54 protein-coding genes (2 of these 54 cut by a window edge) are annotated in these 54,567 nt (G+C 70.7%); 30 read left to right on the forward strand and 24 right to left on the reverse strand.

The genetic code is table 11. The annotated features are described in order from the left end of the window. The 5 genes in view from CAP38_RS00300 to CAP38_RS00320 are tightly spaced (at most 10 nt apart) and all read right to left on the reverse strand, a layout consistent with a single transcriptional unit that may run on beyond the window. On the reverse strand, positions 1 to 124 hold the 5' portion of the coding sequence (locus CAP38_RS00300; RefSeq protein WP_086118908.1) for a DUF2160 domain-containing protein. The gene continues 185 nt to the left of window position 1, outside the view; only the first 124 of its 309 coding nucleotides appear in the window; the start codon lies at positions 122 to 124; its stop codon lies beyond the left edge, outside the window. A 10-nt stretch (positions 125 to 134) separates the two neighbouring features. Further along, a complete protein-coding gene (locus CAP38_RS00305) occupies positions 135 to 947 on the reverse strand; it encodes a carbohydrate ABC transporter permease (protein ID WP_086118909.1) in 813 nt (270 codons plus the stop codon). Further along, on the reverse strand, positions 944 to 1,834 hold the full coding sequence (locus CAP38_RS00310) for a carbohydrate ABC transporter permease (RefSeq protein ID WP_086118910.1): 891 nt from the start codon (positions 1,832 to 1,834) through the stop codon (positions 944 to 946). The genes CAP38_RS00305 and CAP38_RS00310 overlap by 4 nt, the downstream gene beginning before the upstream one ends. Continuing rightward, complete coding sequence (locus tag CAP38_RS00315; RefSeq protein WP_086118911.1) at positions 1,831 to 2,904, reverse strand: ABC transporter ATP-binding protein; 1,074 nt, start codon at positions 2,902 to 2,904, stop codon at positions 1,831 to 1,833. Before CAP38_RS00315 ends, CAP38_RS00310 begins: the two co-directional genes overlap by 4 nt. Beyond that, a complete protein-coding gene (locus CAP38_RS00320) occupies positions 2,904 to 3,986 on the reverse strand; it encodes an ABC transporter ATP-binding protein (protein WP_086118912.1) in 1,083 nt (360 codons plus the stop codon). Before CAP38_RS00320 ends, CAP38_RS00315 begins: the two co-directional genes overlap by 1 nt. A gap of 160 nt (positions 3,987 to 4,146) precedes the next feature. Between CAP38_RS00320 and CAP38_RS00325 the strand changes: the two genes are divergently transcribed. The 3 genes from CAP38_RS00325 to proC are packed head-to-tail and all read left to right on the forward strand — an operon-like array spanning position 4,147 to position 7,322. Further along, on the forward strand, positions 4,147 to 4,923 hold the full coding sequence (locus CAP38_RS00325; RefSeq protein WP_086118913.1) for a DeoR/GlpR family DNA-binding transcription regulator: 777 nt from the start codon (positions 4,147 to 4,149) through the stop codon (positions 4,921 to 4,923). A 25-nt stretch (positions 4,924 to 4,948) separates the two neighbouring features. Continuing rightward, positions 4,949 to 6,442: a glycerol kinase GlpK gene (gene glpK, locus CAP38_RS00330; protein WP_086118914.1), complete on the forward strand. Its 1,494-nt coding sequence runs from the start codon at positions 4,949 to 4,951 to the stop codon at positions 6,440 to 6,442. Positions 6,443 to 6,482: 40 nt separating this feature from the next. Next, on the forward strand, positions 6,483 to 7,322 hold the full coding sequence (gene proC / locus CAP38_RS00335; RefSeq protein WP_086118915.1) for a pyrroline-5-carboxylate reductase: 840 nt from the start codon (positions 6,483 to 6,485) through the stop codon (positions 7,320 to 7,322). A 21-nt stretch (positions 7,323 to 7,343) separates the two neighbouring features. Here the strand turns inward: proC and ubiA are convergent, their stop codons facing one another. From ubiA to recG, 3 genes are read right to left on the reverse strand one after another with little or no spacing between them, the layout of a single operon-like run. Further along, positions 7,344 to 8,222, reverse strand: coding sequence for a 4-hydroxybenzoate octaprenyltransferase (gene ubiA / locus CAP38_RS00340; protein ID WP_086118916.1), 879 nt, complete (start codon positions 8,220 to 8,222; stop codon positions 7,344 to 7,346). Then, complete coding sequence (locus tag CAP38_RS00345) at positions 8,222 to 9,181, reverse strand: hydrogen peroxide-inducible genes activator (protein WP_086118917.1); 960 nt, start codon at positions 9,179 to 9,181, stop codon at positions 8,222 to 8,224. Before CAP38_RS00345 ends, ubiA begins: the two co-directional genes overlap by 1 nt. A 30-nt stretch (positions 9,182 to 9,211) precedes the next feature. Beyond that, positions 9,212 to 11,296 carry an ATP-dependent DNA helicase RecG gene (gene recG / locus CAP38_RS00350; RefSeq protein WP_256924156.1) on the reverse strand — a complete coding sequence of 695 codons (2,085 nt, stop codon included), beginning with the start codon at positions 11,294 to 11,296 and terminating at the stop codon, positions 9,212 to 9,214. Between the two features lie 67 nt (positions 11,297 to 11,363). On the opposite strand from recG, the gene queA reads away from it, so the two are divergent. Both queA and tgt read left to right on the forward strand, forming a co-directional pair. Beyond that, positions 11,364 to 12,425, forward strand: a complete 1,062-nt coding sequence (gene queA, locus CAP38_RS00355) for a tRNA preQ1(34) S-adenosylmethionine ribosyltransferase-isomerase QueA (RefSeq protein WP_086118919.1) — start codon at positions 11,364 to 11,366, stop codon at positions 12,423 to 12,425. Continuing rightward, on the forward strand, positions 12,412 to 13,584 hold the full coding sequence (gene tgt, locus CAP38_RS00360; protein ID WP_086118920.1) for a tRNA guanosine(34) transglycosylase Tgt: 1,173 nt from the start codon (positions 12,412 to 12,414) through the stop codon (positions 13,582 to 13,584). The genes queA and tgt overlap by 14 nt, the downstream gene beginning before the upstream one ends. Here tgt and CAP38_RS00365 read toward each other — a convergent pair. The 4 genes from CAP38_RS00365 to CAP38_RS00380 form a co-directional block, all read right to left on the reverse strand. Further along, the gene (locus CAP38_RS00365) at positions 13,581 to 14,666 is read right to left on the reverse strand and encodes a zinc ribbon domain-containing protein (protein ID WP_086118921.1); all 1,086 of its coding nucleotides are present in this window, start codon (positions 14,664 to 14,666) and stop codon (positions 13,581 to 13,583) included. The two genes, tgt and CAP38_RS00365, sit on opposite strands and share 4 nt — an antisense overlap. Positions 14,667 to 14,691: 25 nt before the next feature. Continuing rightward, positions 14,692 to 15,492 (reverse strand): DUF2145 domain-containing protein, encoded by an 801-nt coding sequence (locus tag CAP38_RS00370; RefSeq protein ID WP_086118922.1) that lies wholly within the window; start codon positions 15,490 to 15,492, stop codon positions 14,692 to 14,694. Beyond that, positions 15,489 to 15,956: a hypothetical protein gene (locus CAP38_RS00375; protein WP_086119685.1), complete on the reverse strand. Its 468-nt coding sequence runs from the start codon at positions 15,954 to 15,956 to the stop codon at positions 15,489 to 15,491. Before CAP38_RS00375 ends, CAP38_RS00370 begins: the two co-directional genes overlap by 4 nt. 208 nt (positions 15,957 to 16,164) lie before the next feature. Further along, positions 16,165 to 18,099 carry an MFS transporter gene (locus CAP38_RS00380; protein ID WP_086118923.1) on the reverse strand — a complete coding sequence of 645 codons (1,935 nt, stop codon included), beginning with the start codon at positions 18,097 to 18,099 and terminating at the stop codon, positions 16,165 to 16,167. A gap of 177 nt (positions 18,100 to 18,276) precedes the next feature. Between CAP38_RS00380 and CAP38_RS00385 the strand changes: the two genes are divergently transcribed. Together CAP38_RS00385 and CAP38_RS00390 are read left to right on the forward strand one after the other, a co-directional pair. After that, positions 18,277 to 19,008 (forward strand): helix-turn-helix transcriptional regulator, encoded by a 732-nt coding sequence (locus CAP38_RS00385; protein ID WP_086118924.1) that lies wholly within the window; start codon positions 18,277 to 18,279, stop codon positions 19,006 to 19,008. A gap of 20 nt (positions 19,009 to 19,028) precedes the next feature. Next, a complete protein-coding gene (locus tag CAP38_RS00390) occupies positions 19,029 to 20,210 on the forward strand; it encodes a nitrate/nitrite transporter (protein WP_086118925.1) in 1,182 nt (393 codons plus the stop codon). Here CAP38_RS00390 and CAP38_RS00395 read toward each other — a convergent pair. Then, complete coding sequence (locus CAP38_RS00395) at positions 20,200 to 20,832, reverse strand: response regulator transcription factor (protein ID WP_086118926.1); 633 nt, start codon at positions 20,830 to 20,832, stop codon at positions 20,200 to 20,202. The genes CAP38_RS00390 and CAP38_RS00395 overlap by 11 nt on opposite strands. A gap of 161 nt (positions 20,833 to 20,993) precedes the next feature. Here CAP38_RS00395 and CAP38_RS00400 point away from each other — a divergent pair, with 161 nt between their 5' ends. The 8 genes from CAP38_RS00400 to CAP38_RS00435 all read left to right on the forward strand — a co-directional run bounded on the left by CAP38_RS00400 (position 20,994) and on the right by CAP38_RS00435 (position 28,057). Beyond that, positions 20,994 to 21,434, forward strand: a complete 441-nt coding sequence (locus CAP38_RS00400) for a BON domain-containing protein (protein WP_086118927.1) — start codon at positions 20,994 to 20,996, stop codon at positions 21,432 to 21,434. A 32-nt stretch (positions 21,435 to 21,466) separates the two neighbouring features. Then, entirely contained in the window at positions 21,467 to 21,778 is a 312-nt protein-coding gene (locus tag CAP38_RS00405) for a BON domain-containing protein (RefSeq protein ID WP_086119686.1), read from the forward strand. Between the two features lie 7 nt (positions 21,779 to 21,785). Beyond that, positions 21,786 to 22,169, forward strand: coding sequence for a response regulator (locus tag CAP38_RS00410; protein WP_086118928.1), 384 nt, complete (start codon positions 21,786 to 21,788; stop codon positions 22,167 to 22,169). Next, on the forward strand, positions 22,166 to 23,539 hold the full coding sequence (locus tag CAP38_RS00415; protein WP_086118929.1) for a CHASE3 domain-containing protein: 1,374 nt from the start codon (positions 22,166 to 22,168) through the stop codon (positions 23,537 to 23,539). Before CAP38_RS00410 ends, CAP38_RS00415 begins: the two co-directional genes overlap by 4 nt. An 88-nt stretch (positions 23,540 to 23,627) precedes the next feature. Next, positions 23,628 to 25,061, forward strand: a complete 1,434-nt coding sequence (gene pyk / locus CAP38_RS00420) for a pyruvate kinase (RefSeq protein ID WP_086118930.1) — start codon at positions 23,628 to 23,630, stop codon at positions 25,059 to 25,061. A 75-nt stretch (positions 25,062 to 25,136) separates the two neighbouring features. Then, complete coding sequence (locus tag CAP38_RS00425) at positions 25,137 to 26,033, forward strand: alpha/beta hydrolase (RefSeq protein WP_086118931.1); 897 nt, start codon at positions 25,137 to 25,139, stop codon at positions 26,031 to 26,033. Positions 26,034 to 26,081: 48 nt separating this feature from the next. Further along, positions 26,082 to 27,146: a class II fructose-bisphosphate aldolase gene (fba, locus tag CAP38_RS00430; RefSeq protein WP_086118932.1), complete on the forward strand. Its 1,065-nt coding sequence runs from the start codon at positions 26,082 to 26,084 to the stop codon at positions 27,144 to 27,146. 2 nt (positions 27,147 to 27,148) lie between these two features. After that, positions 27,149 to 28,057, forward strand: coding sequence for a phosphoribosylaminoimidazolesuccinocarboxamide synthase (locus CAP38_RS00435; RefSeq protein ID WP_086118933.1), 909 nt, complete (start codon positions 27,149 to 27,151; stop codon positions 28,055 to 28,057). Positions 28,058 to 28,078: 21 nt separating this feature from the next. Here CAP38_RS00435 and trxA read toward each other — a convergent pair whose 3' ends face one another. Beyond that, positions 28,079 to 28,987, reverse strand: coding sequence for a thioredoxin (gene trxA / locus CAP38_RS00440; protein ID WP_086118934.1), 909 nt, complete (start codon positions 28,985 to 28,987; stop codon positions 28,079 to 28,081). Between the two features lie 91 nt (positions 28,988 to 29,078). Between trxA and purE the strand changes: the two genes are divergently transcribed. The 3 genes from purE to CAP38_RS00455 are packed head-to-tail and all read left to right on the forward strand — an operon-like array spanning position 29,079 to position 31,843. Then, entirely contained in the window at positions 29,079 to 29,567 is a 489-nt protein-coding gene (gene purE, locus CAP38_RS00445; RefSeq protein WP_086118935.1) for a 5-(carboxyamino)imidazole ribonucleotide mutase, read from the forward strand. Between the two features lie 7 nt (positions 29,568 to 29,574). Then, positions 29,575 to 30,810 carry a 5-(carboxyamino)imidazole ribonucleotide synthase gene (locus CAP38_RS00450; RefSeq protein ID WP_086118936.1) on the forward strand — a complete coding sequence of 412 codons (1,236 nt, stop codon included), beginning with the start codon at positions 29,575 to 29,577 and terminating at the stop codon, positions 30,808 to 30,810. Between the two features lie 25 nt (positions 30,811 to 30,835). Further along, a complete protein-coding gene (locus CAP38_RS00455) occupies positions 30,836 to 31,843 on the forward strand; it encodes an L-threonylcarbamoyladenylate synthase (protein ID WP_086119687.1) in 1,008 nt (335 codons plus the stop codon). A gap of 12 nt (positions 31,844 to 31,855) precedes the next feature. On the opposite strand, the gene CAP38_RS00460 is transcribed toward CAP38_RS00455, so the two are convergent. Together CAP38_RS00460 and dacB are read right to left on the reverse strand one after the other, a co-directional pair. Then, complete coding sequence (locus CAP38_RS00460) at positions 31,856 to 32,977, reverse strand: SGNH/GDSL hydrolase family protein (protein WP_086118937.1); 1,122 nt, start codon at positions 32,975 to 32,977, stop codon at positions 31,856 to 31,858. A gap of 149 nt (positions 32,978 to 33,126) precedes the next feature. Further along, positions 33,127 to 34,560, reverse strand: a complete 1,434-nt coding sequence (gene dacB, locus CAP38_RS00465; protein WP_256924158.1) for a D-alanyl-D-alanine carboxypeptidase/D-alanyl-D-alanine-endopeptidase — start codon at positions 34,558 to 34,560, stop codon at positions 33,127 to 33,129. 117 nt (positions 34,561 to 34,677) lie between these two features. On the opposite strand from dacB, the gene tsaB reads away from it, so the two are divergent. The 3 genes from tsaB (at position 34,678) to CAP38_RS00480 (ending at position 36,856) form a co-directional block, all read left to right on the forward strand. Further along, complete coding sequence (tsaB, locus tag CAP38_RS00470; RefSeq protein WP_086118938.1) at positions 34,678 to 35,439, forward strand: tRNA (adenosine(37)-N6)-threonylcarbamoyltransferase complex dimerization subunit type 1 TsaB; 762 nt, start codon at positions 34,678 to 34,680, stop codon at positions 35,437 to 35,439. 113 nt (positions 35,440 to 35,552) lie between these two features. After that, a complete protein-coding gene (rimI, locus tag CAP38_RS00475; RefSeq protein ID WP_256924267.1) occupies positions 35,553 to 36,047 on the forward strand; it encodes a ribosomal protein S18-alanine N-acetyltransferase in 495 nt (164 codons plus the stop codon). Continuing rightward, entirely contained in the window at positions 36,044 to 36,856 is an 813-nt protein-coding gene (locus CAP38_RS00480) for a uracil-DNA glycosylase family protein (RefSeq protein ID WP_086118940.1), read from the forward strand. Before rimI ends, CAP38_RS00480 begins: the two co-directional genes overlap by 4 nt. On the opposite strand, the gene CAP38_RS00485 is transcribed toward CAP38_RS00480, so the two are convergent. Then, the gene (locus CAP38_RS00485; protein WP_086118941.1) at positions 36,841 to 37,737 is read right to left on the reverse strand and encodes a DMT family transporter; all 897 of its coding nucleotides are present in this window, start codon (positions 37,735 to 37,737) and stop codon (positions 36,841 to 36,843) included. The two genes, CAP38_RS00480 and CAP38_RS00485, sit on opposite strands and share 16 nt — an antisense overlap. Before the next feature lie 36 nt (positions 37,738 to 37,773). Between CAP38_RS00485 and pyrF the strand changes: the two genes are divergently transcribed. From pyrF to CAP38_RS00500, 3 genes are read left to right on the forward strand one after another with little or no spacing between them, the layout of a single operon-like run. After that, the gene (pyrF, locus tag CAP38_RS00490) at positions 37,774 to 38,613 is read left to right on the forward strand and encodes an orotidine-5'-phosphate decarboxylase (protein WP_179188409.1); all 840 of its coding nucleotides are present in this window, start codon (positions 37,774 to 37,776) and stop codon (positions 38,611 to 38,613) included. Further along, positions 38,610 to 39,332 (forward strand): glutathione S-transferase family protein, encoded by a 723-nt coding sequence (locus CAP38_RS00495; RefSeq protein ID WP_086118942.1) that lies wholly within the window; start codon positions 38,610 to 38,612, stop codon positions 39,330 to 39,332. The genes pyrF and CAP38_RS00495 overlap by 4 nt, the downstream gene beginning before the upstream one ends. After that, a complete protein-coding gene (locus tag CAP38_RS00500) occupies positions 39,329 to 39,961 on the forward strand; it encodes a glutathione S-transferase family protein (protein ID WP_373271375.1) in 633 nt (210 codons plus the stop codon). Before CAP38_RS00495 ends, CAP38_RS00500 begins: the two co-directional genes overlap by 4 nt. 1 nt (position 39,962) lies before the next feature. Here the strand turns inward: CAP38_RS00500 and CAP38_RS00505 are convergent, their stop codons facing one another. Beyond that, positions 39,963 to 41,501, reverse strand: coding sequence for a CYTH and CHAD domain-containing protein (locus CAP38_RS00505; protein ID WP_086118943.1), 1,539 nt, complete (start codon positions 41,499 to 41,501; stop codon positions 39,963 to 39,965). Positions 41,502 to 41,593: 92 nt separating this feature from the next. Between CAP38_RS00505 and CAP38_RS15290 the strand changes: the two genes are divergently transcribed. Continuing rightward, the gene (locus tag CAP38_RS15290; protein WP_086118944.1) at positions 41,594 to 42,169 is read left to right on the forward strand and encodes a hypothetical protein; all 576 of its coding nucleotides are present in this window, start codon (positions 41,594 to 41,596) and stop codon (positions 42,167 to 42,169) included. 3 nt (positions 42,170 to 42,172) lie between these two features. On the opposite strand, the gene uvrA is transcribed toward CAP38_RS15290, so the two are convergent. Together uvrA and CAP38_RS00520 are read right to left on the reverse strand one after the other, a co-directional pair. Then, a complete protein-coding gene (gene uvrA, locus CAP38_RS00515; protein WP_086118945.1) occupies positions 42,173 to 45,274 on the reverse strand; it encodes an excinuclease ABC subunit UvrA in 3,102 nt (1,033 codons plus the stop codon). 71 nt (positions 45,275 to 45,345) lie between these two features. Next, entirely contained in the window at positions 45,346 to 46,899 is a 1,554-nt protein-coding gene (locus CAP38_RS00520; RefSeq protein ID WP_086118946.1) for a hypothetical protein, read from the reverse strand. A 286-nt stretch (positions 46,900 to 47,185) separates the two neighbouring features. On the opposite strand from CAP38_RS00520, the gene CAP38_RS00525 reads away from it, so the two are divergent. Continuing rightward, positions 47,186 to 48,370 carry an MFS transporter gene (locus CAP38_RS00525; protein WP_086118947.1) on the forward strand — a complete coding sequence of 395 codons (1,185 nt, stop codon included), beginning with the start codon at positions 47,186 to 47,188 and terminating at the stop codon, positions 48,368 to 48,370. 11 nt (positions 48,371 to 48,381) lie between these two features. Here the strand turns inward: CAP38_RS00525 and CAP38_RS00530 are convergent, their stop codons facing one another. Continuing rightward, positions 48,382 to 49,758, reverse strand: a complete 1,377-nt coding sequence (locus CAP38_RS00530) for a chloride channel protein (protein WP_086118948.1) — start codon at positions 49,756 to 49,758, stop codon at positions 48,382 to 48,384. Positions 49,759 to 49,860: 102 nt separating this feature from the next. Between CAP38_RS00530 and ssb the strand changes: the two genes are divergently transcribed. The 4 genes from ssb (at position 49,861) to CAP38_RS00550 (ending at position 52,386) form a co-directional block, all read left to right on the forward strand. After that, on the forward strand, positions 49,861 to 50,361 hold the full coding sequence (ssb, locus tag CAP38_RS00535) for a single-stranded DNA-binding protein (RefSeq protein ID WP_086118949.1): 501 nt from the start codon (positions 49,861 to 49,863) through the stop codon (positions 50,359 to 50,361). 116 nt (positions 50,362 to 50,477) lie between these two features. Beyond that, on the forward strand, positions 50,478 to 51,197 hold the full coding sequence (locus CAP38_RS00540; RefSeq protein ID WP_086118950.1) for a response regulator transcription factor: 720 nt from the start codon (positions 50,478 to 50,480) through the stop codon (positions 51,195 to 51,197). A 79-nt stretch (positions 51,198 to 51,276) separates the two neighbouring features. Further along, the gene (locus CAP38_RS00545; RefSeq protein WP_086118951.1) at positions 51,277 to 51,687 is read left to right on the forward strand and encodes a hypothetical protein; all 411 of its coding nucleotides are present in this window, start codon (positions 51,277 to 51,279) and stop codon (positions 51,685 to 51,687) included. Between the two features lie 54 nt (positions 51,688 to 51,741). After that, positions 51,742 to 52,386 (forward strand): ProQ/FINO family protein, encoded by a 645-nt coding sequence (locus CAP38_RS00550; protein ID WP_086118952.1) that lies wholly within the window; start codon positions 51,742 to 51,744, stop codon positions 52,384 to 52,386. A gap of 3 nt (positions 52,387 to 52,389) precedes the next feature. Here the strand turns inward: CAP38_RS00550 and CAP38_RS00555 are convergent, their stop codons facing one another. The 3 genes in view from CAP38_RS00555 to CAP38_RS00565 are tightly spaced (at most 40 nt apart) and all read right to left on the reverse strand, a layout consistent with a single transcriptional unit that may run on beyond the window. Continuing rightward, entirely contained in the window at positions 52,390 to 53,691 is a 1,302-nt protein-coding gene (locus tag CAP38_RS00555; protein WP_086118953.1) for an FIST N-terminal domain-containing protein, read from the reverse strand. A 40-nt stretch (positions 53,692 to 53,731) separates the two neighbouring features. After that, positions 53,732 to 54,499: a PhaM family polyhydroxyalkanoate granule multifunctional regulatory protein gene (locus CAP38_RS00560; RefSeq protein ID WP_086118954.1), complete on the reverse strand. Its 768-nt coding sequence runs from the start codon at positions 54,497 to 54,499 to the stop codon at positions 53,732 to 53,734. A 33-nt stretch (positions 54,500 to 54,532) separates the two neighbouring features. Next, a protein-coding gene (locus tag CAP38_RS00565) for an enoyl-CoA hydratase/isomerase family protein (RefSeq protein ID WP_086119691.1) crosses the window boundary here: on the reverse strand, positions 54,533 to 54,567 show its final stretch. 796 nt of this gene lie beyond the right edge of the window; only the last 35 of its 831 coding nucleotides appear in the window; its start codon lies off the right edge, out of view — the gene reads right to left on this strand; its stop codon occupies positions 54,533 to 54,535.

Here is a 54,567-nt window from a genome sequence, read left to right on the forward strand (position 1 = left end):
GCAGGAAACCCTTGCGCTCGGTGGTGGGGGAGCGGACCTCCCACACCGTCATGCCGATCAGCATGAGCGCGATGACGGTGAAGAAGACGGCCACCGGTGTGGTCCAGACCATCCAGGCAAACATGGCGGCTCCTTCAGACGCGGCCCATCGCGAAGCCCTTCGCGATGTAGTGGCGGACAAACCAGATGACGATGGCACCCGGCACGATGGTCAGCACGCCGGCGGCTGCCAGCGTGGCCCAGTCCATGCCGCTGGCACTGACCGTGCGGGTCATGGTGGCGACGATGGGCTTGGCGTTCACGCTGGTCAGCGTGCGCGCCAGCAGCAGTTCCACCCAGCTGAACATGAAGCAGAAGAACGCCGCCACGCCCACGCCGGCCTTGATGAGCGGCAGGAAGATGGTGAAGAAGAAGCGCGGGAAGCTGTAGCCGTCGATGTAGGCGGTCTCGTCGATCTCGCGCGGGATGCCGCTCATGAAGCCCTCCAGGATCCACACCGCCAGCGGCACGTTGAACAGCAGGTGCGCCATGGCCACCGCAATGTGGGTGTCCATCAGGCCCAGCGTGGTGTAGAGCTGGAAGAAGGGCAGCAGGAACACCGCCGGCGGCGTCATGCGGTTGGTGAGCAGCCAGAAGAAGACGTGCTTGTCGCCCAGAAAGCGGTAGCGGCTGAAGGCGTAGGCCGCCGGCAGTGCCACGGTCAGCGAGATGGCCGTGTTGATGCCCACGTAGATCAGGCTGTTGATGTAGCCCGAGTACCAGGAGGGGTCGGTGAAGATGGTCTTGTAGTTGGCCCAGGTGAACTGCGCCGGCCACAGGGTGAACGAGGACAGGATCTCCTCGTTGGTCTTGAAGCTCATGTTGAGCATCCAGTAGATCGGCAGCAGCGCGAACACCAGATAGGCCAGGAGGAACAGCGTCCTCTTCTTGAAGCGGCGCTCGTTCATTCCGAACCCTCCTTGGGCGCCTGGCCCAGGCTCTGCATCCAGTTGTAGAGCACGAAGCAGAACAGCAGGATGATGAGGAAGTAGATCAGCGAGAAGGCGGCGGCCGGACCCAGGTCGAACTGGCCGACCGCCTTGGTGGTGAGGTACTGCGACAGGAAGGTGGTGGCGTTGCCGGGGCCGCCGCCGGTGAGCACGAAGGGCTCGGTGTAGATCATGAAGCTGTCCATGAAGCGCAGCAGCACCGCGATCATGAGCACGCCGCGCATCTTGGGCAGCTGGATGTAGCGGAACACCGCCCACTTGCTGGCACCGTCGATGCTCGCGGCCTGGTAGTAGGCGTCCGGGATGCTGCGCAGACCGGCGTAGGCCAGCAGCGCCACCAGCGGCGTCCAGTGCCACACGTCCATGGCCAGCACCGTCCACCAGGCGTGGTCGGGGTTGCCGGTGTAGCTGTAGTCGAAGCCGGCCTTCTCGAGGTAGTAGCCCAGCAGGCCGATGTCGGCCCGGCCGAAGATCTGCCAGATGGTGCCCACCACGTTCCACGGGATCAGCAGCGACAGCGCCACGATGACCAGCACCGCCGAGGACTGCCAGCCGCGCGACGGCATGGACAGCGCCAGCGCGATGCCCAGCGGGATCTCCACCAGCAGCACCGCCAGCGAGAACTGGATCTGCCGCCACAGGGCCAGGTGCAGCTCTTCGTCGCGCATGACGGCCACAAACCATTCGGTGCCGACGAACACGCGGCGGTCGGGCGAGAAGATGTCCTGCACCGAATAGTTCACCACCGTCATGAGCGGCAGCACGGCCGAGAAGGCCACGCACAGCACCACCGGCAGCACCAGCCACCAGGCCTTCTGGTTCACGGGTTTCAGGGTCTGGCTCACGGGATCAGCCTTTCGTCCTGGTAGAAGCAGGTGTGGGTGTCGATCAGGCGCAGGTGCACCGTGTCGCCCACGGCGGGGGCCTGGCGCTCGGCGGCCAGCCGCACCTTGAGCGCGTGGCCGCCGGCCTCGCAGGTGAGCATGGTGCTGGTGCCGATGTCCTGTACCCGGCTCACGCGCGCCGGCAGGGTGCCGGCCTCGCCGTCCAGGCCCAGGTCGAGGTATTCCGGGCGGATGCCCAGCCGCAGATCGCCGGCGGGCAGACGGCGCCCGGGCACCGGCAGCAGCCGGTCCAGCACCCGCACCGCCGCGCCCTCGGCCACCGCCGGCAGGAAGTTCATGCCCGGCGAGCCGATGAAGTGGCCCACGAAGGTGTGCTCGGGCCGCTCGAACAGGGCCTCGGCCGTGCCGACCTGCACCGCCCGGCCGCGCGACATGACCACCACCTCGTCGGCAAAGGTCAGGGCCTCGATCTGGTCGTGGGTCACATAGATGAGGGTGAGCTTGAGCTCGTGGTGGATCTGCTTGAGCTTGCGCCGCAGCTGCCACTTGAGGTGCGGGTCGATGACGGTGAGCGGCTCGTCGAACAGCACGGCCGACACGTCCGGCCGCACCAGGCCCCGGCCCAGCGAGATCTTCTGCTTCTGGTCGGCCGACAGCCCGGCCGCACGCATGTCGAGCTGGTGGCTCATCTCGAGCATCTCGGCAATACGCCCCACACGCTCGCGGATCTCGGCGGCGGGCACCTTGCGGTTCTTCAGAGGGAAGGCCAGGTTCTCGGCCACGGTCATGGTGTCGTAGATGACCGGGAACTGGAACACCTGGGCGATGTTGCGCTGCTGCGGGGTCTGGCGGGTCACGTCGCGGCCGTCGAATTTCACCGTGCCTTGGGAGGGCGCGAGCAGGCCCGACATGATGTTGAGCATGGTGGTCTTGCCGCAGCCCGACGGGCCGAGCAGCGCATACGCGCCGCCATCGCGGAACGCCATCTTCAGCGGCAGCAGGGCGTAGTCCTCGTCGCGCTGCGGGTTGGCCCGGTAGGCGTGTGCCAGGTCGAGTTCGATCAGGGCCATCAGCCACGCCCTCCGTTGGCGCTGCGCGCCGCAGGCCGCAGCAAGGGGCCGGCGGCATCGAACAGGAACACCTGGCGCGGGTCCAGGTGCAGGGTGAGCGGGGCACCCAGGTTCAGGTTGTGCACGCCGGTGAGCTGGGCCACCAGCTCACCCACCGGGCTGCGCAGGTGCACGAAGGTGTCGGAACCGGCGATCTCGGCCAGCTCCACCTGGCCGGGCACCGTCACGTCGCCTTCCCGGGCCTGCGGGCGCAGGGCACCGGCGCGCAGGCCCAGCACCAGCTGGCGTGGCGCACCGACGGGCAGGACCACCGGCCAGATGTCGCCACCGGCCAGGCGCACCCCGCCCTCCACCGCCTCGGCCGGCAGCAGGTTCATGGGCGGGTCGCTGAAGGCGCGGGCCACGCGGATGCTCTGCGGCGCATGGAACACCTCGGCGGTGGGGCCGTACTGCAGCAGCTCACCGGCATCCATCACGGCCGTGTGACCACCCAGCAGCAGGGCCTCGCCCGGCTCGGTGGTGGCGTACACCACGGTGGAGTCGCCGCTGGCGAACAGCGCGGTCAGCTCGTCGCGCAGCTCCTCGCGCAGCTTGTAGTCCAGGTTCACCAGGGGTTCGTCGAGCAGCATCAGCGGCGCACGCTTGGCCAGGGCCCGCGCCAGCGCCACGCGCTGCTGCTGGCCACCCGAGAGCTCGGCCGGCAACCGTTCCAGGAAGGGGTCGATGTGCAGGCGCTCGGCCAGCTCGCGCACCCGGCGTTCGATGTCCTTCTCGCCACGCAGCTTCAGGGGGGAGGCGATGTTCTGGGCCACCGTCATCGACGGGTAGTTGACGAACTGCTGGTAGACCATGGCCACGTTGCGCTCGCGCACCGAGGCCCGCGTCACGTCGCGGCCATCCACGCTGACGCGGCCGCTGGTGGCGCCGTCCAGGCCGGCCATGATGCGCATCAGGCTGGTCTTGCCGGCCTGGGTCGCACCCAGCAGCACGGTGACGGCGCCGGGCACCGGCGACAGGCTCAGCGGGTAGAGGTGGACTTCGGGTCCGACCGTCTTGCCGACATGTTCCAGGGTGAGTTGCATGGGGATGAATCGAACAAAAAACGCCCGATCGAAACGGGTTCGCTTTCGATTCGGGCATTCTATTGTTCGTTTATGTTCGTTTTTATTCGGTATTTACCCTGATCGGCGCTTTTCGGTTTTCCGATATGTTCGTGGCCCGGACCTTGCTGCCGCGCCTCCCATGAACCTCAATCCCCGCCACACCGCCCTGCTCGACGAGGTGCGCGCCCACGGGCCGCAGACCATCGAGGCCCTGTCCGAGCGATTCGGCGTGACCCTGCAGACGGTGCGGCGCGACGTGCAGCGGCTGGCCGAGGCCGGCCTGCTGGCGCGCTTTCATGGCGGCGTGCGGCTGCCGAGCTCGACCACCGAGAACATCGCCTACCGCCAGCGCCAGGCCATGCAGGCCGAGGCCAAGCTGGCGATTGCCCGCGCCGTGGCGGCCCGCGTGCCCAACGGCTGCTCGCTCATCCTCAACATCGGCACCACCATCGAGGCGGTGGCCCGGGGCCTGCTGCGGCACCGCGGTCTGCGGGTCATCACCAACAACCTGCACATCGCCTCGCTGCTGAGTGCCAATCCGGACTGCGAGGTCATCGTGGCCGGCGGCCAGGTGCGCGGCGCCGACCAGGGCATCGTCGGAGAAGCCACGGTGGACTTCATGCGGCAGTTCAAGGTCGACATCGGCCTGATCGGCATCAGCGGCATCGAGGCCGACGGCACCCTGCGCGACTACGACTACCGCGAGGTGAAGGTGGCCCGCACCATCGTGGCGCAGTCGCGCGAAGTCTGGCTGGCGGCCGACCACACCAAGTTCAACCGCCCGGCCATGGTGGAGCTGGCCCGGCTGGACGAGCTCGACCTGCTGTTCACCGACCGCGCCCCGCCCGCCCCCTTCGACCAGCTGCTGGCGCAGAGCCACGTGGAATGCGTGGTGGCCGACAGCGATCCCGCCTGACATCCCCCTCTCCCGGATTGCCCGCATGAGTTACCTGCTCGCCCTCGACCAAGGCACCTCCAGTTCGCGCAGCATCGTCTTCGACCGCGCCGGCCGCGTGGTCAGCATGGCGCAGCGCGAGTTCCGCCAGATCTACCCGCAGCCCGGCTGGGTGGAGCACGACCCGCGCGACCTCTGGTCGACCCAGCTGGAGACCGCCCGCGAAGCCCTCAAGGGCGCCGGCCTGCGCGCCAGCGACATCCGGGCGGTGGGCATCACCAACCAGCGCGAGACCACCGTGGTGTGGAACCGCCGCACCGGCGAGCCGGTCTACAACGCCATCGTCTGGCAGGACCGCCGCGCCGAAGACGCCTGCGCCCGTCTGCGCGAGGCCGGCCACGAGGCCCGGGTGCAGGCCCTCACCGGGCTGCGCATCGACGCCTACTTCTCCGGCACCAAGCTGCAATGGATCCTCGACCGGGTGCCCGGGGCACGCGACGCCGCCGAACGCGGCGAGCTGGCCTTCGGCACGGTCGACAGCTGGCTGATCTGGCAACTGACCGGCGGCCGGCGCCATGTCACCGATCACAGCAACGCCGCGCGCACCCTGCTGTTCAACATCAACACCCAGCAGTGGGACGACGAACTGCTGGACCTGCTGCACATACCGCGCTCGCTCATGCCCGAATCGCTGCCGTCGAGCGCCGACTTCGGCACCCTGGATGCCCAGTGGCTGGGCGCCGAGCTGCCGATCGGCGGTGTGGCGGGCGACCAGCAGAGCGCCCTGTTCGGCCAGGCCTGCTTCCAGGCCGGCATGGCCAAGAACACCTATGGCACCGGCTGCTTCATGCTGATGCACACCGGCCATCGCTTCCAGACCAGCCAGAACGGCCTCATCACCACCGCCTGCGCCCAGCCGCCGGGCGCACCGCAGTTCGCGCTGGAGGGCAGCGTGTTCATCGGCGGCGCCGTGGTCCAGTGGCTGCGGGACGGGTTGCGGGCCATCGAGGCCAGCAGCGAGGTGCAGGCCCTGGCCGAAAGCGTGCCCGATGCCGGCGGCGTGATGCTGGTGCCGGCCTTCACCGGCCTGGGCGCCCCGTACTGGCAGCCGGAGGCGCGCGGCAGCATCACCGGGCTGACGCGCGGCACCACCATGGCCCACATCGCGCGGGCGGCGCTGGAGAGCATCGCCTTCCAGAGTGCGGCCCTGCTGGACGCCATGAGCCGCGATGCGGTGGCCGCCGGTGGCGTTCCGGTGACCGAACTGCGGGTGGACGGCGGCGCCTGCGTCAACGACCTGCTCATGCAGATCCAGGCCGATCTGCTCGGCATACCGGTGGTCAGACCGGCGGTCGTGGAAACCACTGCCCTGGGTGCGGCCTACCTGGCAGGCCTGCACTGCGGCCTGTATGCCGGCCTGGACGAGCTGTCCGCCCAGTGGCGGGCCGAGCGCATCTTCCACCCCGACCTGTCGCGGGACGAGGCATCTGCCCGCATGGCCGCCTGGGAACACGCTGTGCGGCAGACCGTGGCCGCCTGAACGCCGACGGACGTGGCGTCGCCCACGCCACAATGCGGGCATGAACACCCGCACCCTTCCTTCCGGCACTCCCCTCATCACCTTCATCGGCGGCGGCAACATGGCCAGCGCCATCATCGGCGGCCTGCTGCGTCAGGGCCACCCCGCCGAGGGCCTCCAGGTGGTCGAACCCTGGGACGAACAGCGATCCCGCCTCGCGGACCTGTTTCCGGGCGTGGCCCTGCACCCGGCGGCCGGCCCGGAGATGCAGCCCTCCGACATGGTCATCTGGGCCGTCAAGCCGCAGACCTTCCGCGAGGCGGCACTGGCCAGCGCCCCTTACCTGCAGGATGCCCTGCACCTGAGCGTGGCCGCCGGCATCACCACCGACAGCATGGCCGCCTGGCTGGGCACCGGCCGGATCGTCCGGGCCATGCCCAACACGCCGGCCCTGGTCGGACTGGGCATGACCGGGCTGTTTGCCCGCGACGATGCCGGCGACGAGGACCGTACCCTGGTCGAGCAGGTGGTGCGCACCACCGGTGAGCTGGCCTGGGTGCCGGTGGAGCAGGATCTGGACGCGGTGACCGCCCTCTCCGGCTCCGGCCCGGCCTACGTGTTCTATTTCCTCGAAGCCATGCGCGACGCCGGCGAGAACATGGGTCTGTCGCCCGAGCTGGCGCTGCAGCTGGCCACCGGCACCTTCATCGGCGCCGCCACCCTGGCCCAGCGCTCGGACGATCCGCCGCAGATCCTGCGCGAGCGGGTCACGTCCAAGGGCGGGACCACCTACGCGGCCATCAGCACGCTGCAGGCGGCCCAGGTGAAGGAATCGTTCGAGCTGGCGCTGGAAGCCGCTCGCCGCCGGGCCGAGGAGCTGGGCCGCGAATACGGCCGCTGATCGCCCGCCGCGGGACCGCGCTCAGGCCAGCACCAGCGCGGTGCCGACGAACACGGTGAAACCCAGCCAGTGGTTGGCCCGGAAGGCGCGGAAGCAGCCCTCGCGGCTGCGGTCGGCGATCAGCCGCACATGCCAGACCACCTGGGCCAGTGCCACCAGCAGGGTCAGGCCCCAGGGCAATGGCCGGGCCTGCACCAGGGGCCAGAGCAAGGCCGTCCAGGCGGCAAGCCACACCAGATAGAAGACCGCGATGGCCGGCACGTCGGCCCGGCCCAGGGTGATGGCCGAGGTCTTCATGCCGATCTTCAGATCGTCGTCACGGTCGACCATGGCGTATTCGGTGTCGTAGGCCAGCACCCAGAACAGGTTGGCCAGCAGCAGGCCCCAGGCCAGGGGCGGCACCTGCTGCTGCACCGCTGCAAATGCCATCGGGATGCCGAAGCTGAAGGCCACGCCCAGCACCGCCTGCGGCATGGACACGAAGCGCTTGGCATACGGGTAGACCAGCGTCACGGCCAACGCCGCGAACGACCACAGCACGGTCACCGTGTTGGTGGTGAGCACCAGGGCAAAGGCGACGAGCGCCAGGGTGGCACCCACCGCCAGGGCCTCGCGCACGCCCACCCGGCCGCTGGTGACCGGGCGCTGGGCGGTGCGCTTGACATGGCGATCGAAGTCGCGGTCGGCCACGTCGTTGATGCAGCAGCCGGCGCTGCGCATGAGCACCGTGCCCAGCGTGAACACCGCCACCAGGTGCCAGCCGGGAAAGCCTCCGGCCGCCAGCCACAGGGCGGCCAGCGTGGGCCACAGCAGCAGCAGCCAGCCGGCCGGCCGGTTCCAGCGGATCAGATCCAGGTAAAGGGCCAGGCGCGAGGGCGCTCCCATCGGTACCGTGGCCATCAGGACAAGCGTTTGACGCCCGGCAGCTCGCAGGCGTAGATGGCGTTGCGCAGCTCGGCGATCGCCTCGTAGCGGGTGAAGCTGCGCCGCCAGGCCAGCACCACGCGGCGGGTGGGCGCCTCGCCCTGGAAGGGCAGGTAACGCACATAGGCCGAGTCGCCGAAGTCCTGACCGGGGTTGGCCGCGCCCTCCAGCGCCGAGGTGGGCACCGACAGACGCGGCACCAGGGTCACCCCCATGCCGGCGGCCACCATGTGCTTGATGGTCTCCAGCGACGAGCCCTCGAAGCTCTTGCGGATGCCTTCGGTGTCGTTGGAGAAGCGCGCGAACTCGGGGCAGACCTCCAGCACATGGTCGCGGAAGCAGTGGCCGGTGCCCAGCAGCAGCATGGTCTCGCGCTTGAGCTGTTCGCTGGTGATGTGGTCCTGCGCGGCCAGGGGGTGGGTGTGCGGCACGGCGGCCAGGAAGGGCTCGTCGTACAGCGGTGCGAGCGCCAGGTTGGTGTCCGGGAACGGCTCGGCCAGGATGGCGCAGTCGATCTCGCCCAGGCGCAGCTGTTCCAGCAGCGCGACGGTGAAGTTCTCCTGCAGCATCAGCGGCATCTGGGGCGTGCGGTCGATGACGTGGCGCACCAGGTCGGGCAGCAGGTAAGGGCCGATGGTGTAGATGACCCCCAGTTTCAGCGGCCCGGCCAGCGGGTCCTTGCCGCGCTTGGCAATCTCCTTGATGGCAGCGGCCTGCTCCAGCACCGTCTGGGCCTGGCGCACGATTTCTTCACCCAGCGGGGTGACCGCGATCTCGGTGGCGTTGCGCTCGAAGATCTTGAGCTCCAGCTCTTCCTCGAGTTTCTTGATCGCCACCGACAGGGTGGGCTGCGAGACGAAGCAGGCTTCGGCGGCCTTGCCGAAGTGCTTTTCGCGGGCCACCGCGACGATGTACTTGAGTTCGGTCAGCGTCATGCGGATATTGTGCCCCCCTGCGCCGCCTGATCAGGCTTTCAGGTATTCGGCCTTGCTGCCGAGCCAGCGGGCGACATGGTGGTCGGCGGCCTGGGGATGTCGCTCCAGCATGGCGGCAGCGGCTTCACGGGCCCAGGCCAGCAGGTGGGTGTCGGTGGCCAGGTCGGCGAAGCGCAGCAGGGGCGCGCCGGACTGGCGGGCGCCCAGGAATTCGCCCGGTCCCCGGATCTCCAGGTCGCGCCGGGCGATCTCGAAGCCGTCGTTGGTTTCGGCCATGGCGCGCAGGCGCTCGCGGGCCGTCTCGCCCAGACGGCCGCCCTCGGGCGGGGTGTACATGAGCACACAGGCCGATGCCGCCGCGCCCCGCCCCACCCGGCCGCGCAGCTGGTGCAGCTGGCTCAGGCCGAAGCGCTCGGCATGTTCGATGACCATCAGCGAGGCGTTGGGCACGTCCACGCCGACCTCGATCACGGTGGTGGACACCAGCACGCCCATCTGCCCGCCGGCAAACAGCGACATCACCGCCTTCTTCTCGGCCACCGGCATGCGCGAGTGCAGCAGCCCGACCATCACCCCGGGCAGGGCCTGGCTCAACTCGGCGTGGGTGGCGGTGGCGTTGGACAGGTCCAGCGCCTCGCTTTCCTCGATCAGCGGGCAGACCCAGTACACCTGCCGGCCCTGGGCCAGCTGGGCGCGGATGCGCTCCACCACCTCGGCGCGGCGGCTGTCGCTCACCACCCTGGTGACGATGGGCGTGCGCCCGGGCGGCAGCTCGTCGATGGTGGACACGTCCAGATCGGCGTAGTAGCTCATGGCCAGCGTCCGCGGGATGGGCGTGGCACTCATCATCAGCAGGTGGGGTTCGGCCGTGGTCTTGGCGCGCAGCGCCAGTCGCTGGGCCACGCCGAAGCGGTGCTGCTCGTCGATGATGGCCAGGGCCAGGTCGGCGAACTGCACCTGGTCCTGGATGACCGCGTGGGTGCCCACCACCAGCGCGGCCTCGCCGCTGGCGATCAGCGCCAGCATGGCCTGTCGCTGGGCCTTCTTCTGGCTGCCGGTGAGCCAGGCCACCTTTTTGCCCAGGGGCTGCAGCAGCGGCTCCAGCCAGCCCACCAGCTTGCCGAAATGCTGCTCGGCCAGGATCTCGGTGGGGGCCATGAGGGCGCACTGGCGGCCGGCGTCGATGGCCACCATGGCGGCCAGCGCGGCCACCACCGTCTTGCCCGAGCCCACGTCGCCCTGCAGCAGGCGGTGCATGGGTACCGGCCGGCCCAGGTCGGCCACGATTTCGTCGACCACGCGGCGCTGCGCAGCGGTAAGCGCAAAGGGCAAGGCGGCCAGCAACTGCTCCTGCAGCCCGCCCCGGCGCAGCGGCAGCACAGGGGCCGTGAGGGCATCGCGCTCGCGTTTGGCCATGGCCTGCGAGAGCTGCTGGGCCAGCAGTTCCTCGGCCTTGAGGCGCTGCCAGGCCGGGTGGCTGCGGTCTTCCAGCGCCGCCAGTGCCACGTCGGGCCCCGGCTGGTGCAGGAATTGCAGGGCCTGGCGCAGCGTCCAGGCGCCGCGCACCACGCCCTGCAGGCTCTCCAGCAGCTCGGGCGGAAGGGTCTCGCTCAGGTCGGCGCGGTTCAGGCCGCTGGCCACCACCTTGCGCAGGTAGGCCTGGGGCAGCTGGGCGCTGGTGGGATAGACCGGCGTGAGGGCCTGCGGCAGATCGCCGCTGGCGGCCCGGAAGGCCGGGTGCAGCAAGGTCCGGCCCAGGAAACCGCCGCGCAGCTCGCCCCGGGCCCGGATGCGCTCGCCCACCGCCAGGGTCTTGAGGTGCGCGGGGTAGAAGCTGAAGAAGCGCAGGGTGCAGGTGTCGGTGCCGTCGTCCAGCGTGACCAGCAACTGCTTGCGCGGCCGGTACTGCACCTCGCTGTGGGTCACCGTGCCCTCGATCTGCACCGGCAGGCCTTCGCGCGCCTCGTTCAGCGGCGTGATGCGGGTCTCGTCCTCGTAGCGCAGCGGCAGGTGCAGGGCCAGGTCGATGTCGCGCACCAGGCCCAGGCGCTGCAGCGCCTTCTGGGGCGCGGACAGCGGCTTTTTCTCGGTCGGGGTGGCGGGCGCAGCGGGCATCGGATAATTGTGCCCTTCGTCCTCCATCCCCTTCACTTGGAACGGGTCCGTCCGGCCCTCAAGCAGCATGACTTCCTCTCCTGCGGCGCCTCGCGCCTTCACCCTGGGCGATTTCGATTTCGCCCTGCCCCCCGAACTGATCGCCCAGCACCCCGCCGCCGAACGCAGCGCCTCGCGCCTGCTCGACGGCACCGGGCCGGCTCCGGTCGACCGCGTGTTCCGCGACCTGCCCGGCCTGCTGCAGCCCGGCGATCTGCTGGTGTTCAACGACACCCAGGTCATCAAGGCCCGACTGTTCGGCGAGAAGTCCACCGGCGGCAAGGTGGAGCTGCTGGTCGAGCGCGTGCTGACCGACCACGAGGTGGTGGCCCACATGAAGGTCAGCAAGAAGCCGGCCGTGGGTGGTGTCATCCACCTGGCCGGTGGCTGCACCGCCACGCTCACCGGCCGCTGGCCCGACGAGCACGGCGCCCTGTTCCGCTTCCGCTTCAGCGAGGAACCGCACGCGGTGATGCAGGCCCACGGCCATGTGCCGCTGCCGCCCTACATCACCCACGAAGACACGGCCGACGACGAGCGCCGCTACCAGACGGTGTTTGCGAAGAACCCCGGCGCCGTGGCCGCACCTACCGCCGCCCTGCACTTCGATGAAGGCGTGCTGGCCGGCCTGCGCGAGCGCGGGGTGCACACGGCCGAGGTCACGCTGCATGTGGGCGCCGGCACCTTCCAGCCGGTCAAGACCGACAACATCGCCGAACACACCATGCACGCCGAGTGGTACCGGGTGCCGGCCTCCACCATCGCGGCCATCGAGGCCTGCCGTGCCCGTGGCGGGCGGGTGGTGGCGGTGGGCACCACCAGCGTGCGCACGCTGGAGAGCTGGGCCCGCACGGGCCAGACCGAGGGCGACACCAGCATCTTCATCACGCCGGGTTTCGCATTCCGGGTGGTGGACCTGCTCATCACCAACTTCCACCTGCCCAAGAGCACGCTCATGATGCTCATCAGCGCCCTGGCCGGGCACCGGGAGGTGATGGACCTGTACGCGCATGCCATCGCGCAGCGCTACCGCTTCTTCAGCTATGGCGACGCCATGCTGCTCTCAAGGAATCCGCATGCTGCAGTTTGACCTGCTCCACACCGACCCCGACAGCCACGCCCGCCGCGGCCGGCTCACCCTCAACCACGGCGTGGTGCAGACGCCCATCTTCATGCCGGTGGGCACCTACGGCACGGTCAAGGGCGTGATGCCGGCCAGCCTGGAGGACATGGGCGCCCAGATCATCCTGGGCAACACCTTCCACCTCTGGATGCGACCGGGCCAGGAGGTGATGCAGAGCTTCGGCGGCCTGCACGGCTTCGAGCGCTGGAACAAGCCCATCCTGACCGACTCGGGCGGCTTTCAGGTGTGGTCGCTAGGGAACATGCGCAAGATCACCGAGGAGGGCGTGCACTTCGCCAGCCCGGTCAACGGGGACAAGCTGTTCATGTCGCCCGAGGTCAGCATGCAGATCCAGACCTGGCTCAACAGCGACATCGTCATGCAGCTCGACGAGTGCACGCCCTACGAGACCGACGGCCACATCACCACCGTCGACGAGGCGCGCCGCAGCATGGAGATGAGCCTGCGCTGGGCGAAGCGCTCGCAGGACGAGTTCGCGCGCCTGGGCAACCCGAACGCGCTGTTCGGCATCGTGCAGGGCGGCATGTTCGAGTCGCTGCGCGAAGAATCGCTGGATGCCCTGGTGGCCATGGACTTTCCGGGCTATGCCGTGGGCGGCGTGAGCGTGGGGGAGCCCAAGGACCTGATGCGCCGCATCATGGCCCACACCCCGCACCGCCTGCCGGCCCACAAGCCCCGTTACCTGATGGGCGTGGGCACACCCGAAGACCTGGTGCAGGGCGTGGCCGACGGCGTGGACATGTTCGACTGCGTCATGCCCACCCGCAATGCGCGCAACGGCACGCTGTTCACCCGCTTCGGCGACCTGAAGATCCGCAACGCCCGCCACAAGACCGACCACCGCCCGCTGGACACCACCTGCACCTGCCACGCCTGCGCCGGGCGCTCGGGCGTGAGCTGGGACGACGGCGGGCGCGAGGGCTTCAGCCGCGCCTACCTGCACCACCTCGACCGCTGCGGCGAGATGCTCGGCCCCATGCTGGCCACCATCCACAACCTGCACTACTACCTCAACCTCATGCGCGAGGTGCGCGAGGCGCTGGAGGCCGGCCGTTTCAGCGCCTTCCGGGCGCAGTTCGCGGCCGACCGGGCACGCGGCATCTAGGCGGCAGGGGCCGGCACGTCGACCGCGCCGGACGCCGGACCGGGGTTGACGGCAGCCGGCTCGCCACAGCCGTGGCAGTAGCGGGCGAACGCGTTCTTGCGCGTCCGGCATGCCGAGCAGCGGTTGTGCAGGCAGATGCCGCAGTGCGGACAGAAGTCGTTGGCCGGGTCCTTCAGGTCCACCGTGCGTTCGCAGCCGGGGCACACGCCTTTGGCCAGCCGGGTCAGGGCCAGGTCGTAGTCCAGCGCCTGGCGCCGTTCGGTGTCGGGCAGGGTCTCGGCCTGGCGCTGCCGCTCCTGGTAGCGCTGGAGCGCCGCGATGGCATGGCGCCCGCCCAGCACGGTGATGACGATGCCCACGATGTAGTGCACATAGCCGCCGTAGCTCGGCAGATACGGCACCAGCTCCACGAAGAACGCGAAGCCGGCAAAGATGATGAAACCCCACACGAAGGGCCAGGCGCTGGTGTGGCGCTTGCGCACGAACAGCCAGCCCGCCAGGGCCAGCAGCGGCAGGGTCAGGGCCAGCCGGTAGGCGAACACCCGCAGCTCCTGGGCGCGGCGGGCGCTGTCGAAGCGCTGGCGGGCGTCTTCGGTCAGCTCCCGCAGTTCGGCCTGGGCGCGGTCGCGGCCCTGGCGCACGTCGAGCAGGGACTGCTGCCGCGCCTCCACCGCCGCCAGCGCCGCGCGCTCGGCCTGGCGCAGGTTGTCCAGCGCGCGGGTGCGCTGCACCAGCTCATCGTCCTGATCGGGCCGCTGGGTCGCAGTGCGGGTGGCCAGCCATTGCTGGAAGCTGTCGCGCGCGGCGCGGTGGCTGGCCTGGGCGGCCTGCTGCTGCAGCTGCAGCTGCTCCAGCTCGGCCTGCAGATCGCGCTCGCTGCGATCGGCCTGCTGGATGCCGGCCTTCAGCGCCGGGGCGCGCTGCGGATCCAGAAAGTCGTCCAGCGTGCGCTGCTGCTCCACCTGCGGCAGATCGCCGACGATGGTGCTGCCCAGGCCCATCAGGAACCAGGCGAACACGAAGGCCAGCAGCCACAGGCCGCGGCGAAACCATTTCTCGGACCAGCGCAAGGCTTTGCTCATGACGTGCTCCCGGGGTGGCGTGGCATCAGTTGGGCAGTGACAGCGTCTGCACCGGCCCGGCCAGCTGGCTGCGTCCCATCCAGGCAAAGGCAGAGTCCACCGTCACGGTGTCGATGCGGTCGGAAAACCGCAGTTCGTTCGGATGATCGTCGAAAGCGATGTGCGCCGTGCCCACCCGGGCACCCAGCCGTTGCAGCGGCCGCACGGTCAGGCGGGTGGGCTGGTAGCCCTTGAACTTGAGCCACGCCTGGGCGGACTCGCGGTCGGCGGCACCGGGCTCCAGCATGGCCGCCATGGCCTCCAGCGCCCACTGGTTGGACTGCTGGTAGCGCGTGCCCCAGGCATAGCTGACCATGCTGTAGGCCGGCTGATGCACCCGAAGGGCCCGGTCCCCCTGGGTCAGGGCGGCGTGCAGCGGCTCCTGCAGGGCCGGTGCCGGCACCACCCAGGCCGCCTCATGGCGCCACAGGTCGTCCAGGAAAAACACGCCCAGGCCCTGGCGGTGGATCTGCCCCTGAGCGGTGCCGCAGTCGTTGAGCTTGTGCAGCACCCGCCAGGTGCCGTCGGGCAGCCGGTACGCCCAGCCCAGGTGCGAATAACGCAACCCGTGGGCGCTGAGGTCCTGGCCGGCGCGGGCCAGCACCACCACCCGGGTGCCGTCGCGCTGGTGGGCCGCGTCCAGGGCAGCGTGGGTGCGCTGGGCCAGCTCCAGGCCGCGCTGCAGGGCCTGCGGGGTGAGCGGCTTCTGCTCGCAGGACTGGCCGGCATGGGCGCCGGCAGCCAGCGCGGCGAACAGCATGGCAATGACGGTGGCGCGGGCTTTCATCGGGTCACCTGCTCGCTCGCCAGCAGGGCTTCGCCCAGGGCGTTGGGGATGAAGGCCAGCACCTGGCCGGAGGCCGAGAGCATGGCGCCGGCACCGGTCAGGCTGACGGTGACCAGGGTGCCCACCCCCACCGAGGCGGCACCGGCGGCCCGGGTGGACAGGCGCACGCTGGCGCGGGCCCCGTCGGACAGCCGCTCGAGCACCCAGACCGTGCCCTGGGCCGAGAGCTCGACCGACTTGACCACCAGCACCGCGCCACCGGCCGACAGCGCCAGCGGCACGGTGGCCACGGCCGATGCGGCGCCGGAAGCGGCCACGGCCGACCCGGCCACGACGGAGGCCACCGGCAGGGCCGATACCGCCACCGAGGCTTCGCTCTGGGCGTGGGCCGACGGGCCGGCCAGCAGGGTCAGCGACAGGCCGATGGCGGCCAGGTGGCGTTGCAGGGAAGGAATGCGGAACATGAAGCACCTGAAGGGTTGGTTGAACACGGGCCGCATGGTGAACGCAACACGGCCCCATGCCCCCTCCCGGTGTGGTGCTGTGCTGCGGCAAGCCACCGGCGGTACCGCGGCGCGATACCGGCGCCCCGGACTGCCTGCGGAATCCTGATGCCGGCCCTGCTGCGGGTGCCGTGCGCCGACCGCACCGCCGGCCGGATGGCGGTGTGGGTCAGAGGGCGGTGACCAGGCCACCCACCCGCTCGCGCAGCGCATCGGTGGTGAGGCCCTCGGCCTCAAGGGCCGGCCCCACCTGCAGAGCCACCGGCGACCAGAAACCGCGCCGGAACGGCCGCACCATCGCGGTGGGCTCGCCGCCGCGCAGCTCGATGCGGCTGAAGAACGAGCCCCACAGATGGCTCAGGCCCATGGGCACCACCGGCACGGTCAGCCCGTCGGCGCGGGCCTGCTCCAGCACCTTGAGCACGCCGCCCTTGAAGGGCTGCAGGCTGCCGTCGCGGGTGATGGCCCCTTCCGGGAAGATGGCCAGCAGGTCGCCCTCGCGCAGCACGGCAGCGGCGGCCTCGAAGGCCCGGGCATAGGCCTCGGGGTCTTCCTTCTGCGGCGCCACCGGAATGGCCTTGGCCAGCCGGAACAGCCAGCCCAGCACCGGCACCCGGAAGATGCGGTGGTCCATGAGGAAGCGGATCGGGCGCGGGCTGGCGCCCATGAGCAGCACCGCATCGATGAAGCTCACATGGTTGCAGACCAGCACCGCCGGGCCCTCGGTGGGGATGTGCTCGTCGCCCTGGATGCGGAAGCGGTAGATCAGGTGCGAGGCCACCCAGGCCACGAAGCGCAGCAGGTATTCGGGCACCAGCAGGAAGATGTAGCCGGCCACCACCGCATTGGCCAGACCGACGAACAGGAACAGCTCGGTGATGGAGAAGCCCAGGTGCAGCAGCAGGCCGGCGATGAGTGCGCTGGCGATCATGAACAGCGCATTGAGGATGTTGTTGGCCGCGATGATGCGGGCCCGGTGCGTGGGCTGGCTGCGCATCTGGATGAGGGCGTACATTGGCACGCTGTAGATGCCCGCAAACAGCGAGAGCAGCAGCAGGTCGGCCAGCACGCGCCAGTGCGCCGGCTGCGCCAGGAAGGCCCCCAGCGGCAGCGCCTGGGCCGGCGGCAGGCCGCTGGCCGCAAAGTACAGATCGACCGAGAACACGCTCATGCCGATGGCGCCCAGCGGCACCAGACCGATCTCCACATGGCGGCGGCTGAGCACCTCGCACAGCAGCGCACCCACGCCGATACCGATGGAGAACACCACCAGCAGCAGCGAGGCGACCTGCTCGCTGCCGTGCAGCACGTCGCGCGCAAAGGCGGGGAAGCTGCTGAGGAACACCGCGCCGAAGAACCACATCCAGCTGATGCCCAGCAGCGAGCGGAACACCACCACGTTGCCGTGCGCCAGCCGCAGGTTGCGCCAGGTTTCGGTGAACGGGTTCCAGTTGATGCGCAGCTGCGGGTCGGTGGCCGGCGAGGCCGGCACCGCCTGGGCCAGCACCCGGCCCACCACCGCCAGCACCAGGCAGGCCACCGCTACCGCCTGCGGACCGGTGCCGGGCAGGGCGATCAGCAGGCCGCCGGCCACGTTGCCCAGCAGGATGGCCACGAAGGTGCCCATCTCGACCATGCCGTTGCCGCCGGTGAGCTCGCGCTCGCTCAGGTGCTGCGGCAGGTAGGCGAACTTGACCGGGCCGAACAGCGTGCTGTGCAGGCCCATCAGGAACACGCAGCCCAGCAGCAGCGGGATCTGCTGCGCCATGAAGCCCCAGCCGGCCAGCAGCATGATGGCGATCTCCAGATCCTTGACCCGGCGGATCAGCATCTGCTTGGGGTATTTGTCGGCCAGCTGGCCACTGGTGGCCGAGAACAGCAGGAAGGGCAGGATGAACAGCGCGCCGATCACCAGCCCGGCCAGCGAGGCCGGCAGCCAGTCCAGCTGCAGCTGGTAGGTCACCAGCACGGTGAGCGCGAACTTGAAGACGTTGTCGTTGCCGGCGCCCAGCATCTGTACCCCGAAGAAGGGACCGAAACGGCGCTGGGTCAGCAGGGCGAACTGGCCGCTGTGCTGGGCTTCATGGGCATGGGGGGACGACATGCAGGTTCTCCTTGCTCGGGGCCGCTGGCGGCGAATTGAAACACGGTGCGGGTGACAGGGCTGCAGCATGCCCGCGACACCCGCGCGACACCCCCGGTGGATGACCCGGGTGCAGGCCGCCGGGCCTTGCGGTATCGTGAAACGGTACCCCCCACCGCACCATCTCCGGCAAGACCCATGGGCACCACACTCGACCTCGTGACCGCCATCAAGGCCGAACTCAAGGCCGCGGGCATGACCTATGCCGACCTGGCGCGCGCACTCGACATGGCCGAGTCCAGCGTCAAGCGCATGCTCTCGCGCGGCGACATGCCGCTGTCGCGGGTGGACGAGATCTGCCGCCACCTCAAGCTGGACTTCAGCGACCTGGCCCGGCGCGTGGCCGAATCGCAGCCCCTGCTGCGCGAGCTCAGCGCCGAACAGGAGCGCGCCGTGGTGGCCGACAAGAAGCTGCTGCTGGTGGCCATCTGCGTGCTGAGCCAGTGGACGCTGGAGCAGATCACCGCGGCCTACCGCCTCACGCCGGCCGAGGGCGTGAAGTACCTGGCGCAGCTGGACCGGCTGGGCATCATCGAGCTGCGGCCGCTCAACCGCTACCGGCTCAAGCTGGCCAAGACCTTCCGCTGGCGGCCGCACGGCGCGGTCATGAACTACTTCCGCGAGCATGCGCTGCTGGACTACTTTGCCGGCGGCTTCGACGGCCCCGGCGAGGGCCTGCTGCTGGTGCACGGCTCGGTGAGCAAGGCCCTGGCGCCGCACTTCGCCGAACGCCTGCAGCGCCTGGCCACCGACTTTGCCCAGCAGCACCAGACCGACCAGAGGCTGGCCGAGAAGGACCGCGAGGGCTACACCCTGGTGCTGGGCATGCGCAGCTGGGAATTCGAGGCCTTCACCCACCTGCGGCGCTGAACCCGCCACCGAACCCGCCGATGCAAGACCGCCCCGTCCCCCGCCACATCCTGCCCGTCATCGTGCTGGCCCAGCTGCTGGGCACCTCGCTGTGGTTCGCGGTGAATGCGGTCATGCCCGACCTGCAGCGCGAACTGGGCTGGCCCACCAGCACCGTGGGCACGCTGACCTCGGCGCTGCAGTTCGGCTTCATCCTGGGCACGCTGGTGTTTGCGCTGCTGGCCCTGGCCGACCGCTTCGCGCCGCGCCAGGTGTTCCTGGTGTGTGCGCTGGCCGGTGCCGGCTGCACGGTGGGGGCGTGGGCCATGGTGCGCGACCAGGACGCCCTGATGCTGTGGCGCTTTGCCACCGGCTTCTTCCTGGCCGGCATCTACCCGGTGGGCATGAAGATCGCGGCCCAGTGGTACAGCAAGGGACTGGGCGGTGCGCTGGGCTTTCTCATCGGCGCGCTGGTGCTGGGTTCGGCCAGCCCGCACGCGCTGCGGGCGCTGGGCGACGCCCTGCCCTGGCCCACGCTGATGCTGGGCGTGGCCGCGCTGGCGGCCCTGGGCGGTGTGCTGCTGTACCTGTGCACCGGCGACCCGCCCGGCGCGGTGGCCCGCGTGACCACACTGCAGTGGCGCGCCCTGGGCACGGTCTGGACCGACCGCAGGGTGCGCAGTTCGGTGCTGGGCTACTTTGGCCACATGTGGGAGCTCTACACCATGTGGGTGCTGGTGCCGCTGATCCTGGCCACCCGGCTGCAGGGTACCGGCCTGTCGTGGGCGGCGTTCTTCGTGCTGGGGGCGGGCGCCCTGGGCTGCGTGGCCGGCGGGCTGGTGTCGCAGCGCTTCGGCAGCGCCCGGGTGGCCGGCAGCCTGCTGGGCACCAGCGGCCTGTGCTGCTTGGCCGCGCCCTGGCTCATCGGTGCCCCGGACATCCTGTTCTACGCCTGGCTGGTGCTGTGGGGCATCAGCGTGGCGGGCGACTCGCCGCAGTTCAGCACGCTGACCGCCCGCAACGCGCCGCCGCAGGCGGTGGGCAGCGTGCTCACGCTCACCAACAGCATCGGCTTTGCCATCTCCATCGTGAGCATCCTGCTGTTCGTCTTCCTGGCCGAGACGGTGCCGCTGCAGCACCTGGTGCCGTGGCTGGCCCTCGGGCCGGCCCTGGGGCTGTGGGCGCTGTGGCCGCTGGTGCGGGCCGAGCGCCTCAGTCGATGAGCCCGTTGCGCACCGCGTAGTAGGTCAGGTCGCTGTTGCCCTCCAGGCCCAGCTTGGTCAGCACCCGGCTGCGGTAGGTGCTGACCGTCTTGACGCTCAGGTGCAGTGCCTCGGCGATCGCGCCCACGGTCTCGCCCTGTGCCAGGCGCAGGAACACCAGGGTCTCGCGTTCGGAGAGTGCCTCGTGCGGCAGCCGGGTGCCGCCACCCAATGCCCGCTCGGCCATCAGTTCGGCCACCTCGGCGCTGAGGTAGCGGCGTCCAAGCGCCACCACCCGGATGGCGTCGACGATCTCCTGCGGGTCGCATTCCTTGTTGAGGTAACCGCTGGCGCCCTGGGCCATGAGGGTCGGCGCATAGCGGCTGGCGGGAAAGCCGCTGAGGATGAGCACCGGCAGATCGGGGAAGCGGGCCTTGATGGCCTGCAGCGCCTCCACCCCGCCCTGCCCGGGCATGGACAGGTCCATCAGCAGCACGTCCACCGGCGTCTGCCGCACCAGTTCCAGGGCCTCGCGCCCGTTCGCGGCCTCGCCGACCACCCGCAGATCCACCTGCTCGCCCAGGAACTGGCGCAGGCCGGTGCGCACGATGGCGTGGTCGTCGACGATGGCGATCTGGATCATGCGGATCGATGGGGGCAGGGGTATGCGTGGCGCGGCCAATGTAGCAGCCCCGCGCCTGTAGGACGCGTCCTACACACGGACGCGGCGGTGTCCGACAGATCGGCGTGCGGCCACTGCCTACAGTGACCTCACCGCAACGTCATCTGTGAAAGGACACCGACATGCAACGCACCCTCCGCCTCCCCGCCCTGACCGCCGCCCTGCTGGCCACCGCCGTGCTGGCCGCCTGCGGCGAATCCGGCGAGCCCACCCTGGGCCAGCGTGTGGACAACACCGTCAACCAGGTCAGCCAGAGCGCCGCGCAGATGGGCCAGGACGCCAAGCAGGCCGCGCAGGAAGTGCAGGCCGCTGGCGAGAAGGCCGCCGACGTGATGGCCCGGGACGCCACCGATGCCGCCATCACGGCCAAGGTGAATGCCGCCCTGGCCGCCGACGACCGCCTCAGCGCCCTGGGCATCGACGTGGACACCACCGACGGCCGCGTGGAGCTCTCGGGCACGGCGCCGGACGCCGCCTCGCGTGAACGCGCCACGGTGCTGGCCAAGGCCGTGGAAGGCGTGGTCGAGGTCGAGAACCGCCTGACCATCCGCAGCCAGAGCTGATGCCCGCCGCAGACCGCCCCAAGGAGCCCTTGATGAAACCCAGCCATTTCCTGATGGCGGCTGCGGCCGCCGTGATGATCGTGCAGACCGCCGGCTGTGCGGTGGCGCGTGACCAGCAGAGCGTGGGCTCGTACATCGACGACACCACCATCACCACCCGGGTCAAGGCCCGCATGGCCGAAGACCCGGCCGTGAGCGCCATGTCCATCCAGGTGGAGACGCTCAAGGGCACGGTGCAGCTCTCCGGCTTTGCCAAGAACAGCACCGAACGCAGCGCCGCCGAGAAGCTGGCGGCCAGCGTGCCGGGCGTGGTGGCGGTGCGCAACGACATCGTCGTGCGCTGACCGCCCCGTGAAGCCGCTGCGCACCTTTCTGGTCGAGGACAACCCGGTCATCAGCCGGCACCTGGTCTCCACGTTGCAGGAGCTCAGCCCGGTGCAGGTGATCGGGCAGGCGCGCAGCGAATCGCAGGCGGTGGCCTGGCTGATGCAGCCGCCGCCCTGCGACCTGATGATCATCGACATCGTGCTGGCCAGCGGCTCGGGACTGGGCGTGCTGCAGGCCGCGCGCGACTGCGCCAGCCCGACGCGCCGCGTGGTGCTCACCAACCACGCCACACCGGCCCTGCGCCAGCGCTGCCTGGCCCTGGGTGCGGAGCGGGTGTTCGACAAATCGTGCGAACTCGAGGCCCTGATCGCCTGGTGCGCCGAACTGGGCCACACTCGCGCCCCATGACCCCTGCAACCCCGTCCACCCCGCGCCGCCCGGTGCTGCGCCGGGCCGGCCCCTGGCGCACGCCACTGGCCATCGCACTGGCCCTGCTGCTGGGCATCGGCATGCTGGCCGGCACCGAACTGACCTACCGCCGCGCGCTCGATTCGCTCGTCAGCCTGGGGGGCCGGGACTCGGCGCGCAATGCGGCCCAGACCGTGGTGCGCAGCCTGCTCGACATGGAGTCCGCGCAGCGCGGCTACCTGCTCACCGGCCGGCCGCAGTACCTGGAGCCCTACAAGGCGGCCGGCCAGGAGCTCGACAACGCGGTGCGCCGTCTGCGCGAGCACCACCGCAACGACCCCGAGCTGCTGGCGCTGGTGGAACGCCTGAACGAACGGGCGCTGGAGAAGGTGTCGGAGATCGCCGAGACGGTGGGCCTGTTCGACGCAGGCGCCCACGGCAGCTGGCAGGGACTCATGATGACCGACATCGGTCGCGAGAAGATGGAGGCGGTGCGCCGCGCCACCGACGTGCTGATCGGCACCGAGGAGCGCCGCATCGCCGGCGAGCGCGCCGCCGTCTACCGCACGCTGGAGATCGGCCGCTGGACCGTGCACGCCCTGGCCCTGCTGAGCCTGCTGGCCTATGCCTTCTTCCTGCGCAAGAACTCGGCGCTGCAGCGCAGCCAGGTGCGCCATGCCGAGCAGCTGCAGACCGAGCGCGACTCGCTGGAGCACCAGGTGGGCCAACGCACCACCGCGCTGCGCCAGCTCGCCGGGCATGTGGTGCGCACCCGCGAGAACGAACGCGCGCATGTGGCACGCGAACTGCACGACGAGATGGGCGGCCTGCTCACCGCCATGAAGCTGGAGATCGCGCGGCTGCGGCGGGTGCCGGACCTGCCGGCCACCGGACTGGAGCGCATCGACGGCATCGAGGACCGGCTCAACGAGGGCATTGCGGTCAAGCGCCGCATCGTCGAGAACCTGCGTCCGTCGGCCCTGGACCAGCTGGGCCTGCTGCCGGCACTCGAAGGCCTGTGCGACGACGCCGCCGCCGGCCTGGGCGTGCCGGTGCATGCCCGCCTGCAGCCGGTGGCCCTGACCGCGGATGCCGAACTCACCGTGTACCGGCTGGTGCAGGAATCGCTGACCAATGTGCGCAAGTACGCCCAAGCGCGCGAGGTGTGGGTCAGCGTGATCCCCGAGGGCGGGCGGGTGCAGGTGGCGGTGCAGGACGATGGCCAGGGCTTCGACCCCGACGCCGTGCCGCCCGGCCACCACGGGCTGCTGGGCATGCGGGTGCGGGTGGAGTCGCACGGTGGCGAACTGAGCATCGACAGCAGCCCGGGGCGCGGCACGCGGGTTGAAGCGGTGCTGCCCACCGCCTGAGGACGATCCGGGTTGGTAACCGGGCGGTACCCGGATGCCCCGATAATTGAAACCCGGTTACATGAACACCCCTCAGGAGACAAGCCCGATGCCTTTGCGCGCCACCAAGATCGTTGCCACCCTCGGCCCTGCGTCCAGCGACCCCGCCCTGCTCGAAGCCATGATCCGCGCCGGCGTGAACGTGGTGCGCCTGAACTTCTCGCACGGCAAGGCCGAGGACCACATCGAGCGGGCCCGGCTGGTGCGCGAAGCGGCCCAACGCGCCGGTCGCGAGGTCGGCATCATGGCCGACCTGCAGGGACCCAAGATCCGCGTCGGCAAGTTTGCGCAAGGCAAGGTGATGCTGCAGGCCGGTCAGCCGTTCGTGCTGGACGCCTCGCGCACCGAACCGGGTGACGACAACGGCGTCGGTCTGGACTACAAGGAACTGCCGCGCGACGTGCGCCCCGGCGACACCCTGCTGCTCAACGACGGCCTGATCGTCATGAAGGTGGAGAAGGTGGTGGGCCCGGCGGTCCACACCACGGTGACCATGGGCGGCGAGCTGTCCAACAACAAGGGCATCAACAAGCAGGGCGGCGGCCTGACCGCACCCGCCCTGACCGCCAAGGACATGGACGACATCAAGACCGCCATGGGCCTGCAGGCCGACTATGTGGCGGTGAGTTTCCCCAAGAGCGCCACCGACATGGAGCTGGCGCGCCAGCTGTGCAATGTGGCGGCCGCCAGCACCGGCCACAAGCCGGGCCTGATCGCCAAGATCGAGCGCGCCGAAGCCATTCCTGAACTCGCCAGCATCCTCAAGGTGTCCGACGGCATCATGGTGGCGCGTGGCGACCTGGCGGTGGAGGTGGGCAACGCCGCCGTGCCGGCGCTGCAGAAGCACATGATCAAGCTGGCCCGCGAGATGGACAAGGTGGTCATCACCGCCACCCAGATGATGGAGAGCATGATCCAGAACCCGGTGCCCACCCGGGCCGAGGTCAGCGACGTGGCCAACGCGGTGCTCGACGGCACGGACGCCGTCATGCTCAGTGCCGAGACCGCGGCCGGCAAGTACCCGCTGGAGACCGTCAAGGAAATGGCCGCCATCTGCTCCGAAGCCGAGAAGGCCGAGTACCACGAGCTCAGCGCCGACTTCCAGGGCAAGACCTTCAAGCGCATCGACCAGTCCATCGCCATGGGCGCGCTGTTCACCGCCCACCACCTGGGCGCCAAGGCCATCGTGGCCCTGACCGACTCCGGCTCCACCGCGCTGTGGATGAGCCGGCACAACGTGCGCATGCCCATCTATGCCATGACGCCCAACCTCTCCACCCAGCGCCGCATGACGCTGCTGCGCAACGTGCGCCCGCTGCTGATGGACACCAGCGCCGACCGCGACACCGCCCTGGCCGATGCCGAATCGCACCTCAAGGCGCGCGGCATCGTGCAGACCGGCGACGTGTACGCCATCACCGTGGGCGAGCCCATGGGTCAGCCGGGTGGCACCAACACGCTGAAGATCTGCCGCGCCGCCTGAGCCCCCGGCCCGCATCCGGAACCGGGGCCGGTGCGTAGGAATCGCAGAGCCATCCGAACCACCACCCCACCTCCCATGCGAACCCCCGACCTCCCTCCTCGACGCCGCTGGCTGGGCCTGCTGGGCCTGCTCGGCATCACGCCCCTGCTGCAGGCCTGCTCGCCGCTGCGCGTCATCAATGCCACCGTGCCGGGCGACACCCACACGGTGCAGCCCGATCAGGCCTACGGGCCGCTGCCGCGCCAGCAGCTCGATGTCTACCGCCCGGTGGACGCCCGCCCCGACGCCCCGCTGGCGGTGTTCTTCTACGGCGGCAGCTGGAGCAGCGGTGACCGGCGCGATTACCGTTTTGTCGGCGAGGCCCTGGCCTCGCGCGGCATCGTCACCGTGGTGGCCGACTACCGGCTCAGCCCGGAAGTGAGCTACCCCGCCTTCCTCGAAGACTGCGCCCTGGCCGTGAAGTGGGCGCACGACAACGCGGCCCGGCTGGGCGCATCGCGCCGGCGCCTGTTCACCGTGGGCCACAGCGCGGGCGCCTACAACGCCGCCATGATGGCGCTCGATCCGCGCTGGCTGGCTGGCGTGGGGCTGCAGCCCCAGGCACTGGCCGGCTGGGCCGGTCTGGCCGGGCCGTATGACTTCCTGCCCATCGGGCTGTCCGACGTGAAGAAGGCCTTCAACTGGCCGGACACGCCGCCCGACACCCAGCCGCTGTTCCATGTGAAGGCCGGCCCGCCGGTGCCGTCGCATCGGGTGCTGCTGCTGGCCGCGCGCAGCGACATCCTGGTCAATCCCCAGCGCAACACCGTGGCCATGGCCCAGGCGCTGCAGGCGCAGGGTGCACCGGTGGACGTGGAGCTGTTCGACCGGGTCAGCCACACCACCCTGATCGGCGCCATGGCCCGCCCCCTGCGCGGCCTGGCGCCGGTGCTGGACCGGCTGAGCGGCTTCCTGCAGGCCCCTGGCGGCTAAAATCGCGGGTTACACACCGGTTACCAACCCGCACCAGAGGACACCCCCATGGCACTCGTTTCCATGCGCGAACTGCTCGACCACGCCGCCGCCAATGGCTACGGCATCCCGGCCTTCAACGTCAACAACCTGGAACAGGTGCAGGCCGTCATGGCCGCGGCCGACGAGGTGGGTGCCCCGGTCATCCTGCAAGCCAGTGCCGGTGCCCGCAAATACGCCGGTGAGCCCTTCATCAAGCACCTGATCCAGGCCGCCGTGGAGGCCTACCCGCACATCCCCCTGGTGATGCACCAGGACCACGGCACCAGCCCCAAGGTCTGCCAGGGCGCAATCGACCTGGGCTTCGGCTCGGTCATGATGGACGGCTCGCTGATGGAAGACGGCAAGACCCCGGCCAGCTTCGACTACAACGTGGACGTCACCCGCAAGGTGGTGGACATGGCCCACCGGGTGGGCGTGACGGTGGAGGGCGAGCTGGGCTGTCTGGGCAACCTGGAGACCGGTGACGCCGGCGAGGAAGACGGCATCGGCGCGGTGGGCAAGCTCGACCACAGCCAGATGCTGACCGACCCCGAGGAGGCCGCCACCTTCGTCAAGGCCACCCAGCTCGACGCCCTGGCCATTGCCATCGGCACCAGCCACGGCGCCTACAAGTTCAGCCGCAAGCCCACCGGCGACATCCTGGCCATCTCGCGCGTGAAGGAAATCCACGCCCGCATCCCCAACACCCACCTGGTCATGCACGGCTCGTCCAGCGTGCCGCAGGAGCTGCTGGACATCATCAACCAGTACGGCGGCCAGATGAAGCAGACCTACGGGGTGCCCATCGAGGAAATCCAGGAAGCCATCAAGCATGGCGTGCGCAAGATCAACATCGACACCGACATCCGCCTGGCCATGACCGGCGCGGTGCGCAAGTTCCTGGCCGAGAACCCGGACAAGTTCGACGCCCGCGAGTGGCTCAAGCCCGCCCGCGAGGCCGCCAAGCAGGTCTGCAAGGCCCGCTACCTGCAGTTCGGCTGCGAAGGCCAGGCCGGCAAGATCAAGGGCATGAACCTGTCCGTCATGGCCGAGAAGTACGCCCGCGGCGAACTGGCCCAGGTGGTCAACTGAACATGACCGCCGCCCTGCACACCTCCGCCCTCACCTCCCTGCCCCTGCTGGCCCGCGGCAAGGTCCGCGACAACTACGCCGTGGGCAACGACCGCATCCTGATGGTCGCGTCCGACCGCATCAGCGCGTTCGACGTGATCATGGGCGAGCCCATCCCGGGCAAGGGCGCGCTGCTGACGAAGCTCTCGCTGTTCTGGTTCGAGCAGCTCGGACCCCAGGGCCTGAACATCTGCCCGATCCACCTCACCGGCGACGCGCCCGAGAGCGTGGTGTCGGCGGCCGAGGTGCCGCAGGTCAGCGGCCGCTCGATGCTGGTGCAGCGCCTGCGGCCGATCCCGGTGGAAGCGGTGGTGCGCGGGTATCTCGCCGGCAGCGGCTGGAAGGAGTACCAGGACAGCCGCTCGGTCTGCGGCGTGCCGCTGCCCGAGGGCCTGCAGAACGCGTCGCGCCTGCCCGAACCCATCTACACCCCGGCCGCCAAGGCCGAGATGGGCGAGCACGACGAGAACATCACCTTCGAACAGACGGTGGCCATGGTGGGCCTGGACGTGGCCACCCAGATCCGCGACATCGCCCTGCGCCTGTACAAGGCGGCGGCCGAGATCGCGCTGAAGAAGGGCATCATCATTGCCGACACCAAGTTCGAGTTCGGCCTGGACGCGCAGGGCCGCGTGGTGCTGATGGACGAGGTGCTGACCCCCGACAGCTCGCGCTACTGGCCGGTGGAAGGCTATGTGGTGGGCCAGAACCCGCCGAGCTACGACAAGCAGTTCCTGCGCGACTGGCTGGAGACCGCCCAGGTCAACGGCAAGCCCTGGGACAAGACCGCGCCGGCACCGCGCCTGCCGCGCGAGGTGATCGAGAAGACCGCCGCCAAGTACCAGGAAGCCCTGACCCGGCTGGTGGGCTGAAGCAGCAGCCGACCCGGCGGGTCAGCTCAGCACCACCGACGACAGGCGACGCCGGTAGGTCGCCACCGTCGGGTCTTCCGGCGGCACCTGGCCTTCGGCCACCTTGGGCTTGGGCGGCTCGATGACGTCCAGGATGGCGATGAAGGTCTTGCGGGCCTGGTCATCGTTCCAGGCCTTGTCGCGCATCAGGATCTCCAGCAGCTCGTCCATGGCGGCCGTGGGCTGACCATGGGCCCACAGCAGCTGGGCCAGCGCGAATCGGGCGTCGAAGTCGCGCCGGTTGGCCGCGATGCGGGCCTGCAGGGCTTCGGCCCGGGCCTGCGGGTCGGTCACACCGTCCTGCGCATCGCGGGCCTGCATCCAGCGCTGCAGCGCGTCCAGCCGGCGCACGCCGGCCGCTTTGGCGATGACGGGCGCAAAGGCCACCTTGGCGTCGTCGTCCTGGCCCAGCTCCAGCAGCAGCTTGACCAGATCGAACCGGGCATCGTCGTTGGCCGGGTCGGCGGCCACCGCCTGCTGCAGCTTGTCCAGCGCGGCCCCCACGTCGCCTTCGGCCAGCGCATCCATGGCCTCGGCCTCGTCGGCTTCGGCCTGCAGCTCGGCTTCGCCGGGCACATGCTTGTCGAGGAAGGCGCGGATCTGGCCCTCGGGCAGGGCGCCCATGAATCCGTCCACCGGCTGACCGTTCTTGAGCAGCACGCAGGTCGGGATGCTGCGGATGCCGAAGGCACCGGCGAGCTGCTGCTCCTGGTCGGAATCGATCTTCACCAGCTTGAAGCGGCCGGCGTAGGCGGTCTCGAGCTTCTCCAGCAGAGGGCCGATGACCTTGCACGGACCGCACCAGGGGGCCCAGAAATCCACCAGCACCGGGGTGTGCATGGAGGCCTCGATGACCTCGGCTTCAAAGTTGGCGATGGTGACGTCGATCATGGGTGCAGCCGCCCGGTGGCGGGGTGAAACGTAAAATCGCGACTTTACCGGAGCGGACCTCCCGCCCGCCGCTCCTCACGAAAGCCCCAACATGAACCCCATCCAGGTGGGCGTGGTCATGGGTTCCAGCAGCGACTGGGACACCATGCAGCACGCCGTGCAGATCTTGAAGGACTTCGGCGTGCCCCACGAAGCCCGTGTGGTGTCGGCCCACCGCATGCCGGACGACATGTTCGCCTATGCCGAGTCGGCGGCCACCCGGGGCCTGAAGGCCATCATCGCCGGCGCCGGGGGCGCGGCCCACCTGCCCGGCATGATCGCGGCCAAGACGGTGGTGCCGGTGCTCGGCGTGCCGGTGGCCAGCCGCCACCTGCAGGGCGTGGATTCGCTGCACAGCATCGTGCAGATGCCCAAGGGCGTGCCGGTGGCCACCTTCGCCATCGGCGCGGCCGGTGCCGCCAACGCGGCGCTGTTCGCGGTGGCGCTGCTGGCCAGCCACGATCCGGCACTGCGCGAGCAGCTGCTGGCCTTCCGGGCGCGCCAGACGGCCGATGCCCGCGCCATGACCCTTCCCCTCTGAACCCGCCATGATGAAAACCTTGCTCCCCGGCTCCATGTCGGGCACCGGCCAGCAGATGACGCTGGGTGTGATGGGTGGCGGCCAGCTCGGCCGCATGTTCGTGCAGGCGGCCCAGGCCATGGGCTACTTCACCGCCGTCCTGGACCCGGACCCGGCCAGCCCGGCCGGCCTGATCAGCCACTTCCACATCCAGACGCCGTACGACGACGAGCAGGGTCTGGCGCAGCTGATGCAGCGCTGCGAGGCCATCACCACCGAGTTCGAGAACGTGCCGGCCGGCGCCCTGTTCACGCTCGGCGCCCACCGCCCGGTGGCGCCGTCGTCGCAGTGCGTGGCCACCGCCCAGGACCGGGTGCGCGAGAAGGCCCACTTCGTGCGCAGCACGCCCGGCAGCGGTGTGCCCCCCGCCCCCTATGCCGCGATCGACACGCCCGAGCTGCTGGCGGCCGCGCCAGGCGACCTGCTGCCCGGCATCCTCAAGACGGCCCGCATGGGCTACGACGGCAAGGGGCAGATCCGGGTGGCCGACCGCGCGGCGCTGGCCGCCGCCTGGGACCAGCTGGGGCGCGTGCCCTGTGTGCTGGAGAAGCTGCTGCCGCTCAAGGCCGAGTGCTCGGTCATCGTGGCCCGCGGGGCCGACGGCCGCTGCGTCAGCTTCCCGGTGCAGAAGAACACCCACCGCGACGGCATCCTGGCCCTGACCGAGGTCCACGAGGGCGCCCTGGACGCCGCACTGGCGCAGCGCGCCCAGCAGGCCACCATGGCCATTGCCCAGGAGATGGCCTACGTGGGCGTGCTGTGCGTCGAGTTCTTCATCGTCGACGGCCCCGACGGTGCGCCCACCCTGGTGGTCAACGAGATGGCCCCGCGCCCGCACAACAGCGGCCACTACACCCAGGACGCCTGCGACCTGTCGCAGTTCGAGGCCCAGGTGCGTGCCCTGGCCGGCCTGCCGCTGCCCGAGCCGCGCCAGCACAGCCCGGCCATCATGGTCAACCTGCTCGGCGACCTCTGGTTCGAGCCCAACGGCGTGCGCACCCAGCGCAGCGAACAGCCGGTGTCACCGCCCTGGGCCCAGGTGCTGGCCCTGCCCGGCACCCACCTGCACCTGTACGGCAAGCTCAGCGCGCGGCACGGCCGCAAGATGGGTCACCTCAACATCACCGGCGCCAGCGTGGCCGAGGTGCGCGACACCGCCACGAAGGTGCTGGCGCTGCTGGGCCTGCCCGGCCTGGACGCCTGAGGCCGCGCCGTCCGACGACATGCCGCTGCTGCTTGACGCTGCCGACCCGTCGGCCCTGGCCCAGGCCGCACAGCGGCTGGCCGAGGGATCGCTCGTGGGCCTGCCGACCGAGACGGTCTACGGCCTGGGCGCCGATGCCGACAACGCGACGGCGGTGCGTGCGATCTTTGCGGCCAAGGGCCGCCCGGCCGACCACCCGCTGATCGTGCACCTGGCGGCCGGCGACGCGCCCGGCGGCTGGCGCAGCGCGGTCGACCACTACGCCCGCGACCTGCCGCCGTTCGCACTGCGGCTGATGGAGGCCTTCTGGCCCGGACCGCTCACCCTGATCCTGCCGCGCCGCCCGACCGTGGCCGCCGTGGCCGCCGGTGGCCAGGACTCCATCGGCCTGCGCTGCCCGTCGCACCCGGTGGCGCAAGGCCTGCTCAAGGCCGCCGCCGCGCGCGGCGTGCGGGGCGTGGCCGCACCGAGCGCCAACCGCTTTGGCCGGGTCAGTCCCACCACGGCCGCCCATGTGGCCGAGGAATTCACCGCCCTGGACGATGCGTCGCTGCTGATCCTGGATGGCGGCGCGTGTCCGGTGGGCATCGAGTCGACCATCGTCGATGCCTCGCGCGGCCATCCGGTGCTGATGCGCCCCGGGATGATCACGCCCGAACAGCTGCAGGCGGCCTGCGGCCTGCCGGTGCGCCCCCGCGACGACGCAGCGCCGCGCGCCTCCGGCACGCTGGCCTCGCACTACGCCCCCAATGCCAAGGTGCGGCTGATGGACGCGAAGATGCTGCAGACCGCACTTGACGTGCTGGGCAAGGACGCCCGGCACATCGCCGTCTATGCCCGGACCCGCCTGCGAGCCGGACCCGGCGTGGTCCAGCGGGTCATGCCGTCCGACGCCTCGGCCTGCGCGCACGAGCTGTTCGCGGTGCTGCGCGAGCTCGACACCCAGGGTGTGCGGCTGATCTGGGTCGAGACCCCACCACCCCAGGCCGAGTGGGACGGCGTGCGCGACCGCCTGGACCGCGCCGCCGCCTGAGAGCCGCAGCGCTCAGCGCAGGCCGCGAGGCACCTTGGCCATCACGGCGTCCAGCACCGCATCGGCCACCAGCTCGTTGGTTTTCGGCGTGCCGTGGAAGTTGTCCGAGAACACATAGCTGCGCCAGCTATCGTTGCCGAACGATGCATTCAGGCTGGCGGTGGTGCAGGCGGCAATGTTGTAGGCCGGCAGACTGCCGGCCGGCGCCAGGTTGGGGCAGGCCGGTGTGGTCACGTTGGTCAGACCGAACGCCGCAGGCGTGGTCACCCACTGGGTCAGCAGGCGGTTGAAGTCGACGATGGCCACCTGCGGCTTCTTGCCCAGGCGGGCATTCAAGCGGTCGTTGAAGGCCTTCACCCAGGTGCCGGCCAGCCCCTTGACGCCCGCGGCATTGGCCGGCCCGCTCGGCCCCTGGGAGGCGATCAGCTGCAGGGTGACCAGGAAGCGCGGCGTGACAGTGACGTCCGGCACATTGACCACCACCACCCGCAGCGCGCCGCGCCGCAGCGCCTGCTGTTCGACGGTATCGGCCAGCAGATCGGCCAGGCGGGTCATGTACAGCGAGCCGGCCGCCAGCGGGTTGGCCAGATTGGCGCCGACCTCGGCCGGGGTCAGCAGCTCGCCCAGCAGGGCACCGTACGACGCACCGCCGTCGCCGCCAGCGGCCAGCGGCAGGCCCGCCGTGAGGTAAGCGGTCACCAGATCGGCCACGTCGTTGCCACCGCCGTCGACCAGCAGCATTTCGTCGGGCTTGAAGCGCTGCTCGGCCGCCAGCGTCTTGAGCTGCTGCACCACCGACAGGGGCGAGGTGTCGGCCGCTGCGCCGCCGGGCGGGTTGATGCGGGCACCGCCCACGGCGTAGCTGGTGCAACCGGCGGCCTGCGGGTTGAGGACCACGTTGGTGGCCGAGGTGGCCGCATAGCGGGGGCAGAGCGCCGGCGCGTCCACCGCGTCGGCCACCAGGTCGGTCCAGATCGGGTTGCCCTGCACCGTGAACTTGAAGCCGAAGGTGCCGCTGTCGGCCAGGCTGTCGCCCACCACCTTGACCGCCGACACCGAGGGACCGCCGCCGCCACAGGCGGTCAACACGAATGCGGCCATGAGGGCCGCGACGACACCGGAACGCTGGAACATGGGATCTCCCGAAGGCTGGAGGGATGTGGACTTTTTCCGCACGACCGTGCGAAAAATCCCATGCTATGTACACCGATGGGGGTATGTCACCCGGGTTTGTCCGGTCACACGAACGTGATGGCTTGTGATGCAGCCCTATCCCGCCGATGTCAGTCGGGCTGCGCCGCCACCCACTCCACCAGGGCCTCCAGGGCCGGGCGGGCGGCACCCGCGTTGGGGTGGTTGACGAAGCCGACCACCGCATAGCGCCCGCCGTTGGCCGCATTCACATAGCCGGCGATGCCGGTCACGTCGCGCAGGGTGCCGGTCTTGAGGAAGGCATTGCCGTAGGCCGGGCTGCGCGGGTCACGCGCGATGCGCGCGGCCGTGCCGCTCACACCGGCCACCGCCAGCGACTGCACGAAGGGCTGGGCCTGGGCATGGCGGGCCGCGTGGCGCAGCAGCACCGCCAGCGACTCCGGCGTGATGCGCTCGATGCGCGACAGGCCGGAGCCGTTCTCCAGCACCGGCGCGGCGACCTTGGGGCCGAAGGTGCGCTGCCACCACTGGGCCACCACCGCCCGCGCCCGCTCGAAACTGCTGCGCCGGCCGGCCGGCGCGCCGGTCTCGGGCGGCAGCGGCACCTCGCCCAGCGACAGGAACACCTGCTGCGCCATGACGTTGTTGCTCCACTGGTTCACGTCCATCAGGATGTCCGAGAGCGGCAGCGAACGGGCCTCGTGGAGCAGCCGGGCCTGCGGCGGTGTGAGGCCGCTGCGGGTCTGGCCGGTCAGCAGCCCCCCCATCGACCGCCAGGTGCCCTCGAAGGCCCGCGCGGCATAGGTGGCGGGCTGCTGGTAGGCCACCGGCCAGGCCAGCTCGCCGCAGGCCGCCGGGTAGCGGCCGGTGAAGCGGATGCTGTCGGGATCGTCGAAGCGGGCACCCAGGCCGCTGCGCCAGTCGTTGCAGCGACCGGGCGCCAGCGGCACGGTGGCGTCGATGGCCAGCCGGGCCATGGGCGGTTCGCTCACCACCCGGGCCACGCCCGCGGCCGGGTCGGGCTGGAACTTGAGGATGACCGACTTGAAGTTGAACAGCAGCGCGTCCGGGCTGGCGTTGTAGGGCCGCAGGGCCTCGCCGTCAAAGGCGCCGGGGTCGATCTCGGGCAGGTCGAAGGCGCTGTGGTCCAGCACCAGGTCGCCCAGGATGACGCGCACGCCCTGGGCCTGCAGCGCGGCATAGGCTTCCTGCAGGCGCTCGATCACCAGCTTGGGGTCGCCACCGCCACGCACATACAGGTTGCCGCGCAGGGCGCCGTTGTCGACCACCCCGTCGGTGAGGAAGCGGGTGCTCCAGGTGTGCTGGCTGCCCAGCAGGTCCAGTGCGGCATAGGAGGTGACCAGCTTCATCACCGAGGCCGGATTGACCGGCTCGCCGGCCTGGTGGCGCAGGCGCACATCGCCCCGGTCGTCCAGCGCCACCACATAGGCCGACAGGGCCGAGGGCGGCACCTGGGCGCGCTGCAGGGCCCGGCTCACGGCAGCCGGCAGCGGATCGGCCACGACCGGTTTCTGGGCACAGGCCGGCAGGCTGAATGCGCTCAAGGCCAGCAGCCCGGCAGCAATGCGGGATCGGACGGGGACAGCGGGGGTCTGAAGGGGGTATCGGGTCACCGGTCCATTATCGGCCGCCGGTCCGCGACCGTGGCCGATAATTCCCCGATGCCCGCCGCGCTCCCGCCCCGATTCCTGGCCATCGAATGCAGCACCGACACCTTGTCGGTGGCGCTGGGCACCGGGCTGCCGGGCGATCCGGTGGCCGAACACGCCGGGCCGGGCGGCCCCCAGTCGTCCACCACCCTGCTGCCGGCCGTGCAGCGGCTGCTGGACCACGCCGGCTGGCGCCTGCACGACCTGAGCGCCATCGCCTTTGCGCGCGGCCCCGGCTCCTTCACCGGGCTGCGCACCGCCTGCGCGGTGGCCCAGGGTCTGGCCTACGGCACGCGGGGCCCGGATCACCCCGACGGCCTGCCGGTGCTGGCCATCGACACGCTGCAGGTGCTGGCCGAGACCGCCACCCCGGCCGATCACACCGGCCCGGTGGCGGCCCTGCTCGATGCCCGCATGGAGGAACTGTACCTCGCGGTGTGGCAACGCCAGGGTCCGGTCTGGACCGAACGCCAGGCCCCGCGCCTGTGCGCGCCTGCTGCACTGGCCGGCTGGCTGGCCGAAGCCCTGCCCGACGAGCGCCCGCTGCTGGCCGGCAATGTGTTCGGCGCCTACCCCGACGCCCTCGCCCCGCTGCAGACCACCCACCCCACCGCCGTGGCCGTGCCCTCGGCCACCGCCCTGCTGCGGCTGGCCCCGGGTGCCTGGGCGCGCGGGGATGCCGTGCCCGCCCATGCGGCCATGCCCCTGTATGTGCGCGACAAGGTGGCCCGCACCACGGCCGAACGCGAGCAGCCCGCCGGGGTGTCGCCATGAGCCTCGGTGCCGATGTCCTGCCCGGCTGGGCCACCGGCCTGTGGCCGGCACCCGAAGGCGTGCTGGAGGCTTCGGCCACCGACCAGTCGCTGCGCCGCCTGAGCTTCGCGCCGATGACCGCCGACGACCTGGACGCGGTGCATGCGGTGGAGGTCAGCGCCTATGCCCACCCCTGGTCGCGCCGCAACTTCCTGGACTCGCTGCAGTCCGGCCACCCGGCGGTGATGCTGCTGGCCGAACCGCTGCCGCAGGACCGCCACCTGCCCCTGCGCAGCGACGGCCGCCTGCTGCTGGGCTACCTGGTGGCCATGCCGGGCGTGGACGAGGTGCACCTGCTCAACATCACGGTGGCACCGGCCCACCAGCGACAGGGCTGGGCCCGCTTCATGCTGGACGCCCTGGTCCTGTGGTCGCGCGGGCAAGGGGCGCAGTGGCTCTGGCTGGAGGTGCGGCAGAGCAATGCGCCGGCGCGGCGCCTCTACTCCCGCTACGGCTTTGCCGAGGTCGGCCTGCGCCGCGGCTACTACCCCCTGGCCCACCAGCGGCGTGAGGACGCGGTGGTGATGAGCCTGAACCTGGTGGCCCGCCGGGCCAGGGAATCGGCATGAGCTGGGTGCGCGAACTTGACGCCCGCCAGCGCGCCATGCTCGACGAGATGGGCGTGAAGGTCTGGACGCCGCTGCCGACGACCACCCCGGCACCGGCGCCGACCGCCGCTGTGGCGCCGCCCCCGGCCCCTGCAGCGCCCACCGCAGCACCACCCATGCGGGCGCCCGCGGCGGCGGCCGTGGCGGCACCGCCGACCCCGACACACCCCACCCCGGCGCGACCGGTCGACACCTCGGCCGTGGCCTCGCTCGACTGGGACGCCCTGCGCCAGGCCGTGACCGGCTGCCAGGCCTGCGGCCTGTGCCAGAGCCGTCGCCAGACGGTCTTTGGCACCGGGCACGGGCAGGCGCGCTGGATGATCGTGGGCGAAGCCCCCGGCGAGCAGGAGGACCGGCAGGGCGAGCCCTTCGTCGGGCCGGCCGGCCAGCTGCTGGACGCCATGCTGCGCGCCACCGGCCGCGACCGCCGCACCGAGGCCGCCGGCGGGGTCTACATCGCCAACGTGCTCAAGTGCCGGCCGCCGGCCAACCGCAACCCGGCGCCCGACGAGGTGCTGCGCTGCGAGCCTTTCCTGGCGCGGCAGGTGGCGCTGGTGCAGCCGAAACTCATCATGGCCATGGGGCGGTTCGCGGTGCAGTCGCTGCTGCGCACCACCGAGCCCATCGGCAGGCTGCGCGGCCGGGTGCACCGCTACGAAGGCGTGCCGGTGATCGTCACCTACCACCCTGCCTACCTGCTGCGCAACCCGGCGGACAAGGCCAAGGCCTGGGCCGACCTCTGCCTGGCGCTGGATCAGCCGCTGGACTGAGGGCTGGCCGGTGCCGGCCAGAGGACGGTGGCAATCGCCACCATGATCAGGGCCACGGCGGCCCAGTCCTGCCAGTGCAGGGCTTCCTGCAGCAGCACGGCCCCCGCCATCACGCCCAGCACCGGGATCAGCATCACCGACAGGGTGGAGGCAATCGGCGGCAGGTCACGCGCCAGCATCAGCCAGGCCACCTGCGCGAACGCGAACACACCGATGGCGTTGTAGACCACCGCGCCCCACACACCCGGCGTGGGCCAGCCCCACTGGGCGCGCTCGAACAGGATGGAGAGCAGCGTCATCCACAGCGTGGTGACCAGCGTCATCCAGAACGACAGCGCCAGCGTGGGTGCCGGGATGGTGGTGCGGCGCATCATCTGCGTGCCCACCGCCCAGGTGGCGGCGGCCACCAGCATGAGCGCCACGCCCAGCGGGCGGCCGGTGAGCGCAGTGATCTCGTGCCACAGCAGCAGCACCACGCCCAGTGCCGCTGCCGCCACACCGCCCCAGGCGCGCAGCGGCAGCCGCTGGCCGAACCACAGCGCCCCCAGCACCGCCGAGAACACCGGCATGGTGTAGCCCAGGATGGCCGCCCGCCCGCTGGAGAGCGACTGCACCGCCAGGATGGCCAGCACGTGCCACACCAGCATGTTGAACACGGTGAGCCAGGCCAGCTCGCGCCAGTGCTCGCGCCCCACCCGCAGCGGCACGCCGCGCCACAGCACGAAGGCCGCCAGCACCGGCAGGCCCAGCCACATGGACAGGGTGCGGAAGGTCAGCGGCGCATAACCGGTGACCCCGTATTTCATGATGGGCCAGTTGAAGCCCCAGACCACGGTGATGAGGACCAGCAGGAAGACCTGGCGTCGGCTGAGCACGGACATGGGGGCGCAGTGTAGTGGCCCCCTAGAATCGATCGCATGACCTTCCTCGACATGCTGCACGGCGCGCGGCGCCAGAACCGGTCCCTGCTGTGCGTGGGCCTGGACCCCGAACCTTCGCGCTTCCCGGCCGCCCACCGGGGCCGCCCGGGCGACATCTTCGCGTTCTGCGCCGCCATCGTGGATGCCACCGCCGACCTGGCCATGGCCTTCAAGCCGCAGATCGCCTACTTCGCGGCGCACCGGGCCGAAGACCAGCTGGAGCGCCTGATCGCCCACATCCGGGATGTGGCGCCGCAGGTGCCGGTGATCCTGGATGCCAAGCGCGGCGACATCGGCAGCACCGCCGAGCAGTACGCCATCGAGGCCTTCGAGCGTTTCGGGGCCGATGCCGTCACGCTGTCGCCCTTCATGGGCTTCGACTCGGTCGAGCCCTACCTCCGGCGCCACGGCAAGGGCGCCTTCCTGCTGTGCCGCACCTCCAACCCCGGCGGCGACGATCTGCAGAACCAGCACCTCGCCTCGGTGGACGGCCAGCCCCGGGTGTACGAACACATCGCCCGGCTGGCCCAGGGCCCCTGGAACCTCAATGGCCAGCTCGGCCTGGTGGTGGGTGCCACCTACCCGGCCGAGATCCAGCGGGTGCGTGAACTCGCACCCTCGCTCCCCCTGCTGATCCCCGGCGTGGGCGCCCAGGGCGGTGATGCCACCGCCACGGTGCGCGCCGGGCTGCGCGAACACGCCGATTCGCCCGCCGGGCTGATCGCCGTCAATTCCTCCCGCGCCATCCTGTACGCCTCCGGCGGCACCGACTTTGCCGCGGCCGCCCGCACGGTGGCGCAACGCACCCGCGACGAACTGGAAGCCGCCTGCCCATGATCACCCTGCACACCGCCGCCACGCCCAACGGGCACAAGGTCTCCATCGCCCTCGAAGAACTGGGCCTGCCCTACACCCTGAAGGTGATCGATCTGGCGGCCGGTGAACAGAAACAGCCGCCCTTCCTGGCGCTCAACCCCAACGGCCGCATCCCGGTGATCGTCGACCACGACGGACCGGACGGCGGCGACTTCACCGTGTTCGAGTCGGGCGCCATCCTGGTCTACCTGGCCGAGAAGACCGGCAGGCTCATGCCCACCGATGCACGCGGCCGTTCGTTGGTGCTGCAGTGGCTGATGTTCCAGATGGGCGGCATCGGACCCATGATGGGCCAGGCCAATGTGTTCTTCCGCTACTTCCCCGAGAAGATCCCGGCGGCCATCGACCGCTACCAGGGCGAGACCCGCCGCCTGTTCGGCGTGCTGGACGGGCACCTGGCGCAGCACGAGTGGCTGGCCGGCGACTACTCGATCGCCGACATCGCCAACTGGGCCTGGGTGCGCACCCACCGGTGGTCGGGCGTCGACATCGACGACCTGCCCCACCTCAGGCGCTGGCGCGACGCCATCCGGGCCCGGCCGGCCGCACAGCGCGGCATCGAGATGCCGCCCTCCAAGGTGGACCTCACCCGCGACGGCGACGAGGCGGCGAAGCGTTTCGCCGAGGAAGCCCGCCGCATGGTCGAGACCGGCGCCAACCGCCCGAAAGGGAACGCATGAACCCCGCGGACCTGCGCCTGTACATCGCCCCGCGGGCGCCCAACCCGCGCCGGGTGCAGATGTTCATCGCCGAGAAGGGCATCACCGGCATCCCGGAGGTGGCCGTGGACCTGAACGCCCAGGAACACCGCAGCGAGGCCTTCCGCGCCCGCAGCCCGCTGGCCAAGGTGCCGGCACTCGAGCTGCCCGACGGCCGCGTGCTGACCGAAACCCGCGCCATCTGCACCTGGATCGAAGGCCGCTGGCCCGAGCCCGACCTGATGGGCCGCACCGGCGAGGAACGCGCCTTCATCGAGATGGCCGACCGCCGCATCGAGTGGTACTTCATGCTGCCCATGGCGCAGTGCATCCGCCACACCCACCCGGGCCTGGCGCCGCTGGAGCAGCCGCAGTTCCCGGACTTCGGCGCCTCGCAGCGCGACAAGGCACTCGACACCGCCCGCTGGCTCGATGCCGAGCTGCAGCGCCAGCCCTGGGTGGCCGGCGAGCGCTTCAGCATCGCCGACATCACCGCCTTCTGCACCGTGGAATTCGCGCGGCTGGCCCGCTTCAAGCCGGCCGACGAAGGCCTGGGCGCGCTGCAGGCCTGGCGCGACCGGGTGGCCGAACGCGCCTCGGCCCGGGTCTGAGTCAGGCGTCGCGCCAGGGCGTCACCGCCAGGGCCTGTTCCACCGCCTCCAGCCCTTGCAGCCCCCGGGCCTGCTCGGCGGCGACCCATGCCTGCAACCGGGCCGTGGCCGCCGGTGCCAGGGTGGGCGGCAGGCCCGCCAGCCACTGCCCTGCCACGTCCATGTCGTTGAGGTCACCCAGCAGCGCCTGCGCATCGGCCAGGGCCTGCATGCTGCGCCGGCCCCGGCGCGGCGGCAGCTGGTCGGCCAGGAACTCCATCGCATACCGCTGGCGCTTGACCGCCAGACGCAGCCGGTGGCGGCCGGCCGGCCCGGCCGGGAGCGCCTGGCGAGCGGCGGCCTGCAGCCGTCGGTGCGATTGCCACAGGCGCCGCGCGGCCCAGCGCACCAGCCGCTCGGGTGGACGGCCCGCAGGCTCCGGCATGGACAGCACCGCCCGCAGAAAGGCCAGCAGGTTCAGGCCGTAGGCGGCATCCCGGAACGCCGCCACGGCCAGCGCATGGCCGGCCTGGCGTTCGGCCCGGGCATGGGCCAGCAGCGGTGCCTGGTCGGCATCGCTCAGGCCCAGAGCGGTCATGGCCGGCAACAACCAGCCCAGGCGCACATCGGCCTCGCGGGCGGGGCCCAGGGACCGGGCCAGGTCGCCCCAGACATGCAGCCAGTGGGTCGTGAAGCGTCCCGGCAGCACCGGCGCGAACAGCCGCAGGGCGCTGCGCAGACGGCGCAGCGCCACCCGGGCCTGGTGCACGCAGTCGGCATCGGGCAGCTGCCCCCGGTCGGCCGCGGCCCGGATGGCGGCCTCGTTGGCCTGCAGGTGGGTCAGCGCCGACAGCATGGTCTGCCGCCAGGCCTCCACCGGCGATCCGTCGCGCTGCAAGGCCGCCACACCGGTGCGGGCCGGGCCGGGCTGCTCGTCGGCCTGCAGGGCGTAACCGCGCTCGGCCTTGCTGCGCTGCACCGGCCACAGGCGCAGTGCGGTGCTGCGCATGCCGCCAGGGCCCAGGCACACGGTGTGGGCCAGATCGAGCAGCGCGTCGACGGGTCCGTCCAGCAGTTCCAGCTCCAGCTCCAGCAGGGCCTCCCGGCGCGGTGGCTGGCCGGCTTCGATGTGACCCTGATCCAGCGCCACCTCTATGCGGGCACCGGCGTGCTCGATGACGGCGCGGCGGCGCAGGAAGTCGGTGCGGAAGGCCGGCTGCAGCCGGTCGGCCAGACCGCGCAGCCGGGCGGCGAGCGCCGGGTCGTCGACGATGGCGGCGAAGTCGGGCGTGCCCCGGGGGGCCGGTGCTTCCCATTCGCCGCGCTGCGACAGCCCGCCCACCGAGCTGCCCGCGGTCTTGACGGTGAGCCAGGTGCGCCGACCGACGCGGCGGCTGCGCGCCGCCATGCGCGCTCCGCGCAGCGCCAGGTCCGGGGTGTCGAAGTACACCGCGGCCATCGGCTGCCGCTCCCACAGTGCGCCGGCCAGGCAAGGGTGGGCCAGCAGCAGCGGCAGGTCATCGGGGTGCAGGGCCAGCTTGAGTTCGGTTTCGGAGGGCATGGCGGTCAGGGAACGTCCGGTTACGCAACGGGCCTCAGCAGGGCTCACAATTCTCACCCGTTTGAACAGGGAGATCACAGATGAAATTTCGAATGCTGAAAACCGGATTGCTGGCACTGTGCATGGCGCTCGGCGCCACGGCGGGCTGGGCCGGCAAGCCGGATCACGCCGGTGGCGGACGCGATGACGACCGCTACGAAAAGCGGGACAAGGGCGACAAGGGCGACCGGGGCCACGGCAAGCACCGCCACGACCGGGACGACGACCGCCGCGAGGTGTACCGGGACGGCTACCGCGATGGCTACCGCACCGGCGAACGGTCGGGCTCCGGCGTGTCGGTCAACATCCAGATCGGCCAGTACTTCAACGACAGCCAGCGGCGCGTGGCAGTGGACTATTACCAGCCCCAGTTCCGCGCCGGCAAATGCCCGCCCGGTCTGGCCAAGAAGGGCAACGGCTGCATGCCCCCGGGGCAGGCCAAGGCCTGGCGCCGGGGCTACGCCCTGCCGCCGGACGTGGTGTATTACCCGGTGCCGTCCAGCGTGTCGGTGCGCCTGGGCACGCCGCCGGCCGGCTACAAGTACGTGCGGGTGGCCGCCGACATCCTGCTGATCGCGGTGGGCACCGCCATGGTGGTGGATGCCATCGAGGACCTGGGCAACCTCTGACGCTCAGTCCGGGCGCGGCGCCTTGAGCAGCCGCGCCAGATAGCGCCCGGTGTGGCTGGCCGCGCAGGCCGCCACGACTTCCGGGGTGCCCTCCACCACCACGGTGCCGCCGCCGGCACCGCCCTCCGGCCCCATGTCGATGAGCCAGTCGGCGGTCTTGATGACGTCCAGGTTGTGCTCGATCACCACGATGGTGTTTCCGGCATCGCGCAGCTGGTGCAGCACCTTGAGCAGCAGTTCGATGTCGGCAAAGTGCAGGCCGGTGGTGGGTTCGTCCAGGATGTAGAGCGTGCGCCCGGTGTCGCGCTTGGACAGCTCCAGCGCCAGCTTGACCCGCTGCGCCTCGCCGCCCGAGAGCGTGGTCGCCGCCTGACCGAGCTGGATGTAGCTCAGGCCCACGTCCAGCAGGGTCTGCAGCTTGCGCCGCAGGGTGGGCACGGCGCTGAAGAAGTCGTGCGCCTGCTCCACCGTGAGGTCCAGGATCTGCGCGATGTTCAGGCCCTTGTAGAGCACCTCCAGCGTCTCGCGGTTGTAGCGGGCGCCGGAGCACACCTCGCACGGCACATAGACGTCGGGCAGGAAGTGCATCTCGACCTTGACCACGCCGTCGCCCTGGCAGGCCTCGCAGCGGCCGCCGGCCACGTTGAAGCTGAAGCGCCCGGGGCCGTAGCCTCGCTCGCGCGCGGTCGGCACCTCGGCCATGAGCTCGCGGATGCCGGTGAACAGGCCGGTGTAGGTGGCCGGGTTGCTGCGCGGCGTGCGGCCGATGGGCGACTGGTCGACATTGATGACCTTGTCGAAATGCTCGATGCCCTCCACCGCCTCGTGCGGGGCCGGCTCGTCGTGCGAGCGGTACAGGGTGCGGGCCACGGCGGCGTACAGGGTGTCGTTCACCAGGGTGGACTTGCCCGAACCCGACACCCCGGTGACGCAGGTCAGCAGGCCGACCGGGAAGCTCACGCTCACCCCCCGGAGGTTGTGGCCGGTCGCGCCCAGCACCCGGATGGCCTGCAGGTCGCCCAGCGTGGCCTCGTGCGCGGCTTGCCGCGCCGCGCGCCGCTCGGCCGCCGGGCTGGGCGGGAAGCGGGGCTTGAAGGCCGGCGCCGGTGCGGCCGCCACGGCGGGCCTGACCACCGGCAGCCAGGGCGTGCGGCGCTCGGGCACCGCGATGGCGCGCGCGCCGCTGAGGTACTGGCCGGTCAGCGAATCGGGGTGGGCCATGACCTCGGCGCAGCTGCCCTGGGCCATGACGCGGCCACCGTGCACGCCGGCACCCGGCCCCATGTCGATCACATGGTCGGCCACGCGGATCATGTCCTCGTCGTGCTCGACCACCAGCACCGTGTTGCCCAGGTCGCGCAGGTGCTGCAGGGTGGCGATCAGCCGGTCGTTGTCGCGCTGGTGCAGGCCGATGCTGGGCTCGTCCAGCACGTACATCACGCCGGTCAGGCCGCTGCCGATCTGGCTGGCCAGGCGGATGCGCTGGGCCTCGCCGCCCGAGAGCGTGTCGGCGCTGCGGTCCAGGCTGAGGTAGTTCAGGCCCACATCATTGAGGAAGCCCAGGCGCTGGCGGATCTCGTTGATGACCCGGGCCGCGATGTCGCCCTTGGCCCCCGGCAGATGCAGCTGCCGGAAATAGGCCAGCGCGTCGCCCAGGGTGATGCGGCCGATGTCGAAGATGGCGCGCCGCTGCGGCCCCTCGCCCACGAACACATGGCGCGCCTCGCGCCGCAGGCGAGAGCCGCCGCAGGACGGACAGGGCTGGATGGCCCGGTAGCGGGCCAGTTCCTCGCGCACGGCCGGGCTGTCGGTCTCGCGCCAGCGACGGGCGAAGTTGGGCACGATGCCCTCGAAGGCATGCTGCTTGACCACCCGCTTGCCGGCCTTCTCGCCGCTCTCCAGCACATAGCTGAACCGGATGAGCTCCTCGCCGGAGCCGTGGAGGATGACCTGGCGGGCCCGCTCGGGCAGGGATTCCCAGGGCGCTTCGGCATCGAAACCGTAGTGCGCGGCCAGGCTTTCGATCAGGGCGAAGTAATAGCCGTTGCGCCGGTCCCAGCCCTTGATGGCGCCGCTGGCCAGGCTGAGGCTGGGAAACGCCACCACCCGCGCCGGGTCGAAGAATTCGGTATGGCCCAGGCCGTCGCAGGTCGGGCAGGCGCCCACCGGCGAGTTGAAGGAGAACAGCCGGGGCTCCAGCTCGCCGACGGTGTAGCTGCACATCGGGCAGGAGAACCGGGCCGAGAAGCGCTGTTCGGCGCCGCTGTCCATGTCCACCGTCAGGGCGCGGCCGTCGGCCAGCCGCAGGGCGGCCTCGAAGCTCTCGGCCAGGCGCTGGCGCAGCGGGTTCGGTCCGGCGTCGGCCTCGGCCAGGCGCACCTTGATGCGGTCGACCACCACGTCGATGCTGTGCTTACCGGTCTTCTTCAGGGTGGGCAGGGCATCGGCCTCGACCACCTCGCCATCGATGCGGAAGCGCACATAGCCGCGGGCCTGCATGTCGGCGAACAGGTCGGCGAACTCGCCCTTGCGCTCCTGCGCCACCGGGGCCAGCACCATGAGCCGGGTGCCCTCGGGCAGGGCCAGCACGGCGTCCACCATCTGGGCCACGCTCTGGGCGGCCAGGGGCAGGTCGTGGTCCGGGCAATGCGGCGTGCCGGCCCGCGCAAACAGCAGGCGCAGGTAATCGTGGATCTCGGTCACCGTGCCGACGGTGGAGCGCGGGTTGTGGCTGGTGGCCTTCTGCTCGATGGCAATGGCCGGCGACAGGCCCTCGATCAGGTCGACGTCGGGCTTGTCCATGAGCTGCAGGAACTGCCGTGCATAGGCCGAGAGGCTCTCCACATAGCGCCGCTGGCCCTCGGCGTACAGCGTGTCGAAGGCCAGGCTGGACTTGCCCGAGCCCGACAGGCCGGTGATGACCACCAGCGCGTGCTTGGGGATGTCGAGATCGATGTTCTTGAGGTTGTGGGTGCGCGCGCCGCGCACCGCCAGCACGGCCGCGCCGGCGCCGCCGGCCCTCGGGCGCGCGGCCGGGCCGGTCGGGGTGTCAGGCAGTTTCAGATCGGGAGGCAGGTTCTGGTTCAAGGCGGTGCGGGCCGGCATCCGGCCCCCTGAGGGCAACCCGCCATGATAAGACGGCCGCCCCCGCCGTGCCGGGGGGTTGCCGAAGGGCCTCAGGCTGCGCCGGGGCGATGGCGCGGCTTGGGCACCGGCAGGCCGAAGCGGCGCATGAGGGCTTCCGACAGGCGCCAGATGTCGTCGTGGTCCGGCGGGGCATCGTGGGGCACCTGCAGCGCCAGCTGGCGGAGGTGCCCCCGCCACTTCCGGCCGCAGTCCAGATCCTGGGCCAGCACGCGGTCCAGACCGCTCCAGGCCGTGTCATCGTCCGCCGCTTTCACCAGGGCCCGGACCAGCAGCTCGATGGCCAGGTACTCGTTGCCGGCCCAGACCGGATCCGCCAGTCTGCCGGTACGCCCCGCCCAGTCCAGGCTGGCCCGGCGCGCCAGTTCTGCATGGTCCTGCTGGCGCACGACCACGGCCCGGCCCTGGCGGGCCTGCCGGTGGTTGAGCACCGCCTGGGCCACGCAGTAGCCCGCCGCCACCGTGCCCAGCAGGGCGATCACTGCCCAGCCGGCGGGCGTGACGCTGGCCGCCGCCAGCGCCGCCGCACCCAGCCCCAGCGCCACCGGCGCCAGCCCCACGTAGGCGGCGCTGCGCACCCGCCGGATCCAGCCCTGCCAGAGCTCGCGCCGCCATGGCCGCGCCTGACGGTGGCCGGCGCCCCGGATCACCGTCAGCCCGCGAGCGAACAGGCCGGCAGGCGCATCGGCCGGTGCGGGCTTCAGGGCGCCGATGGCGCGGTCGAGGCGAGCCATGCGGGCGTCCAGCTGCCGGCGTCCGGCTCGAGCCCGGCGGATCTGCTGGGTCGCCTCCACCGTTCCGGCCACGCCGTCCACCAGCAGGAGCAGCGGCAGCAGCAGGGGCATGACGGCGGTGGCGAGGAAGGCCATGAAGGGCGATCCGCCTGCCGCCAGCGTCGATGCGATGCCGGTCAATCCGCCCAGGTTGCGGCCGGCCGAAAGGCCTTCCTTGAGCCTTTTTTCCGTCGACACCGCGCCCGAGCCCAGTTCCGCGATGCGCTTGAGACCCAGGCACCGGACCGCCTGCAGGCGGTGTTCCAGCCGGGTACGGCGGTCGATGGCCGACCGGGACGGCGTGGCCTGCTGTCGCAGCGCCCGCAGCTCCCGCCGCCAGTGTTGCGCGCGCCGCTGCAGCTGCGGCAAGGACCCCTGAAAACAGCGCCGCGTGACCACCCAGGCCTCCAGATGGTGCCTGCGGTCCAGCCAGTCCCGGGCCTCCTGTGCGGTGTCTGCGCAGGCGCGGCTGGCGGTCAGCCGGGCCGCGGCCTCTTCGACCTGCACCCAGGCTGCCCGCGCCTTGCGCCGGCTGCGCAGGATGTCCAGGCCGGTCTTGACCGCCTCGACCGGTGCCGACGCACCCGCCACCAGCCCGACCGCCGCGCCGGCACCGGTCCAGACCGCCTCGGTGGCCGAGCCGGTGGCGTGCACGGCCGCCTGGACGGCCGTCGACGCCGCGGTGTTGACACCGTGCACGCCGTAGCTGACCGCCACCTGCTCGGGCCGGAGCCGCCGCTGCCCGGGCAGCAGGCGCCGGCTGTGGCATCGGGTGCGGAGCTCTTTGAGCAGTTCGTCGGCCCGGCCTTTCACCGTGTGCAGGGCGGTGCTCGCTGTGGGGTGAATGAGAACCCGGGTCGGTGGAAGCGGGAAGAAACAGGATGCGGTGCTCATGCAGGTGCCCGGCCGGCGGGCGGTTGGTGCGGAGCCGCCGAGGGTCACGGGGCCGCGTGACGCGGCGGTGTCACCGGCCGGTCATCCATCGGCTGGTCGGCTTTGGCCGACAATAGGCGGCTTTGCAGGGGTGGCGTCGGTCCAGCCCGCGCGCCCTTTGTCTGCCCCGTCCTTGTCCGCCCATCCCGATCTCCCGTCCCACCGCATGACGCCTGCCGAACGGCGGGCCAGCGGCGCACTGGCGTCCATCTACGCCTTGCGCATGCTGGGCCTGTTCCTGGTGCTGCCGGTGTTCGCGCTGCAGGCGCGGCACTACCCGGGCGGGGACAACGCGGCCCTGGTCGGCCTGGCCATGGGCATCTATGGCCTGACCCAGGCGCTGCTGCAGGTGCCGCTGGGCATGGCCTCGGACCGCATCGGGCGCAAGCCGGTGATCATCGGCGGGCTGGCGCTGTTCGCCCTGGGCAGTGCGGTGGCCGCCTGGGCGCCTTCCCTGACCTGGCTGGCCATCGGCCGCGCGCTGCAGGGCGGCGGGGCGATCTCCGCCGCCGTGACCGCCCTGCTCGCCGACCTCACCCGGGACTCGGTGCGTACCAAGTCGATGGCGCTGGTGGGCATCAGCATCGCGCTCATGTTCGCGCTCTCGCTGGTGGCCGCGCCGGTGCTGGTGCAGCACATCGGGCTGAGCGGGCTGTTCCTGCTCACCGCCGCGCTGGCGATCACCGGCATGGCGGTGGTGGCCTGGGTGGTGCCGCCCGAGCCGGCCTTGCCCACGGTGACCGGACGCGGCAGCCTGCGCGAGGTGCTGCGCGACGCCGAACTGCTGCGGGTGGATCTGGGCGTGTTCGTGCTGCATGCGGTGCAGATCGCCATGTGGATGGCGGTGCCGGCCCTGCTGGTGCAGGCCGGGCTCGACACACAGCACCATTGGTGGGTGTACCTGCCCGCGGTGCTGGGCTCGCTGCTGGTCATCGGTGGCCTGCTGTTCCGGCTCGAGCGCAAGGGCCACTTCCGCGCGGTGTACCTGGGCTCGATCGCCATCATCGTGCTGGTGCAGATCGGCTTCCTGATCAGCCTGCAGTCCACCCCTCCCTCCATCGCGCTGGTGGCGATCCTGCTGACGCTGTACTTCGTCGGCTTCAACACCCAGGAAGCCAGCCAGCCCAGCCTGGCCTCGCGGCTGGCCGCACCGCACCAGCGCGGCGCGGCACTCGGTGTCTACAACACGCTGATGTCGCTGGGCATCTTCACCGGGGGCAGCGTGGGCGGTCTGGTGGTGCAGCACTGGGGCGGCAGCGGCATCTTCACCGTGAGCGCCGCCCTCATGGGCTTGTGGCTGGTGCTGGCCTGGCCCATGAGCGCCCGGCGCACCGGCATCACGCCGCACTGAACGCCGACGGTTCAGGCCGGGCGCTGGCCTGCTGTCGATCCGTCGGGCACCGGTGCGACCGGATCGCGCAGCGACCGCATCATCAGCGCCGACATGCTGCTGTACAGCGGCTTGCTGATCATGCGCGACACCAGGCTGGCGACCAGCGCGCAGGCCATCAGGCTGAGCACCATGCTGTGGCCGTCGGTCATCTCCATCACGATGATCATGGCGGTGATGGGGGTCTGGGTCACGGCCGCCAGAAAACCGCACATGCCCAGGGCGATCAGCGCGGCCCCATGGGGCGATTCGAGCAGCCAGGCCACGTCGGCGCCCACGCTGGCACCCAGCGACAGGCTCGGGCCGAAGATGCCGCCCGGCACGCCCGACCAGGCCGACAGCCACGAAGCCACGAACTTCAGCCCGGTGAACACGAATGGCTCCCGCTCGGTGGTGTCCATGGCGGACCCATCCAGCAGCATGCGGGTGTGTTCGTGACCGACGCCCACCGTGTCGCCACCGGCGATCAGGGCGATGACCGCCACCCCGAAACCGCACAGGGCGGCAAACACCACCGGCCGCTTGCGGCGGTAGGCACAGAACCGGTCGGGCAGGCCGGTGAAGGAGGCGAGCAGCAGCCGCGCCATCAGGCCGCCCAGCAGGCCGCAAGCCACGGCCACCAGCGCACCGGGCAGCAGCAAGGCCCACCAGGACACATCGTCGGCGCGGATGCGCCCGAAGTACGACAGGTTGCCGAACGCCGACACCGCCACCAGACCGGCGATCACGATGGCCGCCAGCATCAGGCCGCTGCTGCGTTCGGTGATGCGGCGCGACAGCTCCTCGATGGCGAACACGATGCCGCCCAGCGGCGTGTTGAAGGCCGCCGCGATCCCGGCCGCGCCGCCTGCCACCAGCAGTTCGCGGTCACTGATCCCGGACGCCGGGGACAGCCAGCGCCGCGCATGCAGCATCACACCGGCGGCCACCTGCACCGACGGGCCCTGCCGACCGATCGACAAGCCGGCCAGCAGTCCGCCGCTGACCCCGAGGATCTTGGCCACGCTCAGCCGCAGCGAGACGAAACGGGACCGGGCGGCCAGCGGCGTGCCGGTATCGAGCGCGGTCAGCACCTGCGGCACGCCCGAGCCGGCGGCGCCCGGCGCCCAGCGCCGCAGCGACCACACCACCAGGGCCGTGAGGGCCGGCGTCCAGATCAGCGGAGACCACCAGACCGCCCCGGCCATGCGCTGGTGCAGCTCGACCGCCTTGTCGGCCAGCAGGGTGAACAGCACCACCGCCAGACCCGCCAGCACGGCATAGCCCAGCACCACCACCCGGTCCAGCCACTGCCGGCCGTCGCCCATCTCTCGGCGCAGGTTCTGCAGGAAATCGGGCTGGCCTTTCATGGGGGACGAGTGTAGGGCCCGGCCTCGGTCGGGCGGGTCATATGCGGCACAATGCCGGATCGTTTCCGCGCGCCGCGCCGGCCCGCTCCACAGGACATCACCATGGCATCCGTCAACAAAGTCATCCTCGTCGGCAACTGCGGCCGCGATCCCGAAATCCGCTACCTGCCCTCCGGCCAGGCCGTGGCCAACGTGAGCATCGCCACCTCCAGCCGCCGCAAGGACCGCAACAGCGGCGAAATGGTCGAGGACACCCAGTGGCACCGCGTCACCTTCTACGACCGGCTGGCCGAGATCGCCGGTGAATACATCAAGAAGGGACGCCCCATCTACGTCGAGGGGCGCCTGAAGTACGGCAAGTACACCGACCAGAGCGGTGTCGAGAAGAACACGGTGGACATCATTGCCACCGAGCTGCAACTGCTGGGTGGCCGCGAAGGCATGGGTGGCAGCGACGAGGGTGGCAGCGGCGGCGGCGGGGGCTACAGCCGCCCCCCGGCAGCCGCCCCCCGGGCCGCATCCCGCCCGGCGCCGGCTCCCGCCCCGGCACCTGCGCGCCAGTCCAGCGGCTTCGACGACATGGACGACGACATCCCCTTTTGATGCTTCGCTCTTGTGATTAAAAAACTGCCGGTCCGGCAGTTTTTTTTCGTCCCGAGTTTTGCTTTTGTAGTATTTTCGATCGCCCCACCATCAGGCATCCACCCCACCGCCGCACGATGCTCGACCCATCCTCCCCGCTCCCCCGAACGGTCAAGGTCCTGGTGGCGGAAGACCATGCGCTTGTGCGCCAGGGCATCGCGCTGCTGCTGGACGCCGCCGGCGGCTTCGAACTGGTGGGGGAGACCGCACGGGGTCTGGAAGTCCCCGCGCTGGTGGAGGCCACCGGACCGGATCTGCTCCTGCTGGATCTGGCCTTGAGCGACTGCTCCGGCATCGAAGTCGCCCACAAGGTCCGGCGCCTCAGACCGGCCATGCGCATCCTGGTGGTGACCGGCAACGTGTACCGAGGTTCGGTGGTCCAGTCGCTGCAGGCCGGTGCCGACGGCTTCATGCTCAAGCACGACCAGGGTGCCGAACTGCTCGCCGCGATACGCACCGTCATGTCCGGCCAGCGTTATGTGAGTCCGCACCTTTCGTCATCGACCGCCCCGCACGATGCGCGCCGGCCGGCACACGCCACCGACCTCGATCCGTCGCTGACCCAGCGCGAGCAGCAGATCGTGCGGATGATCGCCGCAGGCCTGAGCAACCAGGACATCGCCGACCGGCTGTTCATCAGCGTGCTCACCGCGCGCAAGCACCGCCAGAACGTCATGCTCAAGCTGGGACTGCACAACGGGGCGGAGATTGCCGCGTTCGCCCTGCAGGCGGGGCTCGCCGGTGCCCCGGTGCTGCCGGCACCGCCCGACGGAACCGGTAAGCACCCGAAAAAATAGTACTTGTGTTGTATTTTTTTGACCGCTGACACCTCGGAATACTGCCGCTGGAGCATCCCGTTCCGACCCAGAGGTCAACATGAAACTGCTTTCACGACGCCTGCCGCTCACCCCCGAGTCCACGCACGACAGCAGCCTGGCCCGGTCGGTGCCGGACGAAATCGAATCCGGCCTCGATCCGTTTCCACTCGCCGACGAATACGCCTTGACCATCCATCTCTGCCTGTCGCAGCAGGGGGTGGACGGCAACCAGATGCGGGTGAGCGTGCGCACGGTGGGCAACACCCAGGGCGGGCTCGACATCTACGCGGGCTTCATCAAGGTGCTGCGCTGGACGCCGCCGGTGTGTGCCCTCATGAACCAGATGCCCTGGGTGGAGCGCCGCATCGAGCGGCGGCTGCGACAGACCGGTCTGCTGCAATACAGCCAGTTCGGCGGGCTGTGGTTCCGCTCGCCGGGTGCACTGGCCGACGAATTGCCGCGCCCCTGATGGCACCGCGCGGGCTGGCATGATGCGGGATTGACGTCTTCCCGCCACGACCCCATGCCCCCCTCTTCGACACCGCAGCGCTCGCGCACCGCCGGCCCCCGTTCCTCCGCACCCGCCAGGACCCACCCCGCCCTGGAAGCCCTGGCCCAGCACTACCCGGCCTTGTTCGGCGAGACACCCAAGCCCCTGAAACGGGGCGTGTACGAGGACCTGCTGGAGCGGCATGGCGAGGCGCTCACGGCCGATGGCATCAAGGCCGCCCTGGCCCTGCACACCCGATCGACCCGTTATCTGAATGCGGTGGCAGGGGGCCAGCCCCGCCATGACCTGAACGGGACCGTGGTCGAACCGGTCGCGCCCGATCAGCGCCACCATGCCATCCTCGAGGTGTTCCGGCGCCGCCAGGCCCGGTCGCCGCAGGACCTGCGGCCGCAGCTGCGGCAGCGGATCGTGCAGTCTTTCGAGGCGTCCGGGCTGGGGCAGGAGGCCTATGCCACCCTGGTGCACGGCCGCGACGAGGCCATGAACCAGCTCACCCGGGAAGCGCTGGAGCAGGCGGTGCAGGTGCAGGCCCGGGAGTCGGCGCTGTTGCGTGCATTCGAGACCGGCGGACAGGAGCTCGATGCCTTCGCGGCCGGATACGGCCTGGCGCCGGCCGATGCCCGGCGCATGCTGGACCGCGCCCGCGCCCGTCGCTGACGCTCAGGGCGCCGGCGTGGTGAAGACGGTGAGCACGCCGGTGTAGCCATAGAGCCGGTGGTAGGCGATTTCGCCACCGGCAAAGAACCCGACCAGCGGCACGTCGCCCAGGGCCCGTCGCACCACCTGCAACTCGGCACTGGGGGCCCCGAAATGCGGGCCGCCGCGTCCGGCACAGCTCACATACACCGCGCCGGCAATGCGCCGGGCCGGGTGCGGTGCCGACTCCGCGTCGGACACCGCCAGCGCATGGGCCAGGGCATGGTCCTGGATCTCCGGCTCCAGCTCCTCGCGCAGTTCGGCACAGATGCGGGTGAGGTCGGCGCGGGCCGCCTCGGTGTGTCGCTCGCAGAATGCCAGCCGCGAGCCGACCGGGGCCATGTCGCCGATGGCCACGCCCCGGCGCTGCGGGTCCACACCGATCAGATGGCGCACCATCACGTCCGGTCCGAACTGCCCCCGCCGGGCCAGCGTTGCGCCAGGCCCGGTCCCCGAAGGATGCGCGTGGCGTAGACCCGCCAGCGTGGCGCGCAACCGCGGCATGGCCTGCGCCGGCTGATCCAGCGAGATGCCGCGCTCCTGCAGCAGGACATCGAGCGCGGGCTGGCCGTCCAGCGCCAGCACCAGATGGCCTTCTGCCGCCGTGATGGTCCGCTCCGCGCCGACCGGCTGGGCACCCTGGGTCACCCGGGACAGGAGGCCGACGTCGCCTGCAAAGGCCACACCGCTCAGGCCGCCGTGGAACACCCCGGCGCTGGCACCCTGTCCGCGCAGGTTGCCGTGGCTGCTCAGCGCGAACTGCACGGTGGCGCTGCGGCTGCTGGCCAGCCCGCCGAACAGGTAGCCGCTGGCGGTGCGGTCGGCCATCTCGGCGATCAGGTCGGTGAGCTCCGGCGTCTGGCCATCGGCATGCACCAGCGCGGTGTGGGCCATGAACCCGTCACCGTCGCTGCTGCGACCCGACGCTGCCAGGGGCGCCACGCCGCTGAACACGCGGTAGCGGGCAGGATCGAGGTCGCACAGCATGACGGCCATGGCGGGCTCGTCGAAGTACTCGACATTGTTCGAGGCAATGCCCACCCCGACCGTGCCCACCCAGTCGGTGACCTCGGGCAGCTCGGCACACAGATGCTCCAGGATGGCCTGGGCCTCGTCGGCATAACGGTCGGTGATGTAGAGCAGCCCCAGCGAGGGGCTGGCGGCGTGGTCGGGCAGGGCCATGCGGGCCCGCAGCTGGGCCAGCACCAGGGCAGCGGCCATGCGCCACTGGGGGTGGGTGGCGTGGGCGTAAGGGAACAGTTTCATCCGGATCCAGGGGGGCCCGATGGGGGCACAACGTTGTCGGTCAACGGCGTCGGGTGGCAGCGGCACGGCCCGCCGCCTTGCGGGCTGGGGCTTTCGGCACGGACGCAGAGGGGGTCGGCGTGACCGCGCGCAGCGCCGCCCGGCCTGCCGCCTTGCCCGCGCCCACGGCGGTCTTGACCGCGGAGTCGGTCAGGCCGGCGGCCACATCGCGGGTGGTCTGCAGCGCACCCTGACGGGCCGCATCCTTCACCGCGTTGGTGGCGATCTGCTGGAACTGCTGGCTCAACGCACCCCACCACTGCATGGGATCGACCACGCCGCCGGCCGGTGCGGCGGCCTTGCGGGCGGCGGTCTTGCGGGCCGGCGCCTTGGGCGTCGGCGGGGCCGTGCGGGCCTGAATGCCCTCGTACACCTTCTTCGGCGCCGCCTTCGCAGGCTCGGCCGGCGGCACGAACGAGGCCAGCGAATCGGCCGCCTTGAGCTTGAAGGCGTTGGCCACGTCGCCCATGCTGAAGTTCATGGTCTTGAGCGTGGACAAGGTCATCTTCTGCACTTCGAGTGCCTGGATGGTGGCGCCCAGCGCCTTGGCGTTCTGGTCCAGCCAGAAGTGCACCGCCTTGAGTTCCTCGATGCGCTTGTCCAGCTCCTCGACATTGAAGGTCGGCGCCACCCAGTGGCTGAGGTTGGGCAGCTGGGGCATGTTCTGGCCCAGTCCCTGGGCGATGCCGCCGGCGGCCTGACCGGCCAGACTCTGGAGGAAATCGAAGCCCGGCACGAACTTGCCGAATCCACCTGGGTTGTCGCTCATGCCGGTCTCCTGCCCTGAAGGGCTGCTTGCGGGTCAGTTGTCGGCGCCGTAGCGCGGCGGCCGCTTCT

The sequence above is a fragment of the Hydrogenophaga sp. IBVHS2 genome (assembly GCF_002127215.1).
Classification (GTDB): domain Bacteria; phylum Pseudomonadota; class Gammaproteobacteria; order Burkholderiales; family Burkholderiaceae_C; genus Hydrogenophaga.

What these genes read in the sequence shown, in the direction of transcription:
- CAP38_RS00555 (WP_086118953.1), bottom strand. Translation starts at nt 53,691, where the DNA reads ATGAAACTGTTCCCTTACGCCCACGCCACCCACCCCCAGTGGCGCATG.
- CAP38_RS00345 (WP_086118917.1), bottom strand. Translation starts at nt 9,181, where the DNA reads ATGACGCTGACCGAACTCAAGTACATCGTCGCGGTGGCCCGCGAAAAG.
- CAP38_RS00370 (WP_086118922.1), bottom strand. Translation starts at nt 15,492, where the DNA reads ATGAAAGCCCGCGCCACCGTCATTGCCATGCTGTTCGCCGCGCTGGCT.
- CAP38_RS00485 (WP_086118941.1), bottom strand. Translation starts at nt 37,737, where the DNA reads ATGTCCGTGCTCAGCCGACGCCAGGTCTTCCTGCTGGTCCTCATCACC.
- CAP38_RS00450 (WP_086118936.1), top strand. Translation starts at nt 29,575, where the DNA reads ATGATGAAAACCTTGCTCCCCGGCTCCATGTCGGGCACCGGCCAGCAG.
- CAP38_RS00320 (WP_086118912.1), bottom strand. Translation starts at nt 3,986, where the DNA reads ATGCAACTCACCCTGGAACATGTCGGCAAGACGGTCGGACCCGAAGTC.
- trxA (WP_086118934.1), bottom strand. Translation starts at nt 28,987, where the DNA reads ATGATCGACGTCACCATCGCCAACTTTGAAGCCGAGGTCATCGAGGCC.
- CAP38_RS00550 (WP_086118952.1), top strand. Translation starts at nt 51,742, where the DNA reads ATGCCCCCCTCTTCGACACCGCAGCGCTCGCGCACCGCCGGCCCCCGT.
- queA (WP_086118919.1), top strand. Translation starts at nt 11,364, where the DNA reads ATGACTTCCTCTCCTGCGGCGCCTCGCGCCTTCACCCTGGGCGATTTC.
- CAP38_RS00385 (WP_086118924.1), top strand. Translation starts at nt 18,277, where the DNA reads ATGGGCACCACACTCGACCTCGTGACCGCCATCAAGGCCGAACTCAAG.
- CAP38_RS00460 (WP_086118937.1), bottom strand. Translation starts at nt 32,977, where the DNA reads ATGTTCCAGCGTTCCGGTGTCGTCGCGGCCCTCATGGCCGCATTCGTG.
- ssb (WP_086118949.1), top strand. Translation starts at nt 49,861, where the DNA reads ATGGCATCCGTCAACAAAGTCATCCTCGTCGGCAACTGCGGCCGCGAT.
- CAP38_RS00500 (WP_373271375.1), top strand. Translation starts at nt 39,329, where the DNA reads ATGAACCCCGCGGACCTGCGCCTGTACATCGCCCCGCGGGCGCCCAAC.
- CAP38_RS00400 (WP_086118927.1), top strand. Translation starts at nt 20,994, where the DNA reads ATGCAACGCACCCTCCGCCTCCCCGCCCTGACCGCCGCCCTGCTGGCC.
- CAP38_RS00540 (WP_086118950.1), top strand. Translation starts at nt 50,478, where the DNA reads ATGCTCGACCCATCCTCCCCGCTCCCCCGAACGGTCAAGGTCCTGGTG.
- CAP38_RS00505 (WP_086118943.1), bottom strand. Translation starts at nt 41,501, where the DNA reads ATGCCCTCCGAAACCGAACTCAAGCTGGCCCTGCACCCCGATGACCTG.
- CAP38_RS00390 (WP_086118925.1), top strand. Translation starts at nt 19,029, where the DNA reads ATGCAAGACCGCCCCGTCCCCCGCCACATCCTGCCCGTCATCGTGCTG.
- fba (WP_086118932.1), top strand. Translation starts at nt 26,082, where the DNA reads ATGGCACTCGTTTCCATGCGCGAACTGCTCGACCACGCCGCCGCCAAT.
- CAP38_RS00495 (WP_086118942.1), top strand. Translation starts at nt 38,610, where the DNA reads ATGATCACCCTGCACACCGCCGCCACGCCCAACGGGCACAAGGTCTCC.
- CAP38_RS00560 (WP_086118954.1), bottom strand. Translation starts at nt 54,499, where the DNA reads ATGAGCGACAACCCAGGTGGATTCGGCAAGTTCGTGCCGGGCTTCGAT.
- purE (WP_086118935.1), top strand. Translation starts at nt 29,079, where the DNA reads ATGAACCCCATCCAGGTGGGCGTGGTCATGGGTTCCAGCAGCGACTGG.
- CAP38_RS00380 (WP_086118923.1), bottom strand. Translation starts at nt 18,099, where the DNA reads ATGTCGTCCCCCCATGCCCATGAAGCCCAGCACAGCGGCCAGTTCGCC.
- CAP38_RS00530 (WP_086118948.1), bottom strand. Translation starts at nt 49,758, where the DNA reads ATGAAAGGCCAGCCCGATTTCCTGCAGAACCTGCGCCGAGAGATGGGC.
- CAP38_RS00435 (WP_086118933.1), top strand. Translation starts at nt 27,149, where the DNA reads ATGACCGCCGCCCTGCACACCTCCGCCCTCACCTCCCTGCCCCTGCTG.
- uvrA (WP_086118945.1), bottom strand. Translation starts at nt 45,274, where the DNA reads ATGCCGGCCCGCACCGCCTTGAACCAGAACCTGCCTCCCGATCTGAAA.
- CAP38_RS00415 (WP_086118929.1), top strand. Translation starts at nt 22,166, where the DNA reads ATGACCCCTGCAACCCCGTCCACCCCGCGCCGCCCGGTGCTGCGCCGG.
- CAP38_RS00480 (WP_086118940.1), top strand. Translation starts at nt 36,044, where the DNA reads ATGAGCTGGGTGCGCGAACTTGACGCCCGCCAGCGCGCCATGCTCGAC.
- glpK (WP_086118914.1), top strand. Translation starts at nt 4,949, where the DNA reads ATGAGTTACCTGCTCGCCCTCGACCAAGGCACCTCCAGTTCGCGCAGC.
- recG (WP_256924156.1), bottom strand. Translation starts at nt 11,296, where the DNA reads ATGCCCGCTGCGCCCGCCACCCCGACCGAGAAAAAGCCGCTGTCCGCG.
- ubiA (WP_086118916.1), bottom strand. Translation starts at nt 8,222, where the DNA reads ATGGCCACGGTACCGATGGGAGCGCCCTCGCGCCTGGCCCTTTACCTG.
- CAP38_RS00545 (WP_086118951.1), top strand. Translation starts at nt 51,277, where the DNA reads ATGAAACTGCTTTCACGACGCCTGCCGCTCACCCCCGAGTCCACGCAC.
- CAP38_RS00315 (WP_086118911.1), bottom strand. Translation starts at nt 2,904, where the DNA reads ATGGCCCTGATCGAACTCGACCTGGCACACGCCTACCGGGCCAACCCG.
- CAP38_RS15290 (WP_086118944.1), top strand. Translation starts at nt 41,594, where the DNA reads ATGCTGAAAACCGGATTGCTGGCACTGTGCATGGCGCTCGGCGCCACG.
- pyrF (WP_179188409.1), top strand. Translation starts at nt 37,774, where the DNA reads ATGACCTTCCTCGACATGCTGCACGGCGCGCGGCGCCAGAACCGGTCC.
- proC (WP_086118915.1), top strand. Translation starts at nt 6,483, where the DNA reads ATGAACACCCGCACCCTTCCTTCCGGCACTCCCCTCATCACCTTCATC.
- CAP38_RS00525 (WP_086118947.1), top strand. Translation starts at nt 47,186, where the DNA reads ATGACGCCTGCCGAACGGCGGGCCAGCGGCGCACTGGCGTCCATCTAC.
- pyk (WP_086118930.1), top strand. Translation starts at nt 23,628, where the DNA reads ATGCCTTTGCGCGCCACCAAGATCGTTGCCACCCTCGGCCCTGCGTCC.
- tsaB (WP_086118938.1), top strand. Translation starts at nt 34,678, where the DNA reads ATGCCCGCCGCGCTCCCGCCCCGATTCCTGGCCATCGAATGCAGCACC.
- CAP38_RS00305 (WP_086118909.1), bottom strand. Translation starts at nt 947, where the DNA reads ATGAACGAGCGCCGCTTCAAGAAGAGGACGCTGTTCCTCCTGGCCTAT.
- CAP38_RS00375 (WP_086119685.1), bottom strand. Translation starts at nt 15,956, where the DNA reads ATGTTCCGCATTCCTTCCCTGCAACGCCACCTGGCCGCCATCGGCCTG.
- CAP38_RS00325 (WP_086118913.1), top strand. Translation starts at nt 4,147, where the DNA reads ATGAACCTCAATCCCCGCCACACCGCCCTGCTCGACGAGGTGCGCGCC.
- CAP38_RS00425 (WP_086118931.1), top strand. Translation starts at nt 25,137, where the DNA reads ATGCGAACCCCCGACCTCCCTCCTCGACGCCGCTGGCTGGGCCTGCTG.
- CAP38_RS00405 (WP_086119686.1), top strand. Translation starts at nt 21,467, where the DNA reads ATGAAACCCAGCCATTTCCTGATGGCGGCTGCGGCCGCCGTGATGATC.
- CAP38_RS00365 (WP_086118921.1), bottom strand. Translation starts at nt 14,666, where the DNA reads ATGAGCAAAGCCTTGCGCTGGTCCGAGAAATGGTTTCGCCGCGGCCTG.
- rimI (WP_256924267.1), top strand. Translation starts at nt 35,553, where the DNA reads ATGACCGCCGACGACCTGGACGCGGTGCATGCGGTGGAGGTCAGCGCC.
- tgt (WP_086118920.1), top strand. Translation starts at nt 12,412, where the DNA reads ATGCTGCAGTTTGACCTGCTCCACACCGACCCCGACAGCCACGCCCGC.
- CAP38_RS00395 (WP_086118926.1), bottom strand. Translation starts at nt 20,832, where the DNA reads ATGATCCAGATCGCCATCGTCGACGACCACGCCATCGTGCGCACCGGC.